Raw genomic sequence first — 57,062 nt, 5'->3', positions numbered from 1 at the left:
AGGCCACGGTCCTCGGCCGACTGCACCACGGCCGGAGAGACGCCGTGAGCGGAGAAGATGACCAGGGCGCCCTCGGGCACCTCGTCGTTCTCCTCCACGAAGATGGCGCCCTTCTCCTCGAGAGAGGTCACCACGTGCACATTGTGGACGATCTGCTTGCGCACATACACGGGAGGACCGTAGTGCTCCAGCGCCTTTTCGACGGCGATCACGGCACGGTCCACGCCGGCGCAGTAGCCGCGCGGCGCAGCCAGCAGGACCTTCTTCGGAGTGGTGACGGGCGCAGCGGCCTCCACATCCTCGCGGGTCCGGCGCTTACGCGGGATGGAGGGCATGGGCACTGAGATGGCGGCCGAGGTCATGACATCCATTCTACTGAACCGGACCCGGCCTCCGGGGGTGAGCTGCGTCCCAGCCCTCCCCCGGAGGCCGCCTGCGTGCCGTCACGGTCCCCCATCGACCGTGCACGGCTCCGCGGCCCGGCCGGGCTCACCGCTTCCGCGACCAGCGCGAAGGCCACCAGATCCACCGGCCCAGCTCGTAACTGACCGCCGGCACCAGCAGCGACCGGACCACGAAGGTGTCCAGCAGCACGCCGAACGCCACGATGAACGCGATCTGGGCCAGGAAGAGGATCGGGATCACACCCAACGCGGCGAACGTGGCCGCCAGCACCAGGCCCGCCGAGGTGATCACCCCGCCCGTCGCCTTCAGACCGCGGAGCAGCCCCTCCCGGGAGCCGTGCTTCTTCATCTCCTCCCGCACCCTGCTCATGAGGAAGATGTTGTAGTCGATGCCGAGCGCCACCAGGAACACGAACCCGTACAACGGCACCGACGCGTCCGCCCCGGGGAAGTGCAGCACATGGTTGAACACGAGGGCGGCGACTCCCAGCGCAGCGCCGAAGGAAAGCACCGTGCTCAGAATCAGGAGCAGCGGAGCCACGATCGAGCGCAGCAGCAGCCCCAGGATCACGAAGATCACCCCGAGCACCACAGGAATGATGAGATTCCGGTCGTGCACCGAGGCCGTGTTGGTGTCGAGGGCCGTGGCGGTCACCCCACCCACCAGACTCCCCGGAACGTCCCGGCCGAGTGCGTTCCGCAGGGCGACCACGGTGTCCTCTGCCGCCTGCGAATCCGGGGCGTCCCGGAGCGTCGCCTGGAGCAGCACCCTGCCGTCCGCCTCGGTCGGCGTGGCGTTGGCGGCCTGGGGAGCACGGCTGGCCGGCTTCTCCCCCGGCGGGGTCCACGGAATCGAACCGCCCGGGGCGTCCTTGGAACTCACACTCACCGACTGGACTCCCGGTTCCCGGGATGCGACGGCGGCGGCCTCAGACCAGCGGTCCGCGGGCACGACCAGCAGCGCAGGGCTGCCCGAGCCGCCCGGGAAGTGCTCGCCCAGGGCCTTCTGGCCGTCACGGGCTTCGGATTTCCCCAGGACCAGGTCGGACTGCGGCACCCCGGAGGCCTGCAGCCCGCCCAGCCCGAAGCAGGCGGCCACGAGGAGCACCACGGTGCTGCTCCAGATCAGCCGCGGACGACGCCGGATGGCCACGGCGAGGCGGTCCCACACGGTCCGGCGCGTGGGCGCCGAGGCCGCGTCGACGTCGTCGTCCACGGCACGCGGGCGACGCGGCCAGAACGCGGCCTTGCCCATGACATAGAGCAGGGCCGGTAGGAAGGTCAGCGCCGACAGCATCGCGAAGACGATCCCGATCGCCGCCACAGGACCGAGGGCGCTGTTGGACTTCAGGTCACTCAGCAGTAGACACAGGAGACCGGCGATGACGGTTCCGCCGGACGCCGCGATCGGCTCGATGGACCGGCGCAGCGCTGTGCGGGAGGCGGCCCAGCGCTCGTGGCCGCGTGCCAGCTCGTCCCGGTAGCGGGAGACGTAGAGGAGGGAGTAGTCGGTGGCCGCGCCGATGACCAGGATGAACAGGATGCCCTGCGTCTGGCCGTTGAGCAGCAGCACGCCCGCCTTCGCCAGCCACCACACGGTCAGCAAGGCGACACACAAGGCGAAGACACTGCTGAGCAGCACCGCCAGGGGCAGCAGGAAGGAACGGTAGACCACCACCAGGATGATCAGGACCGCGATCAGGGAGACCGCCAGCAGGAGCCCGTCGATGCCCGAGAAGCCCTCCAGAAGATCCGCGGTGAACCCGGCGGGTCCCGTCACCTGAGCGGTGACGCCGGACGGGACGTTCTGACGCAGCTCCTTCCGCAGCTCTTCGACCACTGCGCCCACCTCGGCGGACGAGTCGATGCTCACGAACGCCTGGACCGCTTTCCCGTCCTCCGATGGGATGGCCGGAGAGATGTCCCCGGCGACGCCCTCTCGACCCTTCAGGTCTTGCAGCGCGGCGGTGATCGCCGTGGTCTGCTGCTGGCTGAGAGCCGCGTCAGAGCTGAACAGCACGATGGCCGGGATCCGGTCCTGCTCGTTGAAGCCGGGCAGCAGCTGCTGGACCTGAGTGGCCTCGGCCGACGAGGGCAGATAGGTCGTCTGGTCGTTGGAGGAAACCTCGTCCACCTTGCCGAAGTACGGGCCTCCGACACTTCCGGCCACGAGCCACCCGACAATGAGCAGCGCCGGAAGAAGGATCCTGATCCAGCGGGCCGGCCCCTTCCGGGCCCTGGAGGACGGACGCACTTCCTGCTCGCGAGGAGGTGCGTCCGCGGTGCGATGTGTTCCCATGTCCAGCCCTCATCATCCCGATCGGAAGGGGCACCGGCTCGGCCGGCGACTTACTTCCATTGCCTTGTTTCTAGCCAGGCTAGCAATTAGATGGGTTGAAAGAAAGCCAAGGAGTAATCTTGACCTATGACATTTTCTGTCGAGAACGAGGGCATCGGACCCGCGTCCGTGTACCACGTCGAAGCCAGCGACCCGCAGGGGGAACTGGTCGACAGGACGGGCGTGTCCTCCGAGGACCTCCAGCAGATCAACCGCCTGATGGAGGCGATGGCGGCCCTCCGCGCGGCGGAGAATGAGCTGTCCGAGGCCTCGCGCCGCTACATGAACCTCAACGAGTCGGACATGAGGGCGCTCCACTATCTGATCGTGGCGCGCAACCAGGGCCTCGTGGCGACCCCCGGCGGCATCGCGACGCACTTGAACATCTCGACGGCCTCGACCACCAAGCTCCTCGACCGTCTGGAACGTGCCGGCCACATCCTGCGGCAGCCGCATCCCAGCGACCGCCGGGCACTGGCCATCACCGTCACCGAAGAGACCCGCGCCGCGGCGATGAACACCGTGGGCCGTCAGCAGGCGCGCCGATTCGGCGTCGCGGCAGGGCTGACGGCCGCGGACCGGGAAGTCGTCATCCGCTTCCTGCAGGAGATGGCACGGGAGATCACCCCGTCACCGGAGATCTGGGACGGCGCCGCCGCCGGGTGATTCCCCGCGCGGGAACGGTCAACGGCCGGGCAGGAACCCGTCGTCGTCGAAGTCCTGCTCGGGCGGCGCGGAAGCGCCGACCCGGCGGATCTCCTTCCGGCGCCGGACCGACTCGATCACGATGCCGACCACGAATCCCGCGAGTCCGGCGATGACGAACGGCAGGAACGCCTGGTCGACCTGCGCCGTGACGACGTCACCGACGCGGGTGAGGACCACCCCTTCGAGTTCGCCGCTCATCCGCTGGCTCAGCACGGTGACGCCCGCGAACGCGACCACCTTCCAGATCACGGCGATCACCACCAGTCCGACGCCGGCGACCATGAGGAAAGCGCCCCGGCGTCGCGCGCTGACAAGGGCCAGCAAGAAGGCGATCGCGGCGCCGACCGCCAGCGGCGTGCCGTAAGGGGCGATCTTGAGGACCGGTTCGATCATCTGCCGCTGGCTCAGGTCACCCATGCTGATGAGCGCGACCTTGGGACCCGCCACCTTGACCGGGAGCTTCTTGTTCGCCTCTTTCACCACGAGATCGACGAGCGGCGCGACGTCGAGAGTGAAGGCGGTCGTGGACGTCTTCGACTGAGCGCCGATGGTCAGCGCGTGGCTCCGCTCGAGCGTGGCGTTCCAGGCATCGGGGTAGCCGGGCAGGTCGAACATGGTGTTCGCGGCCGCCGTCACCGCCTTGCCCACCACGGAATCGAGCTGTTCCGGCACGGGCACTTCCGCCGCCACCCGCCGGCCGATGGCCGTGGCGAGGTCTTTCTTGAAGGAGTCGTCCTGGCCGAGCGGGCTCATGGTCTGCACGAATCCCGCCCGGTCCACGACGTTCTTGTCCAGCCACAGCACGGGACCCGCGATCAGGGTCAGGACGAAGGACAGGATGGCCGCGAGGACGGCGATGGTGGTACGCACCGTGGCCTTTCTATTGGCGGGAAAGCGGGGCGACGGGACCTGCGGAAAGGTCACCGGGGTCACCAGCCAGTCTAGTCGGCACGAAAATGTCCTCGCTCCTCGATAGGGTGAAGGGAGGAACGGCGAGAGTGAGGACAGCACATGAGCGAACCGCAGGACAGCCTTGCGGCCCTGCCTGCCACCGCGGGCGAGACCTCCCCGGACAACCCCTGGCCTCTGCGGCTCCTGTCGGAGAAGCTCAAGGCCCATATCGACCGCACGCCCATGGCGTGGGTCGAAGGCCAGATCATCGAACTGAACCATCGCGGCAGCGCTTCCTATCTGACCCTGCGCGACGTCGACGCCGAAGTCTCGCTCCCGGCCTCCATCTGGGCCAACAACCTCAACCGGCTGGACACCACCCTGGAGCGCGGCTCCCGTGTGGTGGCCCAGCTCAAGCCGGAGTTCTGGCTCAAGACGGGCCGCCTGAACATGTCCGTGCGGGACATCCGCCCGGTGGGTCTGGGCGATCTGCTCGCCAGGATCGAACGGCTGCGGCAGGCGCTGGCCGCCGAGGGCCTGTTCGCCGACGAGCTCAAGCGGCCGCTCCCCTACCTCCCGCACCGGATCGGCCTCATCACCGGCCGGGACTCGGACGCCAAGAAGGACGTGCTCCGGAACGCCGCGCTCCGCTGGCCGGCGGTCGAGTTCGACGTGCGCGAGGTCGCCGTCCAGGGCGTCACGGCCGTCGGCCAGGTCACGGCGGCTCTCCTCGACCTCGATGCCGACCCCGACGTCGACGTCATCGTCATCGCGCGCGGTGGCGGCTCCCTCGAGGACCTGCTGCCGTTCAGCAACGAGGACCTCATCCGCGCGGTCAGCCGCGCCACGACGCCCGTGGTCAGCGCGATCGGCCACGAGGCCGACCACCCCCTGCTGGACTACGTGGCGGATCTCCGCGCGTCGACCCCCACCGATGCCGCCAAGCGGATCGTTCCGGACGTCGCCGAGGAGCTCGCGGGCCTCGCCTACGCCCGGGATCAGATGCGCCGGGTCATCCACCAGCGCGTGGAGCGGGAGTCGGAACGTCTGGAGCAGCTCCGCTCCCGGCCGGTCCTGGCGCAGCCGCTGACCATGGTGGACTCACGCGCCGACGAGCTCCGGCGCCTCCGCCAGACGTCGACGACGGCGCTCACCTCCGCCCTCGCACGCGGCCAGGATCAGATCACCCACCTCCGGGCTCAGCTGCTGGCGCTCTCGCCGCAGAAGACCCTGGACCGCGGGTACGCCGTCGTCCACCTCGACGGCGGGGAGGATTCCGGCGCGATCGTCCGCGACCCGGCCCAGACCGAGGGCGGTCGCGACCTGCTCATCCGGGTCGCCGGAGGCAAGTTCACAGCGCAGTCGACCACCCCGGCGTCGTCCGGAACCGCCCCGCGCCCCCGCAAGACCACCCAGCAGAAGAAGACCGGGAGCAGCACCGCTTCCCAGGACGTGAGGAACTGACATGGCCGAGAAGACCACCACCGCACCGGACGTCACCGCGCTCAGCTACGAGGAGGCCCGCGAAGAGCTGCTCCTCGTGGTGCAGCGCCTCGAGGCCGGCGGAAGCACCCTGGAGGACTCGCTGGCGCTCTGGGAGCGCGGCGAGGCCCTGGCCGCCCGCTGCGAGGAGTGGCTGGAGGGCGCCCGCGCCCGGCTCAAGGCCGCTCAGCCCGACGCCGAGGTCTGACCCCGAGGTCCGATCCCCCGCGGACCGCCGATCCTGTTCCGGGTCAGGACGCTTCGACGGCTGCGATCTGCTCGGCCACGTCGAAGTCGGCGGCCGGCCACTGCGGATCGATGTCCTCCAGCGCGTCGATCAGGAGCTGCTGAACGGCGATGCGGGCGTACCACTTCTTGTTCGCCGGGACGACGTACCACGGCGCCGCCGCGGTGGACGTCTTCTCGAACATGGCCTGGAACGCCGCCTGGTAGTCCTCCCAGAATCCGCGTTCCTTCAGGTCTCCGGTGCTGTACTTCCAGTGCTTGGCCGGATCCTCCAGACGGGCCAGGAGGCGCTCCTTCTGTTCGTCCTTGGAGATGTGGAGCATGACCTTGACCACCCGCGTGCCCTCGGCGATCAGGCGTTCCTCGAACTCGTTGATGGCGGCGTAGCGGCGTTCCAGCTCGGCTTCGTCGGCCCAGCCGTGCACGCGGTGGATGAGCACGTCCTCGTAGTGTGATCGGTCGAAGACACCCACCATGCCGGCCCCGGGAACCTCTTTCTCGATGCGCCACAGGAAGTCGTGGGACTTCTCCTCGTCGGTGGGCGCCTTGAAGGCCTTGAGGCGCACGCCCTGAGGATCCATCGCACCCACCACGTGACTGACGATGCCACCCTTGCCTGCGGTGTCCATGGCCTGGAGCACCAGTAGGACCCGGTCGGGGGAACCGCCCTTCGACGCCGCGAAGAGACGCTCCTGCAGCCCCGCGAGGAGGGCGTCCTGGCGCTCCAGGTGAGCGGCGCCGTCGCTCTTCCGGCCCGGGAACCCGGGGGCGGAGTCCGGCTCGACGTCCGCCAGCGTGAACCCCTCCCCCACTTTCAGGGTCTTCGCAGGGTCACGCTTGAAGTCCACCAGGCTCTTCTTCGATGCCATCGATCTTTCCTTCCCCAGGGTGTGCGGCCGCTCAGCGACCGGATGCCAATCAGTTGCCGGGATACCGGCTCAGGAATTCCGCCATGCGCCCGATCGCCTCTTCGATGTCCGGCACGGCGGGCAGGGTGACCATCCGGAAGTGATCCGGGCGGACCCAGTTGAAGGCACGGCCGTGCGACACCAGGATCTTCTGCTCGCGGAGCAGGTCCAGGACGAACTTCTCGTCATCCCGGATCCGATAGACCTCCGGGTCGAGCTTCGGGAACAGGTACAGCGCGCCGCGGGCCTGTTCCGTGCTGACGCCCGGAATGGCGTTGAGCAGCTCGTACGCCTTGTTCCGCTGTTCGAGGAGACGGCCCCCGGGCAGGATCAGGTCGTTAATGCTCTGGTAGCCGCCCAGCGCTGTCTGAATGGCGTGCTGGCCGGGGACGTTGGCACACAAGCGCATATTGGCCAGGAGGTTGATGCCCTCCAGGAAGTCCTTGGCCGCGGCCTTCGGCCCGGAGATCGCCATCCAGCCCGCGCGGTAACCGCAGATGCGGTACGCCTTGGACAGGCCGTTGAAGGTCAGGCAGAGGACGTCGTCGCCGGCGATCTTGGCCGTGTTCACGTGGACGGCGTCGTCGTAGAGGATCTTCTCGTAGATCTCGTCGGAGAAGACCACCAGGCCGTGCTTGTCGGCGAGCTCGACGATCGCCCGGACAGTCTGCTCCGAGTAAACGGCGCCCGTGGGGTTGTTCGGATTGATGAGGACGATCCCCTTGGTGCGCTCGGTGATCTTGGACTCCAGGTCCGAGATGTCCGGAGCCCACCCCTCCTCCTCCACACAGAGGTAGTGGACGGGGCGGCCGCCCGCAAGGCTCACGGACGCGGTCCACAGCGGGTAGTCCGGGGTCGGGATGAGGATCTCATCGCCGTCGTTGAGCAGCGCCATGAGGGACAGCGTGATGAGCTCGCTGACGCCGTTGCCCAGGTAGATGTCATCCACCCCGATGTTCTGGATGCCGCGGGTCTGGTAGTACTGCGAGACGGCGGTGCGCGCGGAGAAGATGCCGCGGGAGTCGCTGTAGCCCTGGGCGTGGGGCAAGTGGCGGATCATGTCCACCAGGATGGCGTCCGGCGCTTCGAAGCCGAAGGGCGCCGGATTGCCGATGTTCAGCTTCAGGATCTTGTGTCCCTCGGCCTCCATCTGCTGGGCAGCCTCAAGGATCGGTCCCCGGATGTCATAGAGGACGTTGTGAAGCTTGGTGGACTGCTTGAATTCTGCCATTCACCAAATATGCCATATGACACACGTTCTACCCTGTGATGCCCCTCTCTTTCAGCCAGGACACGGCGACTTCGTGAGGGGTGCGGGCCTGGTCGCCCCGGATGGCCCGGTTCATGGTCACCAGATCGTCCGCCGTGAGCGTCCGCGAGACGTTGTTGACGGCGTCCCGGGCCCGGTCCGGAAGCGTTCCCTCGTCCACCACAGGCACCACTTGTTCAGGCAGAAGGGCTCTACGGTTGTCCTCCAGGACCACCAGGTCGTTGTCGACGATCGCGGGATCGGTGCTGAGCAGGACCGCTGCCTGGGCCTCATCCTCCAGGAGCGACTTGAGCGGCTGCGGGAGCGTCGCATTGGGCTGCGCGTCGGGGTTCGGGAGTGACGGCCCTCCATCCGGACCGCTCTTCATGCCGTAGGTGAGCACCCGCTTGGGCGTGCAGGAGTACGCGTTCTTCAGCGCCTGGGAACCGTAGGCCCCGCCGCTGAAATCCGCCGCGGCGGCGAACACCGTCTGGGAGCACACCTTCCCCAGGTCCTCGAGCGTCTTGAGCTGGTACTTCTCAGCGGTGACCTTGGTGACGACCACGACCTCGCGGTCCTGCGCGCCCGAGGAGTCCAGGACGGCCAGGGGCTTGCGCAAGGCGGCGTTGATCCCGGACTTCACCGCGTCGTCGCCGGTGTCCTTGGTGGTGCCGCCCAGCGCCTCCAGGAGGCTGCCGGTGTACGCCGGGACGAGCTGGACCCGGCCGGACCGCAGAGCTTCCAGCGTCGCGGCACGGCCTCCCACATTCAGCTTCACGCTGCTGGGAACCCCGGCCGAGCGGAGAGCGCCGGAGTACAGCTCCGCGAGGAGTGCGCCTTCCGCCGTGTCGAGCGCGCCGACGACGACGGGCCGCTGGGGCGCGCCGCTCGTCACCGCGGGGCTCGGGGTGGGCTGTCCGGGCGTGCAGGCGGTGAAGGCCGGCAGGCAGGCCACAACGGCGGCGGCCATCACGGTCCGGACGACGGCAGACGGACGCATCGGGGCCATGGGGGCACTCCTTTGAGGGGGCGTTCAGGACGGTGCGAGAGCCTGTCCAGCATATCCCGCGGCCCCGCACGCACCGGTCCTGGGTGCTCCGGCTCAGGCGAGTTCGGCCTCCGTGAGGACGTCCACGCGGGCGGATCCGAGCTGCGGTTCCTCCCGCAGTTCCACTGTGCCACCGCTGACGCCGAGCTCCAGCACGTGCACCGTGTTCCGGCCGGCCTTCACGAGCGGCGCGGGCACGTACAGGGTCTCCTGCGGCCCGATCTCCCAGTACCGTCCCAGCAGGAAGCCGTTCACCCACGCGAAGCCCTTGGTCGAGCCGGGCAGGGCGAGGTAGGTGTCCGCCGGGGCGTCCACGTCGAACTCGGCCGTCGCCAGCCCGGCCAGATCCTCCGCGCCGAACCGGGACGGATCCACCGCGAAGTGTTCCCAGCCGAGCGTGAAGCGCTGGTTGACGAGGACGCCGCCCAGCAGGCCCTTGCGCTGGCCGGTGTAAGGGCCGTAGTTGATACGTCCCAGATTCTCGACCAGGATCTCCAGAACCACCTCGCGCCCGCGCCCCTGCACGGCCAGCCCCGCCGCACCGGTCGTATCGTCCAGGATGCCCACCGGCTCGCCGTCGACCCACAGCTGAGCACGGTCGTGGAGCTGCGGCAGCTTGAGGAGGCACTCCTGGGGCGCGTCCTCGCGGCCCGGCAGGACCGCCGTCGCGCGGTGGAAGAGCAGGCCGTGGTGCTGGCCGATCTCCTCGAAGCTCAGCGGCCGCTCGCTCGGGTGGTGCGTTCCGGCCGCGACGGCGGAGTCGAGCCCCGCCCGCAGGGATTCCAGCAAGGGCAGGCGTGCCGGGGACAGCTCCAGGGTGCGTGCGGGCAGCACGGGCGCCGGCTCCAGCAGGGCCGCCGGGAGTGCGGGCCACTCGTCTTCGGCCAGGCCTTGGGCACGCAGGAACTCGGCGCGGATGGCGTGGAACTTCTCGGTGAGGGCGCCGTTCTCGGCGATGGGGGCGTCGGAGTCGTAGCTCGTCACGGTCGGCTGGATGCCGCCGTCCTCGTTCGCTCCCGCGCCGAGCCCGAAGTTCGTCCCGCCATGGGCCATGTAGACGCAGAGGGAGCCGCCGGCGTCGAGCATCGTGCGGATCTCCGCCGCCGCCTCACTGCCCGGACGCACATGGTGGGCCTCGCCCCAGTGGTCGAACCAGCCGCCCCAGAACTCGACGTTGAAGAAGGGCTCGGTGGGACGCCTGCGCTTCCACACCTCGATCGCCTCGGCGCCGCGGGAGCCCAGCGTTGCCGTGGCCCAGATCTCGGGGACGGCGCCGCCGTCGAGGTAGTAATCGCTGCCGCCGTCCGCGGTGAACAGCAGTTCGGTGATGCCCCGCTGCCGCAGCGCCTCGGCGCTCCAGCGGATGTACTCGGCGGAGTCCCCGTAGCTGCCGTATTCGTTCTCCACCTGGACCGCGACGACGGGCCCGCCCTGCGCCGCCTGCCGGCTCGCGATGACGGGGACCAGGTGATCGAGCCACTCTCCCACGGGTCCGGTGAAGCGCGGATCGGTGGAGCGGAGCATGATGTCGGGGGTCCCGGTCAGCCAGGACGGGAATCCGCCGTTGTCCCATTCGGCGCACATGTACGGCCCGGGACGGACGATCACGTCCAGGCCGAGATCCCCCGCCAGGTCGATGAAGCGGCCCAGATCCCGCCAGCCACCGAAGTCCGGGGCATCTTCACGCCGCTCCTGGTGGAAGTTCCACGCGACATACGTGTCCACGGTGTTGGCGCCCATCGCCTTCAGACGTGCCAGGCGGTCCTCCCACAGTTCGGGGTGAACACGGAAATAGTGGATGGCGCCGGCCAGGATGCGGTGCTCGCGGTCTCCCTTGACGAGGCGGGCATCGCGGTAGCTGAGAATCGGAGTGGGCATGGCACCAGTCTAGAAGCGGCAGCACACTTAATCGATACAAAATAAACATTTACGCACACAGGAGCCCGCTGCTCGGCCCGCTTCGGCGGCGTAGAGTGGCGCTGTGACCAACCTCGACCCGTCCCCGGATCAGCAGGCCTGCCCGGCCCGGACCACCGTGCCGGAACCGTGCCTCGAAGTCTGGCCCGAACGCGCCGTGCCCCTCGGGGGAATCCGCGCCATCACCGTCCAGCGGACACTCCCCCTCAAGGACCTTCCCACCATCGGAGCCTGGTGCTTCCTGGACCGGTTCGGCCCGGGCCGTGTCGCCATGACAGTGCTCCCCCACCCGCACATCGGGCTCCAGACCGTCACGTGGCCGCTGAAGGGTGAGATCCGCCACCGGGACAGCCTCGGCAGCGACGTGACCGTCCGCCCCGGGGAGCTCAATCTGATGACGGCCGGGCGCGGGATCGCCCACTCCGAGTTCACCTGCGTGGAGGGCGACGAGATCCCGGTCCAGGAGGGCCTCCAGTTCTGGGTCGCCCTGCCCGAGGAGCACCGGCACCGCGAACCCGCCTTCGAACAGCACCAGGACCTGCCCGTCGCCTCGGGTGAGGGCTGGGAAGCCACCGTCGCGATGGGGTCACTCGCGGGCGTCAGCTCCCCTGCGAGCGCGTTCAGCCCTCTGATCGGTGCTCAGGTGGACGCCACGGGCTCCGTGGCGATCCCGCTCGAGCCGGGCTTCGAGCATGCCCTGCTCGTCATCGACGGGGCGCTCAGCGTCGAAGGGCAGTCCCTCGAGCCGGGTCCCCTGCTCTACCTCGGCGGGCAGCGCACGAGCCTGACTGTCGACGCCGGACCGGGCGCCCGCTTCTTCCTCCTGGGCGGCGAACCGCTCGGCGAGGACCTCCTCATGTGGTGGAACTTCGTGGGCCGGAACCACGAGGAGATCGTCCAGGCCCGGGACGACTGGGAAGCGAGCGGAACCCTCTACACGGACGACGGCGTCGAGCCCACGGCCGACGAGATCGCCGGGTCACGCTTCGGCTGGGTCGCCGGTCACCAGGGAGGCGCGACCGCCGAGGCACAGGCGGAAGTCGGGCACATCCCCGCGCCACCGCTGCCCGGCGTGACGCTCAGGCCGCGCGTGCGGCGCCGCTGAGGCGCGCCGTCGTCGGACTCATCGGTCTCTGGGCCGTTCCTCGCCGTAGCCGTGATACCGACGGTGCTCCGCCTCGTCACGCCGCGCCCGGAGGGCATCCGGGCTGGTGAACCGTCCGGAGGAACTCCTGCGGGAGATCTCACGCATCGCCTGGATGGTGCGGTTCGGAACGGGGGTGGTGCGGCTGACCGAGGCGGAGCGGAAGACCGCGACCGCCTCCGTCGCCCGGGGCATGAACTCACCCCGAGCGGGCAGCGTCGCCCGCGCCATGGCGTCCCAGGCGTCCCGTCCCACCCGGTCGAAGTCGAACTCGAATCTGCTGAGGGTCGAGATCTCGTGCAGGACGGCCATCGTCATCCGCCCATTGCCGGTGCGGAAAGGCCGCACGTGGTTGAGCCCCGCGAAGATGATCGACGCCATGCGAGCGAAGCCGTCGTGATCGAGGCTGCGCCAGTCCGTGGTGGCTGCCGTGCACATGAGAGGACGGAGATGGGTCCTCAGGAGGTTCTTGTCCGGGAACACGCTCTCCCCCAGCGTGAGGTTCACGGTCCGCAGTTCACCGGCCCACGCGTAGGTGTCCTGGAACAGGTGCTGGTGGACGTCCTGCAGATACGAGGTGTCCGGTTCGAGGGGTATCCGGACCACGCCCTGCAGCAGCTGGCGGAACCGCGCGGTCGCGAGTTCCGACTCGACGGTGGCGAGTGTGGCGGAATCCCGGATCCCGTGGAGATTCCGGAGCACCGCACGGCCCGTGGCCGGGTCGTAGGTCTCCGGATAGAGGTAAGCCTCCTGCGAAGCGGCCTCCGGGCCGGGCAAAGTGTCCATCACCGGATCCCGCCGCGCCGCAGCACCCGGTGCTTGAACTCATCGAAGCTGATCTCGCTCCGGACGCGGGCGACGACGTCCCGGACGAGGTCCACCGTCGGTTCGACGCCCTCATGCCAGGAGGACACGAGGGCCTGTTCGAGGGCATGCGCCTGCAGTGCGCTCAGGCCCTCGAACGCCTCGGGCCATCGCTCCCTGGCTCTCAACCGCTGGTCTTCCATCACGTGCTCCTCTTCGGGTCCTCACCACAAGGTACGCCGTGGCACCGACAACGGAGAATAGGAGGTGCTAGCAGTGCCCCGATCCCCTGCCCAAACCTGACAAAGGCCACCGTGGCGAGGTGCCAAAGGCTATTCGTTTGCTGCGTCGGTACTGACTGATTTCGGTGTGTCAGCCGGTACCAGTCGAAACGATGGGGCCCTCTGCTTGAAATGCTTGGTCGCCCGCCAAGTCAGTCTTGATTCAGAGGACGAGACCACCACTGCCGAAGTTGAAGAACTGTTCAATGCGTCTCGACCAGGCACCGACCTGCACGCCCTGGGCCGGCCGGGCACCTGGAAGGGGAGAAGCCCTTGGTGGGTTTCATTTCCCGACACCAACCGAGGGCTTCTCCGAGGCGACTCACCACTACACCAGGCAGGAGCTATCGCCGAATCTCATAGTCAAAGCGGACGCATGTATTCAGGATCGCGCCACCAGGTGCGTTCAGTGAACTCGATCCCCTCTTGACGCAGATCATCGGCGAGAACACGGAACTCCTCGTCAAGCTTCTGAGGTTCCCCCGCTTCGGTAAATACTCCCCTTTCCCAATCCCATACCTGGTCGAACCGCTTGCCCCAGGCAAGGAGCCGGTCTACCAATGGTTTGGGGAGCACCTCTTGCAGATCAGGTTCCCAGCTATCGCCGTACTCCTCGAGAGGAAATTGCATGTGATCCCAGGAAAATATGGTCTTTCTTGCCATGATTAGCACCGACTACTGGTAGTGGGAATCGCCGTGACGACGATCTTGTTGTTCGACGAAACATACACGGACGGGTTGATCGTCTTCCACCAACTAGGACGCCCATTGACCATCCTGTAGACATGCACGGGCGTGGAGTAGCACCGCTTGTTACTGACCAGCGCGGCCTTCTTCGCGGGCGCCGCCAATGAGCTCCGGATGAGGTACCGGATCCATGCGGTCACACTCCCGTCGCCACCCATCTGGCCTCGCCACTGACTGAGGGGATGGTTCTTCAGGATGTGGTTGAGCCCGACTGTTGCAGAGCCGCAGAGCAAGCGAACAGTTCCGTCGTACTTGCTTCCCATGGCCTCCACCACAGCGGCAGAGCTACCGGCACGCGAACACATCGCAATGAGAGCTGCATCTTCAGCTCCCCCAACCCAGCCACGCTGTTGAGCCAATGAGCTGCCCGGCACAGACGCTACAAGCCAGTCATTCTTGCCGGACGCCGGGCCCCAAGCGATCACTGTGCCGTCCGGGTATGCTCCATTCGGTACCGCAGGACCAGGCGCGGAGGATTCCTCAGCCACAGTCCCGAAGGCGTCAACATGCAACCCCGGACCCTCAGGAACTGGTGCGGCAACCGAGCTCGCCAGAATCACGGCACTCACAGCGCCAGCCAATAACTTCAACATGCAATAACCCCCAAATTCATTACATCCGATTGAGCAACTTAAGCGCGCTCACTTAAATCCTAATCGAGCCGTGGAAGTTGCCGCATCTGCCCTCCAGTCCCGACGGTGCACTCAGACCTAGAAGTGCAAGGCCCTCTTTGGAAGCAGTCGTCCCGCCCATGGCAGGCCCCGCGCAAGACCGGCGGCGCGTCGTATACTTCGGGCGAATCCTCGGGCTGGACACAAGTGAAAAAATGATCGTTCGTAGCAGACTCCATCATTCGACACGTGCCCTTCCTACCCGCCAAGATGACGGCAGCGATCGTCCTCTTTTCGAAGTCCACCTCACGCACGCCGGCCCCTTGGTCCAGTTCAATGCGCCATTCCGACCGTAGCTCTTCCAGGCCATCTTCTCGGGGTGATCCATCCAGAGAGCGTTTCGCGTCACTCATGGGAATGCCGGTATCGCATCCTCCTCGATAGGTTGGCCAGTCACAGATTTGAACCGACCTGCGGCGAGTCCATCTCTCAGTATCTTTATCCCTGCGATAAGCAGTGTCGGCACCAGAACTATCCGGCGCAACCAGCCCTGGTACCGATGCGGTCGAATGTTGATTCCTGAGACTCCTCTACTCCTGGAACGAGCTTGAAACCGGTCCGGATGGGGCTCCGAACCCCGCAGACATTCCGGAGTGTCGTCCGCGAGTCATGCGGGATTTGCATCGTTGCCCATGGACCTACGCTACAAGTGCCTCGGAAGTGAGCCCAGATTCAAGCGGCACTGCCTGCCGTGACGACTGTCGGGTCTCTCGACCGTGAAAGCGGCCGGGGGATTTCAACGGCCGTCTCAGCGACGGCTCCGTGTGACCGTTACCGTCGCGCGCCCCTTGATCTATCCGGCGAAAACCATGAACGGGCGCGCCCAAACCACCCGGATCCGCCCGCAGAAAGCCCTTACCCCGCCGTGAGCAGCGCGACCGCTCCGAAGACCGGCTCCTGATCGAGCACCCGGACGTCGTGGTGACCGCGGGCAGCCAGGCCCTCACGGAACGGGACGGAGATCTCCGGGACGTGCTGTCCCAGGCCGCCGCCGAGCACCACGGGTCCCTCGATGCCGAGGTTGTCCAGGACGCCGAGGGCGAGGGTCGTGAGTTCGTCCGCGGCGCGGCGCAGGATGTCCTTGGCCCCTTCGTTGCCGCCCCGCGCGGCGTCCACCACCACGCGGCTGCGCTCCGCCCAGTAGCGGCGGCCTTTGTCGGGGTGATGGAAAGCGGCGATCAGCCCGGCGACGTCGGGCGCTCCGGCCGACTCGCACAAGGCCAGCGCGAGCGCGTCGGCTTCCAGCCCAGAGTTGAAGCGGCGCAGCGAGTGCCGCACGGCCTCGCGGCTCAGCCAGTAGCCGCTGCCCTCGTCGCCCAGCAGATAGCCCCACCCGCCGAAGCGGGACTCCCGGCCCGAGATGTCACGCCCCCAGGCCGCGGTGCCGGTCCCGGCGATCACGGCGACACCGGCCGTCGCACCCGCGGCGGCCAGGAGGAGAGCGGAATCGTGCACGACGGTGATGTGCGCGCCCGGGACATGCGGCTGAATGAGGGACGCGAGGGCGTGCTTGTCCTGCTCGGTGTCGACGCCGCCTGCGCCGACCACCACGCGGGCCACGGCCGTCGGCGCCAGGCCCGCGAACAACTCGGCGAAGGCCTGCTGCGCGGCTTCGACGCTGACGTTCTGCACATTGGCGCTGCCCACGGTCAGGTCACCCGCGATCCGGCCGTTCCGCAGCAGCACGCCGCGGGTCTTCGTGCCCCCGATGTCGATGGCCACGGCTTCGTGGGAGGCGGTCTCGGGCAGCTCGGTGGCAGGATGGCTTGGAGTAGTCACGAGTCCAAGGGTACGCAGGAGGAAACCCCATGTCAGGAACCCACGACGGCATGCCGCTGCCGTCCCGTGTGATCGCGGCGCCCATGGCGGGAGGAACCAGCAGCACCGCTTTCGTGAGTGCCACGCTGGAAGCCGGAGCCATGGGATTCCTCGCCGCCGGCTACCGGACCGCCACCGCGCTCGGTGCTCAGCTCGAGGAGGTCGAAGCCCGGTCCTCCGCGCTGGGCGAAGCGCCGTTCGGGGTGAACCTGTTCGTCCCGGACGCCGCTCCCATCGACCCGCAGGCTGTGCTCGACTACGCCGAGGCCCTGCGCCCCTGGGCGGACCGCCTGGGCGTCAGGGTTCCCGAGCCGGTCCTCGACGACGATGACGACTACCCCGCCAAGATCCGCCTGCTGCTGGAGCGCCCGGTCCCGGTGGTCAGCTTCACCTTCGGCCTCCCGTCCGCCAAGGACGCCCAGGCGCTCCAGGCCCGCGGCACCCGCCTCTGGGCGACGGTGACCCACCGCGCGGAGGCCGAGGCGGCGCTCGCTCTCGGCGTCGACGCCCTCGTGGTCCAGCATGAAAGCGCGGGCGGCCACTCCGGACGCTTCCTGCCGGGAGAGCCGCCCGCAACGGCCGACGCCGCAAGCCTCGTCGCCGAATTGGCCCGGCAGGTCCCCCTGCCGATCATCGCCGCGGGCGGCATCATGACGCCCGCCGACGCCCGCGCGGCGTACGACGCCGGAGCCTCCGCGGTGCAGCTGGGCACCGCGCTGCTGCGGACGCCGGAGTCGGGGGCGCGCCCGCTCCACAAGGACGCCCTGGGAGACCCTCGCTTCGTGACGACCCGGATGACGAGGGCCTTCACGGGCCGGCGGGCCCGCGGCCTGGAGAACGCGTTCCTCCGGGAATACGACGCGCTCGCACCGGAGGTGTACCCTGCCGTTCACCACCTCACCGCGCCGCTGCGCGCGGAGGCGGCGCGGCAGGGCCTGGCGGACGGGGTGAACCTCTGGGCCGGCACCGGCTGGCAGCAGGCCTTCACCGCCCCGCTGCGGGAGGTTCTGGCGCCGTTCCTCGCGGTCGCATCCGAGCGCTGAACCGGCATTTCGCGAATCGCCGCCCCGCCGTATCATGTAGTGACATTCGAAGCGGAGGAACAATGGCCGATTCAGCGAAGAATCTTCGCAATCCGGGCGCTAACGGCGAAACCCTGGACGACGTAGACCGGAAAATCATCCGGATTCTTTCGGAGGACGCGCGCATCTCCAACAAGCAGCTGGCCGAGGACGTGGGCATCGCACCGTCCACGGCGCTGATGAGGACCCGGACCCTTCAGGAACGCGGCATCATCAAGTCCTTCACGGCCGAGCTCAATCTCGCGTCGATCGGCCGCAGCGTCCAAGCGCTGATCGCCGTCCGGCTCCGCGCGCACGACCGCGATCAGATCGATCAGTTCACCGCGCGCGTTCCGCGCCTCCCCGCGGTGCTGTCCACGTTCCACACCTCGGGCTCGGTGGACTACCTGCTGCACATAGCCGTGGGCACCACGGAAGAACTCCGCGACTGGGTGCTGGACAACCTCGCCACCGACCCGGTGGTCGGGCACACCGAAACCACCCTGGTGTTCGAGCACATGGACGGGAACTCGGGCCTGCTCGACTGAGGGCCGGCCCGGCCGGGGCGTCCGGAGGCCCAGGCCCGACCGGGGCTGCGGACTTCAGACTCGTCGGCGTCCGGTCACCCGACCCCGCGTCAGACCCGGCGAGAGCCGCGCAGGGAGGCGAGGGCCAGGAGGAACGCGGCCACGGCGGCCAGGATCGCGAAGGCGGTGACCGCCGTCGTCATCCCCCAGACCGCGGCGGCGAGGCCGAGGCCGAGCACCGGCACGGCACTTCCCAGGTAGGTGACCACGTACACCGTGGACACCATCTGCGCGTGCTGATCCGGGGACACGGCCATCGCCGCGCGGTTGAAAACGGTCCGGAAGGACAGACCCTGGCCGAAGCCGGCCGCCACGGACGCCACCACCAGCAGCCACAGTGCCGAGGTGTTGCTGGCCCAGGCGGTGAGGAGCATCGAGAGGCCCAGCACCGCGAGGCCCACGGGAACGGTCGCCTTGCCGGAGAAGCCGGTGAGCTGGCTCAGCGCCGAGGCCCCGAGGGAGAGGCCCGCCAGGACTCCCACCAGGGGAAGGGAGTTCAGGTGCATCCCCTGGGCGAAGAACCCGGGGGCCAGGGACAGCTGGAAGCCGAAAATGGCGAAGCTGAGGAACCCGACCAGTGCCGCGAGCCAGAACGCTCCGCGGGCCTGGGACGGCACACCGAGGCGGCGCGGGGCCAGGGCCCGGTGATTGAAGCCGTGCTCGGCGCGCATGATGGCGGGACGGGCCCTGATGAGCCACAGCGGCACGAGGAGGAGCGCCAGGACGACCATCTGCACGACGAACGGCGCGGTGCGCCCGCCCGGCAGCAGCGCGAGCAGACCGCCGATGGCGGGCCCGGCCGCGACTCCGCCGGAGGACGAGAGCAAGGTGAAGCGGGAGGCCCACTCGGGGCGGGTCGGCAGGAGTTCGCGCAGGGCCGCGGCGCTGGCACCCGTGGCGAGGGCGATCGAAATGCCCTGGAGCACCCGCCCACCGCACAGCATCAAGAGGTTCTGCGCCAGCCCGAACACAGCGGTGCCGGCCAGGCCCACGACTACGGAGACCACCAAAGCTGCACGGCGTCCGATGTGATCGGACCAGTGTCCTGCGAGCACGAGAGTGGCGACGAGGGCGATCACGTAGCTTGAGAAGGCGACCGTGGTGCCGAAGGGACCCAGGGCGAGCTCCGCCTGCAACGAGGGGTAGAGCGGCGTGGCCAGATTGGCTCCGACCAGGAGCACGAAGATGACCACGCCGGACAGCACCAGGCGGGCCGTGGTGGACGCTTCCCAGCCCCATTCACGGGCGGCCGGGCGCATACGCAGTTCACTGATGACGGTCATCGGGATCTTCCTCGCGGCTGTGGACGGTGGGTGTGCCGTCGCGAAGCTCTCAGGCCCTGGGTAGAGGCCTGTTCAGATCATGAGGCATTCCCGTACTATCGATCAGTGTGCGCAGAGAAAATTGCGCAAAATATTCAACAGATTCGCCGTCTCTTGAGCTGGAGTGCGCAATTGAACAATCTCGATGCCACCGATCTGAAGATCCTGCTGGAACTCGTCCGGGAGCCGCGGATCCAGGTCAGCGAACTCAGTGAAGTCCTGGGCATCGCCCGCAACACCGCGCAGGCGCGGCTGCGGCGCCTGCAGCGCTCCGGCGTCCTGACGGGAGGCGGGCGGGAGATCGACCTCGAAGCGGTGGGGTACGACGTCGTCGCGTTCGTCACGATCGAGGTGACCCACCGCGAGCTGGACTCCGTCATCGCCGCCCTCAGGCTCATCCCGCAAGTGCTGGAGGTTCACGAGATCTCGGGCCGCGGCGACCTCTGGGTCCGGCTCACCGCCACGGACACCCATCAGCTCCAGTCCGCGCTCCGCCAGGTGGTCCGCATCAAGGGCGTCATCAGGACCGAGACCGTCCTGGCCCTCCACACTCACATCGCCTACCGCACCGAACCGCTGCTGAGCCGGGCGCTGGATGTGCAGGAGAATGCCCGCGCAGCGCGCGCCCAGGCCGCCACTCATCCATAATGAAGCCGTGACGATCATCGACAACGCCGTCTACGTGGACGGCCGCCGGATTCTCGAGCCTCAGTCCGTGCTGCAGACCAGCGAGTGCATGGAGGAGACCGGCGGGATGGCCTGGCTCGGCCTGTACCGTCCGAGCCAGGAGGACATGAAGGACATCGCGGTGGAGTTCGGCCTCCACCCCCTGGCCGTCGAGGACGCCGTCACCGCGCACCAGCGCCCCAAGCTGGAACGGTACGACTCCACCCTCTTCACCGTGCTCCGTCCGGCACGGTACATCGACTCCACGGAGACCGTGGAGTTCGGCGAACTCCACATCTTCACCGGTCCGGACTTCGTGGTGACCATCCGTCACGCCGAGACCCAGGGCGTCGCGACGGTGCGCAAACGGCTGGAGGACAATCCCGAACTGCTCAGCATGGGCCCGGAAGCCGTGCTGTACGCACTGCTGGACAAGGTGGTGGACGACTACTCCCCCGTGGTCGCCGGCCTGGAGAACGACATCGACGAGATCGAGGACCAGCTGTTCTCGGGAGACTCCACGGTGTCCCGGCGCATCTACGAACTCACCCGCGAGGTGATCCAGTTCCAGCGGGCCATCCAGCCGCTCCCGGACATGATGGAGGTCCTGGAACGCGGCTTCACGAAGTACCAGGTCAACGTGGAACTGCAGCGCAATCTGCGGGACGTCCGTGACCACGTCGCGTCCGTGATCGCCCGGGTGAACTCCTTCCGGGAAATCCTCCAGAACGCCCTCACGCTGGATGGCACCCTGACGGCGAACCGGATGAATGAGGTCACTCTCGCCCAGAACGAACAGGTCAAGAAGATCTCCGGCTGGGCCGCCATCTTCTTCGCCCCGTCCATCGTGGCCGGGATCTACGGCATGAACTTCCACGAGATGCCGGAACTGGCCTGGCCTTTCGGCTATCCGCTCGCCGTGTGCATGATGGTCGCCCTCGCGGCGCTGCTGTATCTGATCTTCAAGAAGAAGGGCTGGATGTAGGGAGCACCATGAGCATCGACGCCGAGTTCCTCGCCTTCGTCCGTGTCCTGTCCGACGGCGGTGACGACGAGCAAGCCGTTCAGTTGCTCAGCGCCGCCCTGGCGGACGCCCGGCCCGCCCGGACCGAACCGGAGGCGGTCGCCGTCGCCGAGGCCGTGGGCCTCCTGCTCCGGCTCGGAACCACCCCCGAGACGTATCCGCTGGCGCCGGAACGCCTCCGGCTGCTCGCCGAACTGACCGGCGGCGTGCCGACCCCCGCGGTCCGGGAAGCATGCGCCCTCGCGGAGCTGGAAGGCATCGAGTGGATCCACGGCACGGATCCCGACGCCATCGTGCTCGTGGACGTGCTGCGCGCCGCCGAGGCCTACGCCGACCGCTACAGCGACCCCGCGGAGCCTCTGGTCATCCGTCGCGCCCGTGCCGAAGCCCTGCTCACCGCCGGTCTGCTCGCACGTCACCTCGGACGCCCGGCGAACGACGTGGCGGGTGCCTTCGAACACCTGGCTCTCTCGCTGACCGGCGAGGACGACCCCCGCCTCCGGACCGTCCGCCTCCAGGCACTGTACGAGGCGTCGAAGACCCGGCTGAGGCTCGACGACGGCCGCGCCGAGAGCCTTCAGCTGCTCCGGCGGGTGATCGAGGAGGCGACGGACCTTCCCGACGCACGGTCCCTCCTGCACCGCTCCGCGCTGCTGCTCCTGGACGCCGAGGAAGGTGACGCCGCGGAGGCGCAGTCCGTCCGATCCCTGGCCGACGACGTGCTCGCCCTGCCCCTGACGGAGGAAACGCGGCGCGGATTCGCACTGCACCGTGCCTTCCTGGACGAGGTGCTGCTCCGTGTCCCCGAGGAATTACGGGAAGCCGAGGCTGAAGCACGCCATCTGGCTCTCATCAACCGCTTCGCCGCGCATCCGGACGACGAACTCCGGGACGGCCTGTTGTGGGCCCTCCTGCTCCGCTACGGCCGGCAGGGCGAGCAGTCATCCCGCACGGCCACGGCCCTCAGGGTCCTGGGTCACGCGGACGCCGCATTCGCCGGGGACCACAGCACGGTGACCGTCGCCGCACGGCTGCGTCTGGCGGCCCGGGTGGCGGAAGCGACGGCCGCGCTCGGGGACCCGGTGCGCGCCGTCGCGCTCTCGGAAGACCTGGCACGGCGGTTCCCCGGCGCCGAGAGGGATCCCGAGCTGCGGGTGCCGTTCGCCCTCGCCGAGCTGGAGCGGGCGCTCCGCCTGGACGATGTCGGCCGGCGCGAGGAGGCGCGGGCGCTCCTGGCCTCGATGCCGGGGCGCTTCGCCAACGCGGAGGGTCTGCCGGATGCCTCGGGTGTCGTCGCCCAGGCCCTGTACTGGCACGGACGGCAGCTCCGCGAAGCAGGGCAGCCGACCGAGTCCCGGGCCGTCATCGAGGAGCTCCTCGAGCGTTTCGCCGCGGCGGACGACGCCGGGCAGAGGGCCCAGGCCGCGAACTCCCTCTTCTCGCTCTGGCAGTCCCCGGACGTTTCTCCGGAGGAACAGGAGGCCGCGCGGGCCCGGTTCGGCGTCCTCTTCGGGCAGGACGACGACCCTCACATCCGCGGGCTCGACGCGCGCCGGCTTCTCCTCCAGGCCACGGTCGAAGCGGAGCGCGGACGGAAGGACACCGCCGTCGCGCTCTTCACCTCCCTGATCGCCCGGCACGGCGAGAGCAGCGAGGCCGACCTCCAGGACACCGTGCGGCTGGCCCGCGAGAATCTGGGCATCCTGAGCGTTCCGGCCATGGTGCAGTCGGACAGCGCTTCCGGCGCCCGCTACCGCGATCTGCGGGCACGCCTCGACGAAGCGGACCGGGCGGTCAAGGGCGGTCAGGTCGCGCATGCCGAGGCCGTGCTGCGGTCCATCACCGACGACGCCGGCCCCCGCCCCACGGACCAGGCGACCGTCCTGCTGGTGCTGGCCGCGCTCGACGCCCTGGGCGGGCTGCTCGAGGATGCGGGGCGCTGGGAGGAGCTGTCCCTCGTGGCGGGTCGCGCCGCGCCACCACGCCCGGACCTCGACACGCGCGCCGCCCGGATCAATGCCCGGGCGCACCTCCGCCTGGCCCGTGCACAGGCCCAGCTCGGCGATCCTGCCTCCGCCTTGAACGTCTACGACGCGCTCGACCGCTTCGCGGAAGGCTCGCACGACGGCGACATCGTCAGCGCGCGCGAGACGGCGCTCTACAACCGCGCGGTGCTGCTCGATGACCTGGGAGACGTCCACGGTGCTCTGACGGCCTACGACCGCCTCCTGTGGGTTCAGCACGCCGCGGTGCCGTCGCCCGAACGCCGGCTGAGGGCGGTCAAAGCCCTCCGCAACAAGAGCCTGCTGCTGGACCGGCTCGCCCTGTTCGCGGATTCGGCCACCGCACACCGACAGGTCCTGGACATCGCCGGCGCCGCCCCGGAACCCGCCGTCCTGCAGCGTGCCCGCTCCTCGGCCTTCGCGCTGGCCACCTGCTTCGCCCGTCTCGGGGACCACCGTTCCGCCGCCGACACCTACGCCTGGATCCGCACGGCTCATCACTTCGGATTCAGCCCGGAGGAGCTCCGTGAGGCGGGCGGCCTCCTCAAGCTCGCACAGAAGGCCGCCAAGCGGCAGCGATGACCTTGCGGCGGCGCGGCGAACCCGCCCCGCCCCGAAACGGCCGAAGGCCCCTCCTGAGCAGGAGGGGCCTTCGGTGAAACTGTGGAGCTAAGGAGATTCGAACTCCTGACCTCTTCGATGCGAACGAAGCGCTCTACCAACTGAGCTATAGCCCCGGACCCGCTCTCGCGGGAACCAACTGGATCAGACTACAAAGAAACAGCCGCAAGTTCAAAAACGCGGTGCTCAGGCCCTCCGGCGCTGCAGGATCGCGTCCAGATTCCGGAGTGCGGACTGGCCCTGTCCCACCACGGCGACGTTCGCCGCACCGGCCTGAACGGCCTGTGCGAGGTCCGGCTTGAGAGCGTCCTTGATGATCGGCTTGCCCTCGGGCTTCGGGGCCTCCGGCAGGTCGAGCGGCTCGGGAGCGGGACGCTCCGCACGCGGCGCGTCGACGTACAGGGGCTTCGGGACATCGACAGGTTCCCAGGTCTCGCCGGACCCGGCCTCGGAGTCGCCGATCTCCCGTGCGACGGCGAGGGCCGCGAGCCGCAGCTCAGCCGCCGTGAGCGGCGGTTCCTCGGCCTCCTTGACCGGCTCCGCGGGGGAACCGTCGAAAGGCTCACTGGGCGATGACAGCGGGCGTTCCACCGCGACGTCGCGCACTGGGGCGGAAGAGGAGGACATCGCATCCTGGAACGCGCGTTCCACCCGACGCAGACGATCACGCTTGGCCAGCTGCCGCAGGACCGCGACACACGCCACGGTCACGAAAAGGCACAGCAGCGGGGCACTCGGCGCCACGACCGAGAACAGGGTGAGGACGGCCGTCACGGGGACGGCCACCAGGGAGACGGCGCCCAGCAGAGCGAGCGCTGCCCGACCGGTCTTGATCGTGGGACGGCGGACAGGGTTCTCCGAGAGATCTTGCTGGCCTGGATTCTCCATGGGCACGGTCTCTTCCTCCTCGCTGCCGTCCTGCACTGTCACGGTGGATCCGATCCTTGCCACCGGCAAGGGAACTGGACGCCCCTCCCCCTCTGGTTCCACGGTCCGGACCCGGACGCGGCGCTTCAGAAGTGAAGGTGCGATCCCCAGGAGCCAGAACGCGACAGCAGCCACCAGGACCACTGAGCTGCTCATGGGGAAATCCACAGTCTTCACGTTAGGGGGTGCCCACCACGCCCCTGACCATTTGACCTAGTGTGTCGCCCAACTCGCCGGGAAATGACGGCCCCGGTGACTCACCTGCTGGTGAGCCAGCGGTTCAGGACACCACCGGGGACTTCATCGGCTGTCAATGCGAAGCTGAGATGATCCGCCCATTCGCCGTTGATATGGAGAAACGCCGGCCTCAGACCTTCCGGGCGGAAACCGAGTTTCTCCACCACGCGCAGACTCGGCGTGTTCTCCGGACGGATGTTGATCTCCATCCGGTGCAGGCCGAGCTCTTCGAAACAGAAATCCGTGGCGAGGGCGACCGCGGTCGGCACGATGCCCCGCCCGGCCCGGTCCTGATCCACCCAGTACCCGATGCTCGCCATCATGGCGGACCCCCACATGATGTTGGAGACGGTCAGCTGACCGACGATCGCGGGCGCCGCCAGACCCGCCCTGCGCTCGGTGATCACGAACGGCAGGGCACTGCCCTGACGCGCCTGCATCCGCAGCGAGCTGACCATCTCCCGGTAACTGGGCAGGCGACCGCCCGGATTCGGGTTGCTCGCCTCCCAGGGCTGCAGCCAGTCCTTGTTGCGCTGACGGACCGTCGTCCACTCGACACGGTCCTTCTGGCGGATGGGCCTCAGGACGATGTCACCGTGTTCCAGGGTGACGGGCCAGTACGGAACCTGACGCACCGGCGGCGGCGTCAGAGAGCGGAGGTGAACTCGCCAAGCCAGGTGCGGAGGTCAGGACCGAGGTCCTCACTTTCCGATGCCAGCTGGATGACGGCCTTGAGGTAGCTCAGCTTGTCGCCGGTGTCGTAGCGGCGGCCGCGGAAGACCACGCCGTAGACCCCATAGCCTTCGCCCTCGCCGGCGGCGAGCGTCTGGAGGGCGTCGGTCAGCTGGATCTCGCCACCGCGGCCGGGCTCGGTGTGGGCGAGCACGTCGAACACGGCGGGGTGCAGCACATAACGGCCGATCACGGCCAGGTTGGACGGAGCCTCTTCGACGGACGGCTTCTCGACCAGCTGGCTGACGCGGACGAAGTCCTCGCCTTCCACAGGGGAGATGTCGGCGCAGCCGTAGGCGCTGATCTGGTCCGGCTCGACCTCGATGAGGGCGATCACGGAACCGCCGGTCTTCTGCTGCACCTTCATCATGATGGAGAGCAGTTCGTCGCGGGGGTCGATCAGGTCGTCGCCGAGCAGCACCGCGAACGGTTCCTGGCCCACGTGCTGCTGAGCACGCAGCACCGCGTGGCCCAGGCCGAGGGGGTCGCCCTGGCGGAGGTAGTGGATGTCGGCGAGATTCGTGGACTCCTGGATCGCGGAGAGCTTGCGGGCATCGCCCTTGGCCTCGAGCGTCGCTTCGAGCGACGGGACACGGTCGAAGTGGTCCTCCAGGGCTCGCTTGCTGCGGCCGGTGATCATCAGAATGTCGTCCAGACCGACGCTGGACGCTTCTTCCACCACATATTGAATGGCCGGCTTGTCCACCACCGGCAGCATTTCCTTGGGCATGGCCTTCGTGGCCGGCAGGAATCGGGTTCCCAGGCCGGCGGCCGGGATGACGGCTTTACGGATCTGCTTCTGTTCGGTCACAGGACTAATCTAGCCGATACAGTCACCACTCCCTCCTCCCGAGTTTTCCTGCGACAGAATGACGGTTCAACCCATGCCAGCAGATAAAGCGGAATTCCGGAGCGTCCAGCGCACCCGGCGCCGCGCGGACGCCGCTCTCCGCACCGACGACGACGCCGCACGGCTGAGCGGGTCCTTCGCGGCGCAGGCGATGGCCTGGCTCAGCACGGTGCTGCCCGCGGACGGCTCGTCCGCTCCCAGCGTGGCGTGCTACCTGAACGCCGCCCTGGAACCGCCCACCCCGGCCCTCCTCCTTGCTCTCCGGGAACGCGGCTGCACGGTGCTGGTCCCGGTCTGCCTTCCCGGGCACCTCATGGAGTGGGTCCGCTGGCATCCCGGCATCGAGGTTCGCCGAAGCACTCTCGCCCCGGTTGACGAACCCGTGGGTCCCGGGCTCGGCTTTCAGGAGCTGTTCGCCGCGGACGGCCCCGGGCTGGACGTCATGTTCCTTCCGGCCACCGCCGTGGACGCGGCGGGAAACAGGCTGGGACAGGGCGGCGGGTACTACGACCGCTTCCTGGCGACCCTGGCGGACACGGGGCATGACGTTCCCCTCGCCGCTCTGGTGTTCGAATCGGAGTTCGTCCCGGAGGGTTCGTTCGCCGTGGGTCCACTCGATCGTCCCGTGGATGCCGTGGTGACGGAGCATCAGTGGCGGTCCTTCGGGAAGTGATTCCACCGTCCGGGCGTTGAGCTCTTTGATAGAATTGGCACTCGGAACCTGACAGTGCTAATCCGTATCCGTTCAGGACCCAGAGAACTGAGGAGAATCCGTGCCGACTTATGCGTATGCCTGCAAGGACTGCGGCCACGATTTCGAGATCGTCCAGTCTTTCAGTGACAACTCTCTGACCACGTGCCCCGAGTGCGGCGGCACGCTGCGCAAGAAGTTCAACAGTGTGGGCGTGGTCTTCAAGGGTTCCGGCTTCTACCGCACCGATTCCCGCGGCTCCTCCTCACAGAGCACCGTGCCGGCGGCCTCCACGGCATCCAGCTCACCGGCCCCCGCGGCGACGCCGGCGAGCGGCGGCAACTGATCTGATCAGTGTCCTCTGGTCTCCTCCACAGGGGGAGACCAGAGCGGCGCCTCGTCTGTCCACATAGACGGAATCAGCCCCTTCGGGAGTCCGGTCGCTCCCTAGCCTCAAGGTATGAGGAAACCATCGTCCGGCCCGCGCCGCACCTCCATTCCGGATCGAATCCGCTCCTGGACCATCCGGCACCGCCGCTTCCTCGCGGCGGCCGGCCTTGCCGCGGCAGCCAGTCTCACGGTGTACCAGCTCACGCCGGAGCCCGCAGCGCGGACTTCGGTGGTGGCCGCCTCGGCGGAACTCCCCGCGGGCGCCACGCTGGATCGGCATCAGTTGACGACCGTGCAGCTCCCTCCACAGGCGGTACCTGACGGCAGCTACCGTGATCCCGCGCCACTGCTCGGACGCCGGCTGGCCACTCCCCTGCGCCGCGGCCAGGTCCTCAACGACACGTCGCTGACAGGCCCCGGTCTCCTCGCGGGAACTCCACCCGGCACCACGGCGGTGCCCCTCCGCATGGCCGATCCCTCATCGCTGCGGATTCTGAGTCCCGGTCAGCTCATCGACGTGGTCCTCAGTCCCGAAACCGCGCCCGAAGCCACCCGGACACCCGACGACCGGGGTTCGCAGGTTCTCGCATCCCAGGTCACGGTCCTCTGGATCGGGCAAGGGGAGAAAAGCTCCGGCTCCTGGCTCGGAGGGGACGAGTCCCCCGGTCTCGTGGTGGTGGGAGCCACGTCCGCGCAGTCCAGATCGCTGGCCGGCGTCCAACGTCAGGGCCGGCTGTCCTTCGTGCTGGTCCGATGACCACCGCCCGACACGGCGCCGGTCGTCGCATCACCCGCTTCGCCGGGTCTGCGGACGGCACCGGCGGGACGCAGGACACCTTCGGTATCGGGGCGGCCAGTACAGAAGCGGTCAGTACAGGGACAAGCAGCACAGGAACCGTCAGCGCGGATGTGGTCAGTCCCAGTGCGGGGGCCGTTGCTCCTTCAACCAGTCGTCCCGCTCAGGATTCCCCGCCGACCCGCCCCAGGCAACGTCGAGGTCTTCCGCGGCCTTGTCCGGCAGGATGCCGCCCTGCGGAAGACCGCTCCGCTTGCGGGGCTCCGGTGAGGGCGTCGCAGTGGGTTCGGCAGTGGGTTCGGCAGCGGCCGCGGACTGCGCCGTCGGACTCCCCTCGACCGGTGATGACCCTGGTGCCCCCGGGACCTTCGCCGGCGCCGGCAGCACCATCGACTGCCCCACGGCCACGTCCAGACGTGTCACATGAAGAGTGGCCCGGCGTGAACCCCGACGCTTCCGGCCGGTGCCGGACGTGTCGTCCGCGGCAGGCCGTCGGCCTGATGCTCCGGACGCCGCGGAGTCACATTCCTCGCCGGCGGTCGGGACCCCGTCCCGGCCGTCCAGCGGATCTCCCGGCCTGCCGCTCACAACGCTCCGTCATCGTCCAGATTGACCTGCGTCATGAAGCCGGTGGCGGTGTTCTCGGTTCCGTTCCGGTCGTCACCGTCCAAGTGGAGGTAGGAGGCGATCCGGTCGGCACAGAACGACGGGTCCGTGAAGACTTCGATCGTCCAGAGGGACACATGCCGCCAGCCCATCCGCTCCAACAGCTCGGGACGCAGCCTGCTCCGTTCACGGATGGACCGCTTCTGGTAGGCGGCGGTGCCGTCGGACTCGATGGCCACCGGAGTGGGGATCTCCGAGTCGTCCTTGCCGATGGTGTGCAGAGGGTCGGCCGCGGCCACCACATCGATCGCGCCATCGTACTGGTGCCACACCCTGGCGCCGCGGACCCTGAGCCGCTCGGCCAGATCGACCACCAGGGCGTCCTCCCCCAGGCTCGGGTCACTCGAAGCGGCGCGGGACGCGTGACTGCCCAAGGAGTAGTTCCCTCCGAGCTCACGGTCCAGCAGATCGTAGAAATCGGCGGCACCGTGACTCAGGCGGCTTCGGTCCAGATCCTCCGGCTTGAAGCAGCTGAGGACATGCAGGTGCTGGCGGGCGCGGGACATCGCCAGGGCGAACTTCGCCCGGCCGTCGCGCGCCGACAGGGGCCCGAAGCTGTGCAGGGCACGGCCATGGGGCGTCCGGCCGAAGCCGAGGGAGAAGATGATGTGATCGCGGACCAGACCCCGGGCACGTTCCAGATCCACCACGCGGAAGGACTCCGGCCCGGTGCCGTGGAAGAAGTCGGCCAGCAGGGGGTGGTTCGGCAGCTGCAGCCTGATGGCCTCACCGATCCGCGCGGCATGGTTCAGCGTGCTCGTCACCACCGCGAGAGAACGCCGCGGACGAGTCCTCGCGTGTTCGAAGACCAGCTCCACCACGCGGTTGACCTCGGCCATGACGGACTCCACGGCTTCCTTGCCCTGAACCGGCAGGCCCGTGCCGTCCGGCAGGTACTCCACCACGATCGAACGGTCGAGCCCGGTCACCGCGTTGCCGTCGGGCAAACGGTTGAGCCGCTCGCCGTAGAAGGACCGACTGAGCTGGAGACTCAGGTCCTCATCCACCGAACGGTACGCGTTGCGCAGTTCGACGCCCGGCAGCACTTCGTTCAGGGCGTCGAGGGCACTCGTGACCGTCTGGGTGGCATCGGTGCGGTCGTCGGGACGCTCCACGGCGACGGAGAAGGCACGGGGCGATCCGATGCTCGCGTCACCGAACGCCACCACCTGGGTGCCCCGCGCCAAGGCGGGAAGAGCGCTGCGCAATGCGGTGGATTCGGCATCGATGAGCACGACCGCGTCGAAGTGGACACCGGCCGGCAGAGCGCGCGACAGCGAATGCGGGCTGACCGTCCAGATCGGGACCAGGCTGGAGAGCAGCTGCGGAGCCTGGGCCCAGAGGGCGGCCATGCTGACGCGGCCGTCCTTGAGCAGGCTGCGCAGGAGTTCGGCCTGGCGGGTCTCCCGCTGCACGAGGTCCCGCCAGCGCTGAGCCAGCGACCATCGCAGGCGTCCGGCGCCACTGGCGACGTGGGCGCTGTCCGCGAGGCGGAACTCGCCCTCCATCGTGCGGAGGCTGTCGCCGTCGGACATCGCGAGGTAGTCATCGCCGCTGATCATCGCTTCGAGGACCGACTGCCACCACGCGAGATCCAGTTCGGCGCTGACGGCCTCGGCGGGGACCTCACGGGCCGCCAGGTCATCGAGCAGCTCGTCGAGACCCTGGCCGCGCAGGCTGTCCAGGATCAGGGTGCGCTCGGGAAGGGTCTCCAGAGCCTCGGTGTCGCCACTCAGCGAGGCCAGACGAGTCTCCAGAGCGGCCAGCGGCATCTCCTGCAGGTCGGTGCCGCCGCGGGTTCCCTTGAGCGCCTGGCTCAGGGTCAGAAGGTCCTTCTTGACCTCCGTGTAGCGGGTGTCGAGGTCGGCGAGGCCGGAGGGCACCACGGGGTGCCGCTGCGACGCCGCGTACTTGGACCACTGCTCACGCTGGACCTGGACTTCTTTGAGGCTCTCGTGCAGGTCAAGGATGTGCACGCCCGGACGGACGAACTCCTTGGCGTACTTGCGCAGCTTGGCGCGGCCCAGGCTCGTCATCTCGATGCCCCGCTCGCGGCGCCAGGCACTCGGAGCCGTGGCCGCGATGAAGTCGTGGACGTCGCGGTCGAAGATCTCCACGGAGAAGCGGCTGAGGCTGTCACGCATGCCGAGGAACAGCCCGAGCTGCTCGCCCCATTCGTGGAAGTTCGCACCGAGGTGGAGCTGGGCCTGTTCGGCGAACTCCTCCATACGGCGGCGCAACTCCGGAACCGAGGCGTTCAGGCGGACGGCCGTCTCGTGCGCCTCCTGGGCTTCCTTGCGAGTGAGGAGACGCGCGCCATGCCATTCGCTCGTCACGGTGGACCGGGTGAAACTGCCCAGCTCTGCGGCACGGATCAGCTGCGTCGCGGTGGCCTCACGGTCCTTGATGCTGTCCAGGACGCTGCGCTTGAGGCGCACGGTCGTGCCTGGCGTCGTGTCAGTGGCGACGGCTCGGGCCAGCGCCTGCATCGCCTGATACGGCGAGCAGCCCCACCGCGACCGGACGTTGTGCAGCGAGGCGACGTGCTCAGCCAGGGAATGGCGGCGGGCCCGCAGGGTGCTGTGCAACTGCTCGAGCTGTGGCTCCTCGGCCTTCTCATTGCGCACGATCGCCTGGATCAGCTGGGCCTTGAGCTGGGCCGGGTTGGAACTCGTGCTCAGGGGCAGCACCAGGGTTTCCAGGCCCAGGCCCGCGAGCCGCTGGTTGAGCTCGGCCAGGGAGGTGCGTCGCTCGCCTACGACCAGGACGGACTTCCCTGCCATCACGAGCTCACCGAGGGCGTTGATCACCGTCTGGGTCTGACCCGTGCCGGGAGGCGCGGAGATGACCACGGAGTCGCCGGCCCGCACGACGTCGAGGGCCAGCTGCTGGGACGCGTCGGCGTCGAGCAGCAGGAACTCATCCGCAGGATCACGCTCGTCCAGCGGCACGAATTCCTCGGCCGTGATGGGCACACGAGGTTCCACACTGCTCGGATCCGCCAGAGCGGAGATCAGCTCGTGACGATCGCTGATCCACGGGTCGTCCAGGTCCTGCGGGAGGTCGGCGAAAGTGGAGACCAGCAGTTCCGGCAGGATCTCGGCGCCATGGATCGGCGAGATGACCGTCTCCATCCGTTCCAGCACAGGCTGCGGATCGAAGCGGGCGGTGCTGTACGCCAAGCGGGCCAGGGCATTGACGTCGAAGATGATGCCGTGCACGGTCTTGAGGTGCCGGACGAGTGCGGGATTGATCCGCGCCTGTTCCAGAACCTGGAGTTCGTAGTCGTCGCCGCTGGGACGCAGGCTCAGGCTGATGGCGGCCAGCAGGACCGGAGCCGTGACGCGCTGTGGCTTGCCGCCGACGGCCGACGTCCACACGGCGGTTCCAGCCGAAAGGTAGCCGACGTCGATGCCCCGCTCATTGCCCATCTCATAGACCTTGGCGCGGATGCTCCGTGCGGCCCGGGCCGCACGGGTGTAATCCTGCGGCTCGCGGATGAGCGTGGACAGGCGGGTCTTCCGGCCCGCCATCAGCTGGGCGAGGCCGGACGGGTGGGCGTGCGCCAGGTCGATGGTGCCATCCGCCGTGCGAGAGAAGCGCAGCAGGGTGTCCGGACCTGACACCGGCGCGAACGCGGCGAGCCAGCGGCTCAGCTCCTCGGAGCGTTCGTCGTGTTGTGGGTTCTCCGGCACGGGTTCCTTCTTCTCTGCACTGGCTGCACTGGCGCGTGAGGCTTTAGACCAGATAGGCATACCTTCGAGGGTATCCGCCCCGGAGCGCCACCGGGGCTTGCAACGCCCACGACTTGTCAAAGTCCAGCGGAATTCCGGGGAAAAAGCCGTGACCGGCCCGCAGAAGCGGACCGGTCACGGTTCACCAGCCAGGTGGGATCACTCCCACTCGATGGTTCCCGGCGGCTTGCTGGTCACGTCCAGCACCACGCGGTTCACGCCATCCACCTCGTTGGTGATGCGGTTGGAGATGCGGGCGAGCAGGTCGTACGGCAGGCGCGACCAGTCGGCCGTCATGGCGTCCTCGCTGGACACGGGACGCAGGACGATCGGGTGACCGTAGCTGCGGCCGTCGCCTTGGACACCCACGCTGCGCACATCGGCGAGCAGCACGACAGGCATCTGCCACACTTCGTTGTCCAGGCCGGCGGCGGTCAGCTCGGCGCGGGCGATCGCGTCGGCCTTGCGCAGCAGATCCAGGCGCTCGGCGGTGATCTCACCGACGATGCGGATGCCCAGACCCGGGCCCGGGAACGGCTGGCGTCCCACGATTTCGGCCGGCAGGCCGAGCTGGGCGCCGACAGCGCGGACCTCGTCCTTGAACAGCGTGCGCAGGGGCTCCACCAGTTCGAACTGGAGGTCCTCCGGCAGGCCGCCCACGTTGTGGTGGCTCTTGATATTGGCCGTTCCCTCGCCGCCGCCGGACTCGACGACGTCCGGGTACAGGGTGCCCTGGACCAGGAACTTGATGCTCTCGCCGTCGGCAGCCGCCTCGGCGATGATCGCGCGCTCGGCCTCTTCGAAGGCGCGGATGAACTCGCGGCCGATGATCTTGCGCTTGGTCTCGGGATCGCTGACCCCGGCCAGGGCGTTCAGGAAGCGCTCCTGCTCATTGGCGACGTAAAGGTTGGCGCCGGTGGCGGCGACGAAGTCGCGCTCCACCTGCTCGGCCTCGCCTTCGCGCAGCAGCCCGTGGTTCACGAACACACAGGTCAGCTGGTCGCCCACCGCGCGCTGCACCAGGGCGGCCGCCACGGCGGAGTCCACACCGCCGGACAGGCCGCAGATCACCCGGGCGTCGCCCACCTGCTCGCGGATGCGCTCGACCTGGTCCTCGACGATGTTGCCGGTGGTCCAGTTCGCGTCCAGGCCCGCGCCCTTGTAGAGGAAGTTCTCGAGGATCTTCTGACCGCTCTCGGAGTGCTTGACCTCGGGGTGCCACTGCACGCCGTACAGGCATTTCTCCTCGTTGGCGAAAGCCGCCACCGGGGCGCCGGCCGTGGTGGCGAGGACTTCGAAACCTTCCGGAGCGCGGTGCACCGAGTCGCCGTGGCTCATCCACGAACGGTGGTCGGTCACGCCTTCCAGCAGCGAGTGGGGCTCACCGATCAGGGTGGTCTCGGTGGAGCCGTACTCGCGGAGTCCGGTCTGGGCCACCTCGCCGCCGAGGGCGCGAGCCATGGCCTGGAAGCCGTAGCAGATGCCGAGGACGGGGACGCCGGCCTCGAAAAGGTCCGCGCCGACGTTCGGGGCGCCTTCGGCGTAAACGCTGGAAGGACCACCCGAAAGGATGATGGCGGCGGGGTTCTTGGCCAGAAGTTGTTCGGTGCTGAGCGTGTGCGGAACGATCTCCGAATACACATTCGCCTCACGCACGCGGCGGGCGATCAGCTGCGCGTACTGTGCACCGTAGTCAACCACCAGCACGGGGCGCTGAGAAGTCTGAGCTGCGGGGGAATTGGTCACCCCTCAAGGATACGGTCCCGGGGCACTCCCCCGCACACCGGACGGCCTCCGAGTAGTGCGGCTCACAACCGCGGCCGTCACAGCAGTGGCGCGCGCCCGCCGTCGTACGCGGGATCCTGACGCACGACGACGCCGGGCGGCCGCTCAGCGCGACCGCCCGGCGTCGTCGTGACCTGGTGAAACGGACCGCTCAGTAGCGGCTGGCGCCCTGGGGGTTCGCCGCGAGTTCAGACTCCACCTCGGCGTGGGTCTTCTTCTCGACGATGAAGGAGAGGAACGGCACCACACCGCCGAGGGCCAGGACCACGAGCTTGCCGAACGGCCAGCGCATGAGGCTCCAGAGGCGGAAGTTGGAGATCAGGTACAGCACGTACATCCAGCCGTGCACGATCAGCACGATGATGGAGAGGTTGGCGCCGCCCACCACACCGGCCGGGTCGGCACTGGCCAGACCGAACACGTGAGGCTGCCCCGTCACGGCGTTCGTGCCGCCCGCGAAGAGGAACTGGCCGAAGCCGTACCGCAGGATGAGCTCGACGCAGAGCAGGAGCAGGAACGAGCCCGTGGCGTACGCCAGGACCTTGTAGAACTTCAGCGCGGAACGGATCTGCTGTTCCGTCCCTCCGAAACGCCGCGGACGAGGGGCGGGGGTGCCTGCGGGCTTGGGGTCGATCATTCGCTGCTCCTGTGATCATCGGGGGTGTTCTGCGAAGCGGACTCGTGGCGGGCCAACAGCGCCGCGTCCTCTTCCGCTTCAAGCTGCCGCTGGTAGTCGTCCTTCACGAGTCGCCACCAGATGAAGAGGGCGAATCCTGCGAAGACCACCCACTCCACGGCATAGAAGATGTTGAGCCAGTTCACGCCCTGCTCGGGAGGCGCCGCCTTCAGTCGCAGGGGCTTGAGGTCCGAGTCGTCACGGGCCCCGACATCCTGCCCGGCGCTCTTCTCCTGGCTGGCGCCGACGAAGCCCTGGTAGCTCGAGACGTCCCAGACGTTGATGAGTTCGGCCACGGACAGATTCGCGTAGCTGCTCTGCGGGAGATCCTGCGTGACGGTGGGGGCCTCGGACGGGACCAGCCGGCCCGTGAGGGCGATCTGACCTTGCGGCGCCCGGGGAGCCTGGTCTTCCGACGCGATCCAGCCACGGGCCACGGGGATCCAGGTGGCGGGGGTTGATTTCGCCCCGGCGAGGCGCGGGGCGCCGTCGACGGCGAACGCGGTGACCACCCAGAAGCCGCTCCGGCCGTCCAGCAGCCGGTCCTTGACCAGCACCTGGCGCGAAGGGTCATAGTGCCCGGTCAGCGTGACCATCTGGTCCGCGACCGAGGAGGGGAAGAAACTGCCCGGCTTGAGCACCTCGCTCAAGGGCCGGGGTGACTCCAGCGCACTGTCCGGGGTCTTCTCCTGCTCCGTGGAGCGCCCGAACTGCCATTGGCTGAGGAGCACGAAGACCGTGGACACCAGCAGCGCGAAGAGCAATCCGGCGATCCAACGCGGCTTGAGGGCAGTTTTCAGCACCATTCCACCGTACTTGCTGAACCTCGGAATTCCCCAAAAGCCACTTCCCGCCCGCGCGACCCCCACGCGACCCGAGCAGGCCCTCGCGACCGGTCCGGCGCCCGTAACAGAATGGCCCTCCACCAGCCAGAACGCTTTATTCCAGAACTTCCCGAAAGAAATCTTTCATATGAACTTCCCTGTGACTCAGGCCTCATTTAGGCTGGCGCTGTGCGAGAGTACCCATACCCCCGTTCCAACGAGCCTTTCGGTCTCTCCCCCCGCGGATTCCTGCTCTGGCTGGGACGTCTGCAGCTGCCCACGCTCATCGGCGGATTCTTCTTCGGCATCATCTGGATGCTGTCACAGGCCTTCGCCCCGTTTGTGATCGGCAAGGCCCTGGATCTGGGCGTGGTCGCCCAGGACTTCAGCGCGCTGCTGTTCTGGACGGCGATTTTCCTGTGCCTCGCGGCAATCCAGGCGGCGACCACCACCATCAGGCACCGCCTCGCCGTGAGCAACTGGCTCCAGGCCGCCCTGACCACCAAGGAACTCATCGGAGTGAAGGTGGCGCGCGGCGGCGAGTCCGTGGGACGGGCCGTGCCCACCGGCGAGATCGTGACGGTCGCGTCCAACGACGCCCCGCGCATCGGACAGCTCTTCGACGTGACGGCCCGGCTCTCCGGCTCGATCGTCTCCTACCTCGTCGTCTCCGCGCTCGTGGCCGGCATCCACCTGCCCCTCGGCCTCGCGGTCCTGGTCGGCGTGCCCGTGCTCGGCGCCCTCCTGGTCTTCGTGGTCAAACCCTTCCAGAAGCGCCAGCAGGCCCAGCGTGAGGCGACCGGCAAGATGTCCTCCGTGGGAGCGGACACGGTCGCCGGCCTCCGGGTGCTCCGTGGCATCGGCGGCGAGCGCATCTTCGTCAACCGGTACCGCGAACGCTCCCAGCACGCGCGCCAGCAGGGTATCGAGGTGGCGAAATCGGTCGCGACCCTGGAAGCCTCACAGCTGCTCATCGGCGGCGCGTTCAGCGTGTTCTTCACCTTCACGGGTGCGGCGCTGGCCCTGGACGGCACCATCACCCCGGGCCAGCTCATGTCCCTGTACGGGTTCTCGGTGTTCCTCGTCGCTCCGATCCGGACCGGCTCCGAGGCCCTCAACGTGGGTATCCGCGGTATCGTCGGCGCGCGCAAGGTCAGCAAACTCCTGGGGGCGCCGCCTCTCGTGAGCGACGACGGCACGTCGGCGCCGCCGTCGTCGTCCCCGCTGGAGGACGGCGAAAGCGGCGTGACGGTCCCGCCGCGCGGGCTCACCGCGCTGGTCTGCTCAGACCCGGGCCGTTCGGCCGCGGTGGCCAAGCGCCTGGGGCGTTTCGACGACGCCGAGTCCCGCAACGTTCTGTGGGGAGACCTCCCTCTCGAGGCGTATCCGCTGGCGGACATCCGCCGGAGGATCGTGTTCAGCCAGGCCGAGGCGCAGCTGTTCACCGGCAGCCTGCGCAGCACCCTCGACCCGCAGGGCCGCCACAGCGACGAGCGCATCCTGGAGGCGCTCGAGTCGGCCGCCGGCCTGGACATCCTGGACGCGCTGGAGGAGGGCCTGGACCACGAGGTCGACGAGAAGGGCCGCAGTTTCTCCGGTGGTCAGCGTCAGCGGCTGTCCCTCGCCCGGGCGCTCCTGAGCGAGGCCGAGTTCCTGCTCCTGGTGGAGCCCACCAGCGCGGTGGACGCTCATACCGAAGCGCGGATCGCGGAGGGGCTCTCGCACTCCCGCGGCGCGCTGACCGGTCACGGCGGCGCCGCGACCCTCGTGACCACCGCGAGTCCGCTGCTGCTGCACGCGATGGACCGCGTCATCTACCTTCCCGAAACCGGCGCACCACTCACCGGCACCCACGCCGAATTGCTGGAGCGCTGTCCCGAGTACCGAATGGTCGTGATTCGCAGTGAGTAACACGGTGGAGTCCTTCGAGGAACCTCTGCTGGAGGAGAACGAGGCGCGTCAGAGTCTGCCCGAGGCGGCCGCCGCTCTCCCCCGCCCCGGCAACCGCCTGCCGATCGCCGCCTCCGCGCAGGTCCGCGCGGAGGCCTGGAGGCTGCTCCGGCGCAACCAGCGCGGCCTGATCGGCGTCATGGTCTTCTACGCGGCCGCGGCGATCATGGGCCTCGTGGGGCCGTTCATCATCGGGCGCCTGGTGGACACCGTGACGTCGGGGACCACCATGTCCACGGTGACCGCCCTGAGCGTGGCCCTCCTGGGGTCGGTGGTGGCGCAGGCCCTCCTGCAGCGCCTCGCCTCCTACCGTTCGATGGTCCTCGGGGAGAAGGTGTTCGCCGACCTCCGCGAGGAGTTCATGGGTGACGTCACGTCGCTGCCGCTCTCCACTGTGGAGCGCGCCGGCACGGGCGATCTGCTCTCCCGCACGACCAACGACGTCGAGGCGCTCTCCCACGCGGTGCGCTTCGGGGTGCCCCGCCTCCTGGTCGCCGTGGTCACCGTGACGCTGACGCTCGCCGCGGCACTCGTGGTGTCCCCGCTGCTCGGCCTGGGGCTGCTGGTCAGCGCGCCGTTCATCATCCCGGTCACCCGCTGGTACCTCAAGCGCTCCGGACCCGGCTACCAGCGCGAGCACGCGGCGTACGGCACCATCGACGGGACCATCTCCGAGGCCGCGGACGGCGCCCTCACGGTGGATGCCCTCAGCCTCGGCCCGCAGCGCATCCACCGCACCCGCACCGCGATCCGGGAAGGCTTCGAAGCGGAGAAGTACACGCTCTGGCTGCGCTCGATGCTGTTCCCGGTGACCGAACTGGCACTGTGGCTCCCGGCCGTGCTCGTGGTGCTCTGGGGCGGCTGGCTGGTCTCGGTGGGCGCCGTGTCTGCAGGGTCCGTCGCCGCCGTCGCGCTGTATGCCGTGGCCCTCGTGGAACCGGTGAACACGCTCATCATGTGGCTCGACGAACTGCAGTTCGGAGCCGCCTCGCTCGCGAGGATCGTAGGCGTCAAGGAGGTTCCCGCGGACCGTGAGGTGAGCGGCGAGACCCCTGACGGCAGCAGGATCTCACTGCGCGACGCGACCTTCGCCTACCGTGCCGGCCGGAACGTCCTGCACGGGGTGGATCTGGAGCTGGTGCCCGGGGAGCGGCTCGCCATGGTGGGTCCCTCCGGCGCCGGCAAGTCGACGCTCGGCCGCCTGATCGCGGGCATCAACCCGCCGACGTCCGGAGCGGTCACCGTCGGTGGCGTGCCCCTGGTGGACCTGCCGGTGGAGGAGCTCCGCCGTGAGGTGGCCTTAGTGACGCAGGAGCACCACGTGTTCGTGGGAACCCTGGCGGACAATCTGCGCCTGGGCAAGGAGGACGCGAGCGACGGCGAGCTGCTCGCCGCCCTCGACGATGTGGGCGCCGGCCCGTGGTTCTCCGCTCTCCAGGACGGACTGGAGACCGAGCTGGGCTCCGGAGGTCACGCGCTGACGCCGTCGCAGGCTCAGGAGCTCGCCCTGGCCCGCCTGGTCCTGGCCGACCCTCACACGCTGGTGCTCGACGAAGCGACCAGCCTCATCGATCCGCAGGCGGCCCGCAGCGTGGAGCGTTCTCTCGGCGCCGTGCTGAGCGGTCGCACCGTGGTGGCGATCGCCCACCGTCTGCACACCGCCCACGACGCCGACCGGGTCGCCGTCGTGGAGGACGGCCGGATCACCGAGCTGGGCAGCCACGACGAGCTGCTGGCGCTCGACGGGTCCTATGCCGCCCTGTGGAGGTCGTGGCGCAGCGAGTGACGGATCCCTGCTTGAACGGACTTTCCCCGGCGCTGTGGCGTCGGGGAATGTCTGTCTAAGCAGGGACCTGACGGAGGTCAGCGGCCCGGGTCAGTGCTCCGGGTCAGCAGCCCCGTCAGTGGTCGAAGAACACCAGCGACGTGTTGATCAGCTCGGCGATGACCTCGGGGTCATGAGCCCGGCGGAGGGACTCACGGTAGCTTTCCTTGGACAGCGAACGCGCCAGCGTCGCCAGCACCTCGAGGTGCTCCGAGAACGACTGGGCCGGCGTCGCGATGAGCAGGATGAGATTCGCAGGGCCGTCCGCCGCACCGAAGTCGAGCGAGTGCCCGTACCTGGTGACGCCGACGGCGATCGACGGCTGGGTGACGTAGTCGCTGCGGGCATGCGGGAGTCCGATGCCGCCCGGCAGGCCGGTCGCCATCTGATGCTCACGAGAGTTGACGCTCTCGAGGAACCCCTCCAGATTGGACACCCGGCCGGCCATGAACAGCCGCTGCGCCAGCTGGGCCGCGGCGTCCTCGCGGTCCGTGGCTTCCATTTCCAGGATCACCATGCTGGGCAGGGTGAGCTCAGCGTCATAGCGGTTCAGATCCTCAGCCACGGGGGCGTCCTTTCAGTCAACGTTCGATCGTGGTGCTCCCGCATCGCTGCGAGCCACCACCGGACGGCGCCTCCAGGCGTCGTCCTCAGCGGAGCGGGATGATGTCATCCACGCCGATCCGTGCCGCATCGGCGGACTCGTCGTCCGGCTGCTCCTGCGACAGGCGTTCGGCCTCCACCCGGGCCAGGTAGTGCTTGACCTCGCTCTCCTCCTGGACGGGGCTCCAGCCGAGCACCTCCCCCATGAGGCGGGCCACCACCGGCACCGCGGAGACCCCACGGTCCCAGGACTCGATGGAGATCCTGGTCCTGCGGGTGAGGACATCATGCACATGACGGGCGCCCTCATGGGTAGTCGCAAAGACCACTTCGGCGCCCAGATAATCATCCGCTCCCGGCAACGGTTCCGCCAACTCCGGGCGTTCCCGGATCAGGTCCAGAAGCTCCTGGGTCTCGGAACCATAGCGATTCAGCAGGTGCTCCACCCGGGCCACATGGATCCCGGCTTCCTCCGCGCTGCGATGACGGCGATTCCAGGCGGCCTTGTAGCCCTCGGCTCCGAGCAGCGGAATGCCCTCGGTGCAGCTCGGAGCGATCCGGTCGTCGAGACCGCGCACCGCCTCGTCCACGGCGTCCTTGGCCATCACACGGTACGTGGTCAGCTTGCCGCCGGCCACCACCACGAGTCCCGGCACCGGATGGGCCACGACGTGCTCGCGGGAGAGCTTCGCCGTCGAGTCGTTTTCACCGGCCAGCAGCGGACGGAGCCCGGCGTACACGCCCTCGACGTCCTCCCTGGTCAGAGGGCGCTTGAGCACCTTGTTGACGTGCTCCAGGACGTAGTCGATGTCCTTGCTGGACGCGGCCGGATGGGCCTTGTCCAGCTTCCAGTCGGTGTCCGTGGTGCCGATGATCCAGTGCCGTCCCCACGGGATGACGAACAGGACGCTCTTCTCGGTCCGGAGGATCAATCCGACCGTCGACTGGAAACGATCCCGGGGAACCACCAGGTGGATGCCCTTGGACGCACGCACCTTGAGCTGACCACGGTCGGTGACCAGGGCCTGCGTCTCATCCGTCCACACGCCGGTGGCGTTCACGACTTGGCGTGCGGCGACGTCGAACGTGCTGCCGTCCTCCATGTTCTCCAGACGCGCGCCGACCACGCGCTCACCCTCCCGGAGGAACTCGACCACCTTCATGCGGTTGACGGCGTGGGCGCCGTAACCGGCGGCGGTGCGGATGATGTTCACCACCAGGCGGGCGTCATCCACCTGGGCGTCGTAGTAGCGGATGGAGCCCACCATGGCGTCATCCTTGAGGCTCGGAGCGGCCTTGAGCGTGCCGCGCCGCGTGAGGTGCTTGTGCATGGGGACCCCGCGGGCGTTGCCGCTGGTCATGCCAAGGGTGTCGTAGAGGAGGATGCCCGCGCCGACGTAGGGACGCTCGACGAACCTCTTCGAGAGCGGATACAGGAACGGCACGGGGCGGACCAGGTGCGGCGCGATGCGCTGGATCAGCAGACCGCGTTCCTGCAGCGCTTCCGTGACGAGGGCGAAGTCCAGCATCTCGAGGTAGCGGAGACCGCCGTGGATGAGCTTGGACGAGCGGGAACTCGTGCCGGAGGCCCAGTCACGCTGCTCGACGATGCCGACCTTGAGGCCGCGGGTGACGGCGTCGAGGGCGGCACCGGCCCCGACCACACCACCGCCCACGATCAGGATGTCGAGTTCCTGACCCGGCTCCGTGGTCTTCTTGAGTGCCTCGATGGACAGCTCGCGCTGTTCCGGACCGAGGACCTTGCTGCTGGCATTCTGGCTCATGGAAGCCTCCCGATATGCGTGGCTAAGACTTGGTTCCACCCTAGTCTTTCGGGGGCTCCTTGGGCAGGGGCGAAGACGGTCTGTTCGACACCGCTTGCAGTGAGCCGCGGTCCTGCCTCCTGAGGTTAGATTGGCACCATGCCATGGTTCAGATCGAAGAAGAACGGCCCTTCCGACGTGCCGTCGCTGTTCACCGTCCGGAATTCACGGGCGATCGCCGCGGACCCACCTGCCGTCTGGAACCTGATCCGTTCGGCGGAGAAGGCGAGGCTTTTGAACCCGGAGATCGTCCAGACCTTCTCGGCTCCCGCTCAGCCCGAGGTCGGAGGCGCGATCCAGTGTTTCCTCGCCGTCGTCGACGGCGAGGAGCAGCTCAGCGCCATCGTCGTTGTCGAGGAGGTGGAAAACCGTCTGGCGGTCGTCCGGGGCTGGGGCAGCCACGATCCGCTGTCCCGACAGGAATATCATCTGGCGCCTTCAGGCGAAGGGACGGAGCTGACACTCATCTCCTTCTTCAGCCATGGCCCTGACGCCCCGGTCAGCCTCGAGAAGCATCAGGCCGGACATCACGCGTGGAACGAGGAGTACCTGACGGCCGTCGAGCGGTACTTCACCCGGGTCTGATCTTCCCTGGCCCGCGCTTCCTCAGGCTGGTTCGCCCCGGCATCCGGTTCGCTGTGGCATCCGGGAGTGGATACGCTGGCCCCATGCCGTGGTGGACCTCAGGACCAGACCGTGACGCCGGAAAGCACCGCGTCGTGGAGATGCGTGACAGCGCCGAGATCTTCGCTCCCGTCGAACTGATCTGGGGCCTGCTCCGGCCCGCCGAATATGCGCCGCTGCTGGTTCCCGGAGCCGTCCGTGGGTATGCGGATCCGCCGGCGGAGGGTGTCGGCGAAGTCCACCACCTGGTGGCCAAGCGTGCGGGGAAGGAGTTCCACGCCGCGGTCGAGATCCTCGAAGAAGTCCCGTTCCGGAAGATCGTGGCCCGCAGCTGGGGCCAGAGCGGACCCGAGGAACGATTCGAACTTCGCCTCGAACCGAGAGAGAAGGGCACCCTGGTGGAACGGATCTGCACTCATCACCACCGCAAGTGGTCGTTGGTCCCCGCGAGCGCGTGCCGGAAGCAGCACGCGCAATGGCATCGGCGGGAGTTCGCCCGGATCCAGGAATTGCTCGACGCCGGCTGGACGCCCGGAGCGAGCACCTGAAACCCGGCTGAGTTCGCTATCGGGGGTCTGAGTCCGCTACACCATGTAGCGGACTCAGACCCCCGATAGCGTTCTCAGCGGCAGGGCACGGCGGGGTGACGATCTCAGCGCACCCGGCCCGAAACAGCGCCGAACACGACGACGGCGCGGCCCCCTCCCGGGTGGCCGCGCCGTCGTCGTCGCTGGAGGGAGCCCTCTATTCGCAGCCGACTCCGTCGCCGTCGCGGTCCAGTTTCGGGCTGTATCCCGGCTGACCGATATGAATCGGAGCCGCACCTGCCGCCCTGACGGCAGCGCAGTTGGCGTAGTACACCGAGCCCGGATCCGGAACCGCGGGAGCCACCGGTGCGGGCGGGTTCTGGGGTGCTTCCGGCACGAACCGGCGAGGCGTCTGCTCCGCCGGTGCCTGAGGTTTCTGTGCCTCAGCGGCGGCCTGCTGGGCCGCTGCCGCAGCCTTCTGCAGCTCTGCCGCCGCGGCCTTCTGCCGGGCCGCCTCCTGGGCCTTTTCCTGGGCCTTCTTCCGCGCAGCCTCGGCCACGGCCTTCGCCTTGGCGACATCCGCCTGGGTCTGGCGCACCTGGGCGGCCGTCATCCACAGTGCTTTGCCGGCCTTGTTCCTGAAGCACAGCAGGGCGGGTTCCACGGCCAGATAGGTGTCGCCGGACCTCGCACAGGACTCACCCGACCGGTGGAGCGCCACGGTGACAGTCTCCGTGGCGGTAGGACAGGGCGCGGTCGAGGCGGATTCCGTCGCGGCCGGCGACGGTTCGATGCCCGCCGTCGCTGTCACCGTGACCGTCGGTTCCGGGCTGGGACAGGTGATGGTCGGCGAGGCGGACGACGACGCCGAGGCGCTGCGTCCCGCGGTGCTCACCGTTCCCGAGCACCCCGTCAGGAGCACGGCCGCCCCCACGAGAAACGCCGCGGCTCGGGCGGCTCCGCCTGTGCGCCGGAAAGCGCTCTGATGCCGCGCGTGAAAATTCACCATGACTCGATCCCCCAAAGAACGTGCGATATGTGAGGAAAGTACCCCGCCCACGCTGAATCGGGAAATCTCCGCTGTCACCACTCCGTCATGGACGAGCACAGGGCCGGGAGTCGGCCGTTGACCGCGAGGTCGGGCTGAGTCCGCTATCCAAGGTCTGAGTCCGCTACACGATGTAGCGGACTCAGACCTTGGATAGCGGACTCGGTGGCGTGGCAGCAAACAGCCCCGAACACGACGACGGCGCGGCCCCCTCTCGGGTGGCCGCGCCGTCGTCTTGTGGATCGGCGGGTGCGGGGCAGCTCAGTGCCGCGGGCGCACCACGACGTCCACGCGCTGGAACTCCTTGAGGTCCGAGTAGCCGGTGGTCGCCATGGACCGGCGCAGGGCGCCGATCAGGTTGGAGGTGCCGTCCGTGTGGTGGCCCGGCCCGAAGAGGACTTCCTCCATCGGACCGACGGTGCCCATCTGGACGCGGTCGCCGCGCGGGATTTCCGGGTGGTGCGCCTCGGCGCCCCAGTGCCAGCCCTTGCCCGGGGCCTCTTCGGCACGTGCCAGAGCGGAACCGAGCATCACGGCGTCGGCGCCCATGGCGATGGCCTTCACGATGTCGCCCGAGGTGCCCATTCCGCCGTCGGCGATCACGTGCACGTAGCGCCCACCGGACTCATCCAGGTAGTCGCGGCGCGCGGCGGCGACGTCCGAGATGGCCGAGGCCAGCGGCGAGTGGATGCCGAGGGCGCGGCGCGTCGTGGTGGTGGCGCCACCGCCGAAGCCCACGAGGACGCCGGCCGCACCGGTGCGCATGAGGTGCAGCGCCGGGGTGTACCCGGCGGCGCCGCCCACGATCACCGGGACGTCCAGCTCGTAGATGAACTGCTTGAGGTTGAGCGGCTCCGTGGTCTTGGAGACGTGCTCGGCCGACACCGTGGTGCCGCGGATGACGAAGATGTCGACACCGGCGGCCACGACGGTCTTGTAGAACTCCTGAGTGCGCTGCGGCGTGAGCGAGCCGGCCACGGTGACGCCTGCGGCGCGGATCTCGGCAAGGCGCTGGGTGATGAGCTCGGCCTGGATAGGAGCCTGGTAGATCTCCTGCAGGGTGCGGGTCACGAGCTCGCTCGGAGACTCCTGCTGCAGTTCGGCGATACGGTCCAGCTGAGCCTGCGGGTCCTCGAAGCGGGTCCAGAGACCTTCGAGGTCCAGCACGCCGAGGCCGCCGAGCTCACCGAGGCGGATGGCCGTGGTCGGGGACATGACCGAGTCCATCGGAGCGGCGATCACCGGCATGTCGAACTTGTAGGCGTCGATCTGCCAGGACACGCTCACGTCCTGCGGGTCACGGGTCCGGCGGTTGGGGATGATCGCGATGTCATCGAGTCCATACGCACGGCGTCCGCGCTTCCCACGGCCAATCTCAATCTCGTAAGTCACGCGTCCAACTCTATCGTGAAGCGGGTTCCGGACGGATTGCGTCGCTCAGGCGAGGACGATCGCGGCCTCCGGCGTCGCCACGCGGAAGCTGAAGGTCTCCTGGAGGTACAGCTCCACGCTCGAGGCGGAGTGGTCCGCATACCCCACGGCCAGGTCCTCACCGCTCTCCAGGATGAAATCCCCGCCACGCAGGCTCAGCACCACGGAGGAGTTGATGCCCGGAGTCCACTGCACGGGGCCTTCCAGGATGCGCTGCAGGTGCGTGAGGAGCGGCGAACCGCCCATGTCGTTGCCGCCGTTCGCGTTCACCCAGGCGTCGTAACCGAGGGCGAGACCGTAGGGGCCGCCGATCCCCGAGTTCTTGAGCGCGGCCACCGCGGCCGCGACGTGGACCGCGAGACGACGGGGGTCGTCGCCGGTCTGGATCGGGGTGTGCGGGGAAGCCGCGGCGATGCCCGTCATGCCGAGTTCGTCCCAGCCGTCGAAGACCGCTGAGTTCTCGACCTCGGCGATCTTCCGGGCTGCGGCGTCGAGAGTCGCGAAGTCCACATCCACGGCTCCTCGCGTGGCGGCGTCGAGCTCTTCGCGGGACATGGAGAAGCCCGCCCGGACCTCGGCGAGCGGCAGCACCTTCCGCGGCCGGGCGATCACGCCCTCCGCCGGGGCCGACACGACCGGACCGACCCGGCCCGTCGACGTCGCGGAGTGCTGCCAGCCGAGCGGGCCGGCGAAGTCGACCAGACGGCGGGCGCCCAGAGCCGCGGACAGCCGCGTCTTCGCCTCGTCGTCGATCATCGCCCAGGTGTCCCGGGTGATCGGAGCGTGTTCGCGCAGCAGGTGATTCATGACTGGTCCTTTCGGCGGGCGTGCTCGGGCAAGGCGGTCGGGGGCGATCAGGGGGTGGGTGCGTTCCGCAGGGAACCGATCCCCAGGGAGCCGGCGGCGGGTGCAGCACCTGCCGTGGCGGGGACAGCGGTCTCCGGCCCGACGACGGCGGGCTCGGCCACCGCGGGCACGTTCTCCTCGGCGGGCGGCGCTGAAGTCTCTGCGGCAGCGGCGGTGTCGTCGAGAGCGGCGAGCATCTCGGCGGTGGGGACGAAGAACGTGGTGCCGGTCTCCGCCGTCGAGAAGTCCAGCAGCCGGTCGTGCAGTCCGGGAGGATCGCCGATGAACATGCGTTCGAGCATCCTCTCGATCACCCAGAGGTGCCGGGAGTACCCGATGAAGTAGGTTCCGAAGGCGCCGGCGCCCGGGGTGCCGAACGGCATGTTGTCCCGGACGATGTCGTGCTCGCCGTTCTCATCCGTGATCGTGGCAAGTGTCTTGTGGGACTTCTGGCCGTGCACGGCGTCGTCCAGTTCGACGTTGTCGGCCTTGGTGCGGCCGATGATCTTCTCCTGCTGCTCCGTGGTGAGGCCCTGCCACGCCCTGATCGGGTGCAGGTATTTCTGGACCACCACGTAGCTGCCGCCTGCGAACTGAGGATCCTCCTCCCCCACCAGGGCGGACTCGGGGAGGTCCGGGCCGACGGGGTTCGCGGTGCCATCGATGAAACCCAGCAGGTCACGGGCGTCGAAATACCGGAAGCCCGAGACCTCGTCCACGGTGCTCACGGACGCGCCCAGGGCGGCGAGCAGGAGGCGCTCGAATTCGAAGCAGAGGTCCTGGCGGTCGGAGCGGATGTGGAAGAGCAGGTCGCCCGGAGTCGAGACGGCGGCGTGGGTGGCCCCGACGATCTCCCGGAACGGCTGGAGTTCCGCGGGCTTGGGCAGGCCTGACAGTGGCGTCCAGATGCGGTCGCCGATTCCCACCGTGCAGGACAGGCGCCCGTTCAGATCACGGAACCCCACCGTCTTGACGAGGCCGTCCAGATCCGAGAGCACATCACGGACGGTGTCGAGAGCACCCGGGTCGTCCTCGACGGACAGCACCAGGAAGACCGCGGAACGGGTCAGAGGGCCCGACACGTTCTGGGTGATGGAGCCGGCCGTGTAACCGCCTCCCGGGGGCAGGCTGTGCGCCGTCACCGGCGTCCCTCGCTCCGCCGGACGGTCGTTGCGGAGAGGGGTTCGACAGCCGTGATCCACACCGTGAGTGACATGCCCTCACAGTAACAGCGTGCCTGGTCACGGCGGCACTGTTCCCGTCGGCGTCGAACGATCGGCGTCACCTTCGAAGACCGCGCCGCATACCTCGCCCGAGGACGGTTCCGGGGGCTTCTTCCGTCCCATGGGCACCCCTCCCCATCGCGCCGGAGTCGAGCAGACCCTAGGCTGACACGGAAGAGCGGTGTCCCGTCAAGGAGGATGATCCATGGCCCCGGGCTTTTACGGCGCCGATGTCGAGCAGTTGAGGGCCCTGTCGAAGTCGATGGGCCTCTCCGGCTCGCGGCTGAAGAACACGGAGATGCAGGTCAACAGCCTGGTGTCCGGCGTCGCCTGGAAGGGCGACGACGGCGAGCGCTTCCGCCGGGAATGGAGCAGCACGCTGCGGCCCATGCTGCACAAGGCTTCCCAGTCGCTGAGCGATGCGTCGAAGCTGCTGCTCGGCCAGGCGGACGAACAACAGAGTGCGAGCACCAACGGCGGCTCGGTCGGCGGAGGCCCGGGCGGCGGCACTGGCACACCCGGAGGCTCCGGCGGGCCGGGCGGCTCAGGTGGTCCCGGAAGCCCGGACGCCCCTACCGGGCTGGAGGGCATCCTCTCCGTGGCCGGCAGCCCCGAATGGTGGGCCGGTAATGGCCTGGTGACCGGTGCCGGCCTCTACGCGGACAATCTCCTGGCGACCATGGCCAAAGGCGGCCTGGTGACCGAGCTGACCAAGTGGCCCTGGCTGAGCGCCCAGTACGGCATGGCCGCCGAGGCAGGTTATGTCAGGGGCACCCAGCTTCTCAACGGAACGTCGATGCTGGGCCGCCTGTCCGGCGGCCTGGGCGTGGTGACCGGCGGACTCCAGTTCACTCAGGGCCTCGCCACCGGCAACACCGGCATGGCGATCGACGGCGGCATCTCTACTGTGCTCGCAGCCGGCAGCTTCATCCCCGGCGCAGGTCCGTTCTTCGCCGTCGCGGGTGTGGCCTGGGGCGGCATGGGTCTGCTCGCCACTCATCTCGGATATGGGTCCGCCTCGGAGATGGTGGCCGACGGGGCCAAACACGTCTGGGAAGGCACCAAGAACGTGGCGAACGCCGTCGCCGACGGCGCCAAGAAGACCGTGGACGCGGTGGCTGACGGCGCCAAGAAGGTCTGGGGCTGGCTCACTTGATGATCCGGCATCCCTAGACTGAGAACCAGAAACGTCGACACGAAGGCTGACATGACCACCACCACCCCAGACGACGCACCCCTGCTCATCACCGAGCACGAACTCATCGCCCTCATCGCCCTGGCCGGGACGCCGGGCGCGCAGAAGTGCCAGACGATGTTCCGCCTTGACCATGCCGCGGGGGCGCCCCTGGAGCAGGCGGGCGTGGCCACGTTGCTGGAACGCGGTCTCATGACCGTGGAGCAGGACAGCCTGCTGCCCACCGGCCCCGCCGTCGCGGTCACCGGCGTACTGGCATCGTCCGACGCTTGGCTCGAGGTCGCCCTGGTCACCCCGGACGCGGACCACGTCTACTTCCTCTTCGGTGCGGCCGACGGCGCGCTCGTGCTGAGCCTGAGCAAGTACGGCGTGCACGAACTGCGGCCCCTCACCAGTTCCGAAGGCATGTTCCTCACTGCCGTCCAGATGGTGAACTACTACTTGGGCACCGCCCCCGACGGCCTGCCCGCCGCTGCGACGCTCCGCCGCCATTTCGCAGACGGGACCTCGCGGGCGGTGAACGTCAAGGCCGATCCGGACGGTTCCCTGTCCCTTGCGCTCGGCGACGGCGAGAACCTTCCGTCCACCGCGCTCGCCAAGGACGAGTTGGACGCGCGCCTGCGCGAGGGCCTCGGTCTCTGACGCTGGATGGCGATTCCCTACCCGGCACCCTTGCAGCAACCATCCCATCCGCTGGACTACTGGCTGGATCCCGAGCTCGCCCGGGTCAGCCCGCCGAACGCGCCTTCCCGGCTTCGTCAGCTGGCGGACACCCAGGGGACGCTGTCGGCGGCGTGGAGCAGTGCGATCGGCATGGGCCCAGTCCTCATTCTCGCCGGCGCCTTCATCACCGTCATGACGAGCGCCCTGGCCGCCGTACTCGTGCTCGGCATCCTGGGTGCGGCCCTGCTGGTCCTGGGACTCATCTTCTGGAAGCGGGTCCGCTCGGCGCTCCCTGACACGTCCCGCACCCTGATCTCCCGCGGGCCGGGCTCCGCGCGCGGCGGACTCATCATGGCGGGGTTCCTGGCGCTGGTGCTGGGCGGGATCCTCGCCACGATGGCACCCGGGATGGCGTCCAGAGGCGCCGCGACCGTGACCGGACTCGTGGGAGCATACGTCCTCTTCGTCCTGCTGCTCACCGCCTGCATCGTGGTCCCCTCGGCCATCCAGGGCCGGGCCCGCGAGTCCTTCCGGAAGCGCGCCGCCACCGACCCGGACCTCCGCTCCCTCCTGGAGCGGGACCTGGCCACGTGGCGGGACCCGATCGGCAACGCGAGCTACGGGCCCCTCTGATTCCTGACGGACCACCCCGCCACGCGAAGGAACAGTTGATGCCCCCACAACCGGGTTGTGGGGGCATCAGCTGTTCCTTCGCGAGGGAGAGGGCCGCGAGTGAGACGGGCGCGGGTGGGTCAGACGCGTGACCGGCGGCGCTGCGGGAACAGCGCGATGGCGAGACCGACCACCGCGATCACCATGCTGAGCACGAGGCCCGGACGGAACTGGGCGAGCATGGCCGAAGCGTCGTGCGTAGGCGAACCGCCGTGCGTGCCCGAGGTGACGATCGCCGTCGTGACGGCGAGCACGAGCGCCGCGCCCACCTGGGTGCTCGACTGGATGAGGCCGGCAGCGAGGCCTTGCTCGTCGTCGTGGATGCCCGCCGTCGCCTGCACATTGATCGCCGGGAAGCCGAGGGCGAAGCCGACGCCGAGGAGGAGAACCGAGGGCAGGACGTCCACCACGTAGTTGATGTCCGGGCCGATGCGCAGGAACCAGGCGTATCCGGCCGTCAGCGCGGTCAGGCCGACCACGATCAGGCGGGTGGCGCCGAAGCGGTCGATGAGCTTGTCCGCGAACGGTGCGCTGCTGACCACCAGGAGTCCGGCGGGCAGCAGGGCCAGCGCCATCGAGAGCGGCGCCCAGCCGAGAACTGACTGCAGGAACAGCGTGACGATGAACTGGAAGCTCAGGTAGGAGCCGAACAGCGCGACGGCGGCCAGGTTGGCGCGGGCCACCCAGCCTTCCCGGAGGATGCCGAAACGGATCAGCGGGTGACGGGTACGGGTCTCAATGAACCCGAACAGCGCGAGCACCGCGGCGGAGAGGACGAACCCTCCGATGGTGAAGGGCGAGGTCCAGCCGGAATCCGGGGCCTGGACCACGGTGAAGACGAGGCCGAGCATGCCGAGGGCCAGGCTCACGGCTCCCCAGATGTCGTGTCCGCCCTCAGCAGCGGGGCGGTCACGCGGGATGAACCGCAGGGCCATCAGCAGGACCAGGGCGGCCACCGGCACCGAGACCAGGAAGGTCCAGCGCCAGCTCAGCTCGGTCATGAATCCACCGACCACCAGGCCCAGCGAATAGCCACTGGCGCCGAAGGTCGCGTAGATGGAGATCGCCTTGTTGCGGGCGGGGCCCTCGACGAAGTTGGTGGTGATGATCGAGAAACCGGCCGGAGCGGTGAACGCGGCGGCGAGTCCCTTGATGAAACGGGTGGCGATCAGCAGGGTGGGGTCGCTGACCAGTCCGCCCAGGAGGGAGGCGAGGCCGAAGACGCTCAGGGCCACGAGGAACACGCGGCGGCGGCCGAGGAGGTCCGCCATGCGGCCGCCGAGCAGCAGCAGGGCGCCGTAGCCGAGGACGTACGCCGAGACGATCCACTGCAGGGAGCCGGTTCCGAGTCCGAGTTCCTGGCCGATGGAGGGGAGGGCGACGCCCACCATGGAGACGTCGAGGCCATCGAGGGCGAGAACGATGCAAAGGGTCACGAGGAGCAGCCAGGTGCGGCGGCTCCAGAGAAGGTCGGAGACAGCCAGGCCGGTTGCCGGGGAGGTCCGGGGGCCGGCCCCTGTCGCGGGGGCTGCGGTCAGTGTGCTTCCTGAATCCATGGCAACAACTTATATGACGCATCATCGAATGACAAGGAAAATGTTTCCGTGGAAAAATATTCCGTCATGGACTAAAATGGGCGCATGTCAACTACAGACGCCACGGCCCTCGTGGAGCAATGGCGCTCCGTGCAGAGCTGCTATCTCAAGACCTCCAACACTCTGGACCGTGAGCTGGCCTCGCACTTCGGGATCGGGCTCAACGACTTCGAGACCCTGGACCTGCTCGCGGAGTACGGGGACGCGGAGTGCCGCATGAAGGACCTCACCCAGGTCTCCCCCATGACACAGAGCGCCCTGAGCAAGATCGTCGACCGTCTCGAGAAGGGCGGCTACGTCCACCGCTCCGCGTGCAGCGAGGACCGGCGCTCCCTCGTGGTGGGACTCACCGATGCGGGCGTCCAGCTGCACGAGGATGCCGCGAAGATCCACCGCGAGGTCCTGATGAACACCCTCCCCACGACCGCGGAGTCCTGAGCTCCTCCCCTCACGCGAACCGCCACGTGGTGCCCGTATCCCCCACAGATACGGGCACCACGTGGCGGTTCGCGTGTCAGCCGGGATGAACACTGCGGAGACGACGACGGCGGCGGGCCACCTGGGAAGGTGACCCGCCGCCGTCGTCGTGCTTCAGCGAAGTGCGCCGCTCAGCGAGAGGTGCAGCTCAGCGAGAGGTGCAGCTCAGCGCCGCATGGGGACTCAGCGCGAGGTGTAGTTCGGCGCCTCGACCGTCATCTGGATGTCATGCGGGTGGCTCTCCTTGAGGCCGGCCGGGGTGATCCGGACGAACTTGCCGCGGGCCTTCAGCTCGGCGATGTTCGGGGAACCGACGTAGAACATGGTCTGGCGCAGGCCGCCCACCAGCTGATAGGCCACGGAGGAGAGCGGTCCGCGGTACGCGACGCGGCCCTCGATGCCTTCGGGGATCAGCTTGTCGTCACCGGAGACGTCCGCCTGGAAGTAGCGGTCCTTCGAATACGAGGTGTTCTTGCCGCGGCTCTGCATGGCGCCCAGGGAGCCCATGCCGCGGTAGCTCTTGTACTGCTTGCCGTTGACGAAGATCAGGTCGCCCGGGGACTCGGCACAGCCGGCCAGGAGCGAACCGAGCATGACCGTGTCGGCGCCGGCGACCAGCGCCTTGCCGATGTCGCCCGAGTACTGCAGACCGCCGTCGGCGATCAGCGGAACACCCGCCGGGATGGCGGCCTTGGCGGATTCGTAGATGGCGGTGATCTGCGGGACGCCCACACCGGCCACGACGCGGGTGGTGCAGATGGAGCCCGGGCCCACGCCGACCTTGATGCCGTCGGCGCCGGCGTCGATCAGGGCCTGAGCACCCTCGCGGGTGGCGGCCTGACCGCCGATGATGTCCACATGCGCGGCGGACTTCTCGGCCTTCAGGCGGGAGATCATGTCCAGCACGCCCTGGGAGTGGCCGTTGGCGGTGTCCACGAACAGCGCGTCGACGCCGGCCTCGACCAGGGTCATGGCGCGCTCCCAGCCGTCACCGAAGAAGCCGATGGCGGCGCCCACGCGGAGGCGGCCTTCCTCGTCCTTGGTGGCCAGCGGGTACTGCTCCGCCTTGGTGAAGTCCTTGGTGGTGATGAGGCCCTGGAGACGGCCGTCGGCGTCCACGAGCGGGAGCTTCTCGATCTTGTTCTTCGCCAGGAGATCCGATGCCTCATCACGCGTGATGCCGACGCGGCCGGTGATGAGCGGCATCTTGGTCATGACGTCGCGCACGAGGCGGTTGGGGTACTCGCTCTCCGGGACGAAGCGCGTGTCGCGGTTGGTGATGATGCCCAGCAGGCGGTTGTCGGCGTCGACCACGGGAAGGCCGGAGACGCGGTAGCGGGCGCAGAGCTGGTCCAGCTCGAGGAGCGTGGCGTCCGGGCCGATCACGAGCGGGTTGGTGATCATGCCGGATTCGCTGCGCTTCACGCGGTCCACGTGGTCGGCCTGATCCGCGATGGACAGGTTGCGGTGGATGACGCCAAGGCCGCCCTGACGCGCCATGGCGATGGCCATGCGGGATTCGGTGACGGTGTCCATGGCCGCGGACAGCAGCGGGGTCTGGACCGTGATGCGCTTGGAGATGCGGGACGAGGTGTCGGCGTCCGACGGGATGACGTCGGTGTGGCCGGGCAGGAGCAAGACGTCGTCGTAGGTGAGTCCCACGAAGCCGAACGGGTCGTGTTCAGGGGTGGTCATGAGTGCGCCTCTTTCGGGGATACCGGGTGGGTGTGCAACAGATGACCAGCCAGTCATTACGGGTCTGGTCCGTGCGTAGTTGATTAATTCTAAACGCGGTGAGCGGGGCCGCTGTTCCTCCGGGCGGTCGTGAGCTTCACCACTTGATGAGCCGCGTGAACTCCGAGGCGAACGGCGCCGCGAGCGTGTCCACGAACGTCTCGGTGAGATGGTTCGAATCCAGGAAGACCCGGACCTTCCCGACGACCGGAGGGCACGTGGTGGGCAGGCAGATGTAGTCGCTGAGGTCGATGAAGGTGGTGTTCTTCAGGACCGGCTCCAGCGGCGCGTACACGGGCACTGACGGCAGGACCTGATCCCGCTGCATCACACAGGCCGGGTTGTCGACGCCCTTGACCAGCGCGCACTCCGCGAGGTTCTTGGAGGAGCGGGGGTTGTCCCGCAATCCGACCACCTTGATGCCCTGCTCGCCGAGGTCACGGGCCGTGCTCTCGAACCCGGTGCTCAGCTGTTCGTCCGGGGAGTCCGGCGTGGACTGGGTGGCCATCGTGATGACGAGATCCGGCTTGAGCTGCTTGATGTACTGGCGCAGATCGGCGTTGAAGGCGTCGCATTCCTCGTTGCCCGTGGACTCCACGGCCGAGTAGGGGCAGCCGCCCTTCACGTCGGCGATGAGGTTCCAGTTCTGCTGGGCGGCCAGAGGCTTGATGGCGGCGAGCATCTGCTGGGCGTGGGAATGGCCCACCACGAGGACCGTCTTGGAGGCCGTCCCCTCCGCCGGCTGCAGGGCGCAGTTGCGGATGACCTCATCGCCCTGGCTCGGGCTGAAAGCGCCCTCGCAGCCGCCCTCCAGCGTGGACCAGTCACTGCCGACCCGTTCAGGCTGGGGCACGACGGCGGTGGCCGGCTGATCCTCGGGAACGTAGCCGGGTTCCAGGCTGGTGGCGCCCGGGTTGGTGGCAGTGGAGACACTCACGGGCGTCATGGCCTTCGATTTGTAGTCCACCCGCCAGGCGGTCAGCGGCACGGCCGCACACATCACCAGAGTCACGGTGGCCACCACCGCGTTGCTCGTGCGGCGCTCCACCCAGCTCCAGCTCCTCAGGGGCTTCTCGACGAAGCGCGTGGTGAGCACCGCGGCCGCAAGGGAGAACACGATGATGCCCAGGCCCAGCAAGAAGCCCGCGGATTCGCGATCGGCCACCACCAGGGCGAGGGTCAGCACGGGCCAGTGCCAGAGATACAGCGCATAGGAGTTGCCGCCGAGCCGTGCCAGCGCCTTGGAACTGAGGATCCGGTCCACTCCCATCCGGGATTCCGTCGCTCCCGCGATGAGCACGGCAGACACCGCGAGGGTCGGCCACAGCGCCACGTAGCCCGGGAAGGCGCCCTGGACGTCGAGGATGAAACCGCAGCTCAGCATGGCCACCACACCGGCCCAGCCCAGGACGATCCGCACCATGCGGGGGAAGTTCAGGTACGGCAGGACGAGCGCAAGCAAGGTGCCCAGCGCGAATTCCCACATCCGGGCGAAGGTGTCGAAGTAGGCCAACGTCTGGTGGCTCGCGGTGTACTGCACCGAGAAGACGAAGGACGCGATGAACACCAGGGAGAAGACCGGGATCAGGACGGCCCGGTAATTCCACCCGAACTTCCTTGCCAGCAGGCCGCAGAGCACGAAGATCAGCGGCCACAGGATGAAGATCTGGCCCTGGATGGACAGCGACCAGAAATGCTGGAAGGGGCTGGCCATCGAGTGGTCCGCCGCGTAGTAGTCCACGGACTGCGCTTGAAGAGCCCAGTTCTCCACATAGAAGAGCGAGGCCAGGCCTTGACCGATGATGTCCGCCCAGCGGGTGGCAGGGACGAGGAACCGCACGGCCAGCAGCACCAGCACGATCACGAGGACCGCCGCCGGCAGGAGCCTCTGGAAGACGTGGAGATAGTGCTTCGGCAGGCTGACCCGCTGCCCGCGCTCGAAGCGGCGGGTGAACTGGAGCGTCATGAGGAAGGCGGAGATCAGCAGAAAGGCGTCCACGCCGCCGGAGACCCGGCCGAACCAGACGTGGTACGTCACCACCATGAGGACCGCGAGGGCGCGGAGCCCTTGGATCTCCGGACGGAAGGAACGCGCCGCACCCGTTTCCGGGGTCGAGCCAGGGCTCGAGGCGCCGGCCGTGCGGGCCGGGCCTCTGGAGAGCCGTGTCAGGGCGTTCTTCATCGTCGCGGTGAGCATACCTATCCAACCGTTGGAGCGTTATCTCATCGTTACATTCTAGCCTGTGCGCAGGCTATGCGCCTCCTCGGGACCTGCTCGGCGCGGGCTCGGCGCCGTTCCCGACGCCCTCACGACACACGTCGCGGGCTCCCGCCCGGGCTCACGAGCCGAACAGGGATCCGTATTTCTCCTCGAACGCGGGCGCCAGGCTGGCCGCATAGGTTCCCGTCAAATGGTTCTCGTCCAGATAGACCCAGATGTTCCCCACCTTCGGCGGGCAGGCCGACGTCGTGCAGATCCTGTCGGTGAGGTCCATGAACTTCACTGAACCCAGGCTGTCGCCGTACTTCTCGCCCTCGTAGACGGGTTCCGGGGCCACGACGGACGAGCGCTCAAGGC

The 57,062-nt window shown here is 68.3% G+C and carries 51 protein-coding genes and 1 tRNA gene (2 of these 52 running past the window's edge); 21 read left to right on the top strand and 31 right to left on the bottom strand.

Annotation, left to right across the window (positions count from 1 at the left end; translation table 11 throughout):
* Together AB6732_RS02385 and AB6732_RS02380 are read right to left on the bottom strand one after the other, a co-directional pair.
* Positions 1–362, bottom strand: the beginning of a protein-coding gene (locus tag AB6732_RS02385; protein WP_370957977.1) for a 4-hydroxy-3-methylbut-2-enyl diphosphate reductase. It extends 724 nt beyond the left edge of the window; the window shows 362 of its 1,086 coding nt (coding positions 1–362); the start codon lies at positions 360–362; its stop codon lies off the left edge, out of view.
* Between the two features lie 127 nt (positions 363–489).
* Positions 490–2,703, bottom strand: a complete 2,214-nt coding sequence (locus tag AB6732_RS02380; RefSeq protein ID WP_370957975.1) for an efflux RND transporter permease subunit — start codon at positions 2,701–2,703, stop codon at positions 490–492.
* A gap of 126 nt (positions 2,704–2,829) precedes the next feature.
* Between AB6732_RS02380 and AB6732_RS02375 the strand changes: the two genes are divergently transcribed.
* Positions 2,830–3,408 (top strand): MarR family winged helix-turn-helix transcriptional regulator, encoded by a 579-nt coding sequence (locus AB6732_RS02375; RefSeq protein ID WP_370957973.1) that lies wholly within the window; start codon positions 2,830–2,832, stop codon positions 3,406–3,408.
* 18 nt (positions 3,409–3,426) lie between these two features.
* On the opposite strand, the gene AB6732_RS02370 is transcribed toward AB6732_RS02375, so the two are convergent.
* Positions 3,427–4,320, bottom strand: a complete 894-nt coding sequence (locus AB6732_RS02370) for a hypothetical protein (protein WP_370957971.1) — start codon at positions 4,318–4,320, stop codon at positions 3,427–3,429.
* Between the two features lie 141 nt (positions 4,321–4,461).
* Between AB6732_RS02370 and xseA the strand changes: the two genes are divergently transcribed.
* Positions 4,462–5,805, top strand: coding sequence for an exodeoxyribonuclease VII large subunit (gene xseA, locus AB6732_RS02365; protein ID WP_370957969.1), 1,344 nt, complete (start codon positions 4,462–4,464; stop codon positions 5,803–5,805).
* 1 nt (position 5,806) lies between these two features.
* Positions 5,807–6,031 carry an exodeoxyribonuclease VII small subunit gene (locus AB6732_RS02360; protein WP_208186461.1) on the top strand — a complete coding sequence of 75 codons (225 nt, stop codon included), beginning with the start codon at positions 5,807–5,809 and terminating at the stop codon, positions 6,029–6,031.
* Positions 6,032–6,074: 43 nt separating this feature from the next.
* On the opposite strand, the gene AB6732_RS02355 is transcribed toward AB6732_RS02360, so the two are convergent.
* From AB6732_RS02355 to AB6732_RS02340, 4 genes are all read right to left on the bottom strand, one after another.
* Positions 6,075–6,938, bottom strand: coding sequence for a polyphosphate kinase 2 family protein (locus AB6732_RS02355; protein WP_370957967.1), 864 nt, complete (start codon positions 6,936–6,938; stop codon positions 6,075–6,077).
* Positions 6,939–6,987: 49 nt separating this feature from the next.
* Entirely contained in the window at positions 6,988–8,208 is a 1,221-nt protein-coding gene (locus AB6732_RS02350; RefSeq protein ID WP_370957965.1) for a pyridoxal phosphate-dependent aminotransferase, read from the bottom strand.
* 28 nt (positions 8,209–8,236) lie between these two features.
* Positions 8,237–9,235, bottom strand: a complete 999-nt coding sequence (locus AB6732_RS02345; protein ID WP_370957963.1) for an ABC transporter substrate-binding protein — start codon at positions 9,233–9,235, stop codon at positions 8,237–8,239.
* Positions 9,236–9,328: 93 nt separating this feature from the next.
* A complete protein-coding gene (locus AB6732_RS02340) occupies positions 9,329–11,152 on the bottom strand; it encodes a beta-galactosidase family protein (RefSeq protein WP_370957961.1) in 1,824 nt (607 codons plus the stop codon).
* Between the two features lie 103 nt (positions 11,153–11,255).
* Here AB6732_RS02340 and AB6732_RS02335 point away from each other — a divergent pair, with 103 nt between their 5' ends.
* Entirely contained in the window at positions 11,256–12,296 is a 1,041-nt protein-coding gene (locus AB6732_RS02335; protein ID WP_370957959.1) for a pirin family protein, read from the top strand.
* An 18-nt stretch (positions 12,297–12,314) separates the two neighbouring features.
* Here the strand turns inward: AB6732_RS02335 and AB6732_RS02330 are convergent, their stop codons facing one another.
* The 4 genes from AB6732_RS02330 to AB6732_RS02315 form a co-directional block, all read right to left on the bottom strand.
* The gene (locus tag AB6732_RS02330) at positions 12,315–13,121 is read right to left on the bottom strand and encodes a Fic/DOC family protein (protein ID WP_370957957.1); all 807 of its coding nucleotides are present in this window, start codon (positions 13,119–13,121) and stop codon (positions 12,315–12,317) included.
* Entirely contained in the window at positions 13,121–13,342 is a 222-nt protein-coding gene (locus AB6732_RS02325; RefSeq protein ID WP_370957955.1) for a hypothetical protein, read from the bottom strand. The genes AB6732_RS02330 and AB6732_RS02325 overlap by 1 nt, the downstream gene beginning before the upstream one ends.
* A gap of 441 nt (positions 13,343–13,783) precedes the next feature.
* Positions 13,784–14,083, bottom strand: coding sequence for a hypothetical protein (locus AB6732_RS02320; protein ID WP_146145829.1), 300 nt, complete (start codon positions 14,081–14,083; stop codon positions 13,784–13,786).
* 1,610 nt (positions 14,084–15,693) lie between these two features.
* Positions 15,694–16,617 (bottom strand): N-acetylglucosamine kinase, encoded by a 924-nt coding sequence (locus tag AB6732_RS02315; RefSeq protein ID WP_370957952.1) that lies wholly within the window; start codon positions 16,615–16,617, stop codon positions 15,694–15,696.
* Positions 16,618–16,646: 29 nt separating this feature from the next.
* Here AB6732_RS02315 and AB6732_RS02310 point away from each other — a divergent pair, with 29 nt between their 5' ends.
* Positions 16,647–17,699 (top strand): nitronate monooxygenase, encoded by a 1,053-nt coding sequence (locus AB6732_RS02310; protein WP_370957950.1) that lies wholly within the window; start codon positions 16,647–16,649, stop codon positions 17,697–17,699.
* Between the two features lie 62 nt (positions 17,700–17,761).
* Positions 17,762–18,265, top strand: coding sequence for an Lrp/AsnC family transcriptional regulator (locus tag AB6732_RS02305; RefSeq protein WP_370957948.1), 504 nt, complete (start codon positions 17,762–17,764; stop codon positions 18,263–18,265).
* A gap of 89 nt (positions 18,266–18,354) precedes the next feature.
* Here AB6732_RS02305 and AB6732_RS02300 read toward each other — a convergent pair whose 3' ends face one another.
* Entirely contained in the window at positions 18,355–19,587 is a 1,233-nt protein-coding gene (locus tag AB6732_RS02300) for an MFS transporter (RefSeq protein WP_370957946.1), read from the bottom strand.
* A gap of 171 nt (positions 19,588–19,758) precedes the next feature.
* On the opposite strand from AB6732_RS02300, the gene AB6732_RS02295 reads away from it, so the two are divergent.
* Genes AB6732_RS02295 through AB6732_RS02285 form a run of 3 tightly spaced genes read left to right on the top strand, consistent with a single transcriptional unit; the run spans position 19,759 to position 23,901 of the window.
* The gene (locus AB6732_RS02295) at positions 19,759–20,274 is read left to right on the top strand and encodes an Lrp/AsnC family transcriptional regulator (RefSeq protein ID WP_370957944.1); all 516 of its coding nucleotides are present in this window, start codon (positions 19,759–19,761) and stop codon (positions 20,272–20,274) included.
* Positions 20,275–20,281: 7 nt separating this feature from the next.
* On the top strand, positions 20,282–21,277 hold the full coding sequence (gene corA / locus AB6732_RS02290) for a magnesium/cobalt transporter CorA (RefSeq protein WP_370957942.1): 996 nt from the start codon (positions 20,282–20,284) through the stop codon (positions 21,275–21,277).
* Positions 21,278–21,285: 8 nt separating this feature from the next.
* The gene (locus AB6732_RS02285; RefSeq protein ID WP_370957940.1) at positions 21,286–23,901 is read left to right on the top strand and encodes a tetratricopeptide repeat protein; all 2,616 of its coding nucleotides are present in this window, start codon (positions 21,286–21,288) and stop codon (positions 23,899–23,901) included.
* A gap of 82 nt (positions 23,902–23,983) precedes the next feature.
* On the opposite strand, the gene AB6732_RS02280 is transcribed toward AB6732_RS02285, so the two are convergent.
* From AB6732_RS02280 to galU, 4 genes are all read right to left on the bottom strand, one after another.
* Positions 23,984–24,056, bottom strand: a tRNA-Ala gene (locus AB6732_RS02280).
* Positions 24,057–24,126: 70 nt separating this feature from the next.
* Positions 24,127–25,023, bottom strand: a complete 897-nt coding sequence (locus AB6732_RS02275; protein WP_370957938.1) for a hypothetical protein — start codon at positions 25,021–25,023, stop codon at positions 24,127–24,129.
* A gap of 101 nt (positions 25,024–25,124) precedes the next feature.
* Positions 25,125–25,739, bottom strand: a complete 615-nt coding sequence (locus AB6732_RS02270) for a GNAT family N-acetyltransferase (protein ID WP_370957936.1) — start codon at positions 25,737–25,739, stop codon at positions 25,125–25,127.
* An 11-nt stretch (positions 25,740–25,750) separates the two neighbouring features.
* On the bottom strand, positions 25,751–26,647 hold the full coding sequence (galU, locus tag AB6732_RS02265; RefSeq protein WP_370957934.1) for a UTP--glucose-1-phosphate uridylyltransferase GalU: 897 nt from the start codon (positions 26,645–26,647) through the stop codon (positions 25,751–25,753).
* A gap of 73 nt (positions 26,648–26,720) precedes the next feature.
* Between galU and AB6732_RS02260 the strand changes: the two genes are divergently transcribed.
* From AB6732_RS02260 to cpaB, 3 genes are all read left to right on the top strand, one after another.
* Complete coding sequence (locus AB6732_RS02260) at positions 26,721–27,359, top strand: 5-formyltetrahydrofolate cyclo-ligase (RefSeq protein ID WP_370957932.1); 639 nt, start codon at positions 26,721–26,723, stop codon at positions 27,357–27,359.
* Between the two features lie 100 nt (positions 27,360–27,459).
* Positions 27,460–27,723 carry an FmdB family zinc ribbon protein gene (locus AB6732_RS02255; RefSeq protein WP_066211371.1) on the top strand — a complete coding sequence of 88 codons (264 nt, stop codon included), beginning with the start codon at positions 27,460–27,462 and terminating at the stop codon, positions 27,721–27,723.
* 114 nt (positions 27,724–27,837) lie between these two features.
* Positions 27,838–28,524 (top strand): Flp pilus assembly protein CpaB, encoded by a 687-nt coding sequence (cpaB, locus tag AB6732_RS02250; protein ID WP_370957930.1) that lies wholly within the window; start codon positions 27,838–27,840, stop codon positions 28,522–28,524.
* A 156-nt stretch (positions 28,525–28,680) separates the two neighbouring features.
* Here cpaB and AB6732_RS02245 read toward each other — a convergent pair whose 3' ends face one another.
* From AB6732_RS02245 to AB6732_RS02225, 5 genes are all read right to left on the bottom strand, one after another.
* A complete protein-coding gene (locus tag AB6732_RS02245) occupies positions 28,681–28,986 on the bottom strand; it encodes a hypothetical protein (RefSeq protein WP_370957928.1) in 306 nt (101 codons plus the stop codon).
* A 161-nt stretch (positions 28,987–29,147) separates the two neighbouring features.
* Complete coding sequence (locus AB6732_RS02240) at positions 29,148–32,924, bottom strand: AAA family ATPase (RefSeq protein WP_370957926.1); 3,777 nt, start codon at positions 32,922–32,924, stop codon at positions 29,148–29,150.
* A 198-nt stretch (positions 32,925–33,122) separates the two neighbouring features.
* On the bottom strand, positions 33,123–34,670 hold the full coding sequence (guaA, locus tag AB6732_RS02235) for a glutamine-hydrolyzing GMP synthase (RefSeq protein WP_370959580.1): 1,548 nt from the start codon (positions 34,668–34,670) through the stop codon (positions 33,123–33,125).
* Positions 34,671–34,899: 229 nt separating this feature from the next.
* Positions 34,900–35,385, bottom strand: a complete 486-nt coding sequence (locus AB6732_RS02230) for a DUF3817 domain-containing protein (protein WP_307497702.1) — start codon at positions 35,383–35,385, stop codon at positions 34,900–34,902.
* Positions 35,382–36,230, bottom strand: a complete 849-nt coding sequence (locus tag AB6732_RS02225) for an SURF1 family protein (RefSeq protein WP_370957924.1) — start codon at positions 36,228–36,230, stop codon at positions 35,382–35,384. The genes AB6732_RS02230 and AB6732_RS02225 overlap by 4 nt, the downstream gene beginning before the upstream one ends.
* Positions 36,231–36,437: 207 nt before the next feature.
* On the opposite strand from AB6732_RS02225, the gene AB6732_RS02220 reads away from it, so the two are divergent.
* Both AB6732_RS02220 and AB6732_RS02215 read left to right on the top strand, forming a co-directional pair.
* A complete protein-coding gene (locus AB6732_RS02220; protein ID WP_370957922.1) occupies positions 36,438–38,159 on the top strand; it encodes an ABC transporter ATP-binding protein in 1,722 nt (573 codons plus the stop codon).
* A 55-nt stretch (positions 38,160–38,214) separates the two neighbouring features.
* Positions 38,215–39,984, top strand: coding sequence for an ABC transporter ATP-binding protein (locus tag AB6732_RS02215; protein ID WP_370959579.1), 1,770 nt, complete (start codon positions 38,215–38,217; stop codon positions 39,982–39,984).
* 115 nt (positions 39,985–40,099) lie between these two features.
* On the opposite strand, the gene AB6732_RS02210 is transcribed toward AB6732_RS02215, so the two are convergent.
* Together AB6732_RS02210 and AB6732_RS02205 are read right to left on the bottom strand one after the other, a co-directional pair.
* On the bottom strand, positions 40,100–40,588 hold the full coding sequence (locus AB6732_RS02210; protein WP_370957920.1) for a PTS sugar transporter subunit IIA: 489 nt from the start codon (positions 40,586–40,588) through the stop codon (positions 40,100–40,102).
* An 85-nt stretch (positions 40,589–40,673) separates the two neighbouring features.
* Positions 40,674–42,410: a glycerol-3-phosphate dehydrogenase/oxidase gene (locus AB6732_RS02205; RefSeq protein ID WP_370957918.1), complete on the bottom strand. Its 1,737-nt coding sequence runs from the start codon at positions 42,408–42,410 to the stop codon at positions 40,674–40,676.
* A 138-nt stretch (positions 42,411–42,548) separates the two neighbouring features.
* On the opposite strand from AB6732_RS02205, the gene AB6732_RS02200 reads away from it, so the two are divergent.
* The gene (locus AB6732_RS02200) at positions 42,549–43,034 is read left to right on the top strand and encodes an SRPBCC domain-containing protein (RefSeq protein ID WP_370957916.1); all 486 of its coding nucleotides are present in this window, start codon (positions 42,549–42,551) and stop codon (positions 43,032–43,034) included.
* An 83-nt stretch (positions 43,035–43,117) separates the two neighbouring features.
* Complete coding sequence (locus tag AB6732_RS02195; RefSeq protein WP_370957914.1) at positions 43,118–43,621, top strand: hypothetical protein; 504 nt, start codon at positions 43,118–43,120, stop codon at positions 43,619–43,621.
* A 196-nt stretch (positions 43,622–43,817) separates the two neighbouring features.
* On the opposite strand, the gene AB6732_RS02190 is transcribed toward AB6732_RS02195, so the two are convergent.
* Positions 43,818–44,321: an excalibur calcium-binding domain-containing protein gene (locus AB6732_RS02190; protein WP_370957912.1), complete on the bottom strand. Its 504-nt coding sequence runs from the start codon at positions 44,319–44,321 to the stop codon at positions 43,818–43,820.
* 1 nt (position 44,322) lies between these two features.
* On the opposite strand from AB6732_RS02190, the gene AB6732_RS02185 reads away from it, so the two are divergent.
* Positions 44,323–44,586: a hypothetical protein gene (locus AB6732_RS02185; RefSeq protein WP_370957910.1), complete on the top strand. Its 264-nt coding sequence runs from the start codon at positions 44,323–44,325 to the stop codon at positions 44,584–44,586.
* A gap of 323 nt (positions 44,587–44,909) precedes the next feature.
* Here the strand turns inward: AB6732_RS02185 and AB6732_RS02180 are convergent, their stop codons facing one another.
* Genes AB6732_RS02180 through AB6732_RS02170 form a run of 3 tightly spaced genes read right to left on the bottom strand, consistent with a single transcriptional unit; the run spans position 44,910 to position 48,067 of the window.
* Positions 44,910–46,040: a GuaB3 family IMP dehydrogenase-related protein gene (locus tag AB6732_RS02180; RefSeq protein WP_066211386.1), complete on the bottom strand. Its 1,131-nt coding sequence runs from the start codon at positions 46,038–46,040 to the stop codon at positions 44,910–44,912.
* Positions 46,041–46,085: 45 nt separating this feature from the next.
* The gene (locus AB6732_RS02175; RefSeq protein WP_370957908.1) at positions 46,086–46,886 is read right to left on the bottom strand and encodes a family 1 encapsulin nanocompartment shell protein; all 801 of its coding nucleotides are present in this window, start codon (positions 46,884–46,886) and stop codon (positions 46,086–46,088) included.
* A 47-nt stretch (positions 46,887–46,933) separates the two neighbouring features.
* Entirely contained in the window at positions 46,934–48,067 is a 1,134-nt protein-coding gene (locus tag AB6732_RS02170; protein WP_370957906.1) for a Dyp-type peroxidase, read from the bottom strand.
* Between the two features lie 286 nt (positions 48,068–48,353).
* On the opposite strand from AB6732_RS02170, the gene AB6732_RS02165 reads away from it, so the two are divergent.
* From AB6732_RS02165 to AB6732_RS02155, 3 genes are read left to right on the top strand one after another with little or no spacing between them, the layout of a single operon-like run.
* The gene (locus tag AB6732_RS02165) at positions 48,354–49,304 is read left to right on the top strand and encodes a hypothetical protein (protein WP_370957904.1); all 951 of its coding nucleotides are present in this window, start codon (positions 48,354–48,356) and stop codon (positions 49,302–49,304) included.
* 51 nt (positions 49,305–49,355) lie between these two features.
* On the top strand, positions 49,356–49,985 hold the full coding sequence (locus AB6732_RS02160; RefSeq protein ID WP_370957902.1) for a hypothetical protein: 630 nt from the start codon (positions 49,356–49,358) through the stop codon (positions 49,983–49,985).
* Positions 49,986–49,991: 6 nt separating this feature from the next.
* Positions 49,992–50,639, top strand: a complete 648-nt coding sequence (locus tag AB6732_RS02155; protein ID WP_370957900.1) for a hypothetical protein — start codon at positions 49,992–49,994, stop codon at positions 50,637–50,639.
* A 119-nt stretch (positions 50,640–50,758) separates the two neighbouring features.
* Here AB6732_RS02155 and AB6732_RS02150 read toward each other — a convergent pair whose 3' ends face one another.
* Positions 50,759–52,234: an MFS transporter gene (locus AB6732_RS02150; protein WP_370957898.1), complete on the bottom strand. Its 1,476-nt coding sequence runs from the start codon at positions 52,232–52,234 to the stop codon at positions 50,759–50,761.
* 84 nt (positions 52,235–52,318) lie between these two features.
* Here AB6732_RS02150 and AB6732_RS02145 point away from each other — a divergent pair, with 84 nt between their 5' ends.
* Entirely contained in the window at positions 52,319–52,711 is a 393-nt protein-coding gene (locus tag AB6732_RS02145) for a MarR family winged helix-turn-helix transcriptional regulator (RefSeq protein WP_370957896.1), read from the top strand.
* 222 nt (positions 52,712–52,933) lie between these two features.
* Here the strand turns inward: AB6732_RS02145 and guaB are convergent, their stop codons facing one another.
* The 3 genes from guaB to AB6732_RS02130 form a co-directional block, all read right to left on the bottom strand.
* Entirely contained in the window at positions 52,934–54,445 is a 1,512-nt protein-coding gene (gene guaB, locus AB6732_RS02140; protein ID WP_370957894.1) for an IMP dehydrogenase, read from the bottom strand.
* A 136-nt stretch (positions 54,446–54,581) separates the two neighbouring features.
* Positions 54,582–56,681: an acyltransferase family protein gene (locus AB6732_RS02135; RefSeq protein WP_370957892.1), complete on the bottom strand. Its 2,100-nt coding sequence runs from the start codon at positions 56,679–56,681 to the stop codon at positions 54,582–54,584.
* Between the two features lie 142 nt (positions 56,682–56,823).
* A protein-coding gene (locus AB6732_RS02130; RefSeq protein WP_370957890.1) for an acyltransferase family protein crosses the window boundary here: on the bottom strand, positions 56,824–57,062 show its 3' portion. Its footprint extends 1,876 nt past the window's final position; only the last 239 of its 2,115 coding nucleotides appear in the window; its start codon lies beyond the right edge, outside the window; it ends in the stop codon at positions 56,824–56,826.

It is taken from the genome of Arthrobacter sp. RCC_34, assembly GCF_041360795.1.
Lineage (GTDB): Bacteria > Actinomycetota > Actinomycetes > Actinomycetales > Micrococcaceae > Arthrobacter_E.
The sequence above is the reverse complement of the archived record's forward strand: the minus strand, read 5'-3'. Positions and strand labels throughout refer to the sequence as shown.

What these genes read in the sequence shown, in the direction of transcription:
- AB6732_RS02380 (WP_370957975.1), bottom strand. Translation starts at nt 2,703, where the DNA reads ATGGGAACACATCGCACCGCGGACGCACCTCCTCGCGAGCAGGAAGTG.
- AB6732_RS02375 (WP_370957973.1), top strand. Translation starts at nt 2,830, where the DNA reads ATGACATTTTCTGTCGAGAACGAGGGCATCGGACCCGCGTCCGTGTAC.
- xseA (WP_370957969.1), top strand. Translation starts at nt 4,462, where the DNA reads ATGAGCGAACCGCAGGACAGCCTTGCGGCCCTGCCTGCCACCGCGGGC.
- AB6732_RS02360 (WP_208186461.1), top strand. Translation starts at nt 5,807, where the DNA reads ATGGCCGAGAAGACCACCACCGCACCGGACGTCACCGCGCTCAGCTAC.
- AB6732_RS02355 (WP_370957967.1), bottom strand. Translation starts at nt 6,938, where the DNA reads ATGGCATCGAAGAAGAGCCTGGTGGACTTCAAGCGTGACCCTGCGAAG.
- AB6732_RS02350 (WP_370957965.1), bottom strand. Translation starts at nt 8,208, where the DNA reads ATGGCAGAATTCAAGCAGTCCACCAAGCTTCACAACGTCCTCTATGAC.
- AB6732_RS02345 (WP_370957963.1), bottom strand. Translation starts at nt 9,235, where the DNA reads ATGGCCCCGATGCGTCCGTCTGCCGTCGTCCGGACCGTGATGGCCGCC.
- AB6732_RS02340 (WP_370957961.1), bottom strand. Translation starts at nt 11,152, where the DNA reads ATGCCCACTCCGATTCTCAGCTACCGCGATGCCCGCCTCGTCAAGGGA.
- AB6732_RS02330 (WP_370957957.1), bottom strand. Translation starts at nt 13,121, where the DNA reads ATGGACACTTTGCCCGGCCCGGAGGCCGCTTCGCAGGAGGCTTACCTC.
- AB6732_RS02325 (WP_370957955.1), bottom strand. Translation starts at nt 13,342, where the DNA reads ATGGAAGACCAGCGGTTGAGAGCCAGGGAGCGATGGCCCGAGGCGTTC.
- AB6732_RS02320 (WP_146145829.1), bottom strand. Translation starts at nt 14,083, where the DNA reads ATGGCAAGAAAGACCATATTTTCCTGGGATCACATGCAATTTCCTCTC.
- AB6732_RS02310 (WP_370957950.1), top strand. Translation starts at nt 16,647, where the DNA reads ATGTCAGGAACCCACGACGGCATGCCGCTGCCGTCCCGTGTGATCGCG.
- AB6732_RS02305 (WP_370957948.1), top strand. Translation starts at nt 17,762, where the DNA reads ATGGCCGATTCAGCGAAGAATCTTCGCAATCCGGGCGCTAACGGCGAA.
- AB6732_RS02300 (WP_370957946.1), bottom strand. Translation starts at nt 19,587, where the DNA reads ATGACCGTCATCAGTGAACTGCGTATGCGCCCGGCCGCCCGTGAATGG.
- AB6732_RS02285 (WP_370957940.1), top strand. Translation starts at nt 21,286, where the DNA reads ATGAGCATCGACGCCGAGTTCCTCGCCTTCGTCCGTGTCCTGTCCGAC.
- AB6732_RS02275 (WP_370957938.1), bottom strand. Translation starts at nt 25,023, where the DNA reads ATGAGCAGCTCAGTGGTCCTGGTGGCTGCTGTCGCGTTCTGGCTCCTG.
- AB6732_RS02260 (WP_370957932.1), top strand. Translation starts at nt 26,721, where the DNA reads ATGCCAGCAGATAAAGCGGAATTCCGGAGCGTCCAGCGCACCCGGCGC.
- cpaB (WP_370957930.1), top strand. Translation starts at nt 27,838, where the DNA reads ATGAGGAAACCATCGTCCGGCCCGCGCCGCACCTCCATTCCGGATCGA.
- AB6732_RS02230 (WP_307497702.1), bottom strand. Translation starts at nt 35,385, where the DNA reads ATGATCGACCCCAAGCCCGCAGGCACCCCCGCCCCTCGTCCGCGGCGT.
- AB6732_RS02225 (WP_370957924.1), bottom strand. Translation starts at nt 36,230, where the DNA reads ATGGTGCTGAAAACTGCCCTCAAGCCGCGTTGGATCGCCGGATTGCTC.
- AB6732_RS02205 (WP_370957918.1), bottom strand. Translation starts at nt 42,410, where the DNA reads ATGAGCCAGAATGCCAGCAGCAAGGTCCTCGGTCCGGAACAGCGCGAG.
- AB6732_RS02200 (WP_370957916.1), top strand. Translation starts at nt 42,549, where the DNA reads ATGCCATGGTTCAGATCGAAGAAGAACGGCCCTTCCGACGTGCCGTCG.
- AB6732_RS02195 (WP_370957914.1), top strand. Translation starts at nt 43,118, where the DNA reads ATGCCGTGGTGGACCTCAGGACCAGACCGTGACGCCGGAAAGCACCGC.
- AB6732_RS02175 (WP_370957908.1), bottom strand. Translation starts at nt 46,886, where the DNA reads ATGAATCACCTGCTGCGCGAACACGCTCCGATCACCCGGGACACCTGG.
- AB6732_RS02165 (WP_370957904.1), top strand. Translation starts at nt 48,354, where the DNA reads ATGGCCCCGGGCTTTTACGGCGCCGATGTCGAGCAGTTGAGGGCCCTG.
- AB6732_RS02160 (WP_370957902.1), top strand. Translation starts at nt 49,356, where the DNA reads ATGACCACCACCACCCCAGACGACGCACCCCTGCTCATCACCGAGCAC.
- AB6732_RS02155 (WP_370957900.1), top strand. Translation starts at nt 49,992, where the DNA reads ATGGCGATTCCCTACCCGGCACCCTTGCAGCAACCATCCCATCCGCTG.
- AB6732_RS02150 (WP_370957898.1), bottom strand. Translation starts at nt 52,234, where the DNA reads ATGGATTCAGGAAGCACACTGACCGCAGCCCCCGCGACAGGGGCCGGC.
- AB6732_RS02145 (WP_370957896.1), top strand. Translation starts at nt 52,319, where the DNA reads ATGTCAACTACAGACGCCACGGCCCTCGTGGAGCAATGGCGCTCCGTG.
- guaB (WP_370957894.1), bottom strand. Translation starts at nt 54,445, where the DNA reads ATGACCACCCCTGAACACGACCCGTTCGGCTTCGTGGGACTCACCTAC.
- AB6732_RS02135 (WP_370957892.1), bottom strand. Translation starts at nt 56,681, where the DNA reads ATGCTCACCGCGACGATGAAGAACGCCCTGACACGGCTCTCCAGAGGC.